General features: G+C 68.1%; 54 protein-coding genes and 4 tRNA genes (2 of these 58 running past the window's edge). 29 read left to right on the top strand and 29 right to left on the bottom strand.

What is annotated here, in order from left to right; genetic code table 11:
* Both A6B37_RS00290 and A6B37_RS00295 read left to right on the top strand, forming a co-directional pair.
* Window positions 1-314 carry the final stretch of a DUF1513 domain-containing protein gene (locus tag A6B37_RS00290; protein WP_102772856.1) on the top strand. Its footprint begins 808 nt before the window's first position, so 314 of the gene's 1122 nt are visible here — the last part of the coding sequence; its start codon lies off the left edge, out of view; the stop codon is at window positions 312-314.
* Window positions 315-438: 124 nt separating this feature from the next.
* A complete protein-coding gene (locus A6B37_RS00295) occupies window positions 439-1272 on the top strand; it encodes a mechanosensitive ion channel family protein (RefSeq protein ID WP_102772529.1) in 834 nt (277 codons plus the stop codon).
* A gap of 58 nt (window positions 1273-1330) precedes the next feature.
* On the opposite strand, the gene A6B37_RS00300 is transcribed toward A6B37_RS00295, so the two are convergent.
* Window positions 1331-2092 carry an IclR family transcriptional regulator C-terminal domain-containing protein gene (locus A6B37_RS00300; protein ID WP_102772528.1) on the bottom strand — a complete coding sequence of 254 codons (762 nt, stop codon included), beginning with the start codon at window positions 2090-2092 and terminating at the stop codon, window positions 1331-1333.
* Window positions 2093-2252: 160 nt separating this feature from the next.
* Here A6B37_RS00300 and A6B37_RS00305 point away from each other — a divergent pair, with 160 nt between their 5' ends.
* Entirely contained in the window at window positions 2253-3242 is a 990-nt protein-coding gene (locus tag A6B37_RS00305) for a tripartite tricarboxylate transporter substrate binding protein (RefSeq protein ID WP_102772527.1), read from the top strand.
* Between the two features lie 81 nt (window positions 3243-3323).
* Here the strand turns inward: A6B37_RS00305 and A6B37_RS00310 are convergent, their stop codons facing one another.
* On the bottom strand, window positions 3324-4103 hold the full coding sequence (locus tag A6B37_RS00310) for an RNA methyltransferase (protein WP_111824583.1): 780 nt from the start codon (window positions 4101-4103) through the stop codon (window positions 3324-3326).
* 117 nt (window positions 4104-4220) lie between these two features.
* On the opposite strand from A6B37_RS00310, the gene A6B37_RS00315 reads away from it, so the two are divergent.
* The gene (locus A6B37_RS00315) at window positions 4221-5006 is read left to right on the top strand and encodes an inositol monophosphatase family protein (RefSeq protein WP_102772525.1); all 786 of its coding nucleotides are present in this window, start codon (window positions 4221-4223) and stop codon (window positions 5004-5006) included.
* A 163-nt stretch (window positions 5007-5169) separates the two neighbouring features.
* Here A6B37_RS00315 and A6B37_RS00320 read toward each other — a convergent pair whose 3' ends face one another.
* The 7 genes from A6B37_RS00320 to A6B37_RS00350 form a co-directional block, all read right to left on the bottom strand.
* The gene (locus tag A6B37_RS00320) at window positions 5170-6168 is read right to left on the bottom strand and encodes an FAD:protein FMN transferase (protein ID WP_111824584.1); all 999 of its coding nucleotides are present in this window, start codon (window positions 6166-6168) and stop codon (window positions 5170-5172) included.
* A 28-nt stretch (window positions 6169-6196) separates the two neighbouring features.
* On the bottom strand, window positions 6197-6700 hold the full coding sequence (locus A6B37_RS00325; protein WP_111824585.1) for a nitrous oxide reductase accessory protein NosL: 504 nt from the start codon (window positions 6698-6700) through the stop codon (window positions 6197-6199).
* Complete coding sequence (locus A6B37_RS00330) at window positions 6697-7527, bottom strand: ABC transporter permease (protein ID WP_111824586.1); 831 nt, start codon at window positions 7525-7527, stop codon at window positions 6697-6699. Before A6B37_RS00330 ends, A6B37_RS00325 begins: the two co-directional genes overlap by 4 nt.
* Entirely contained in the window at window positions 7524-8423 is a 900-nt protein-coding gene (locus A6B37_RS00335; RefSeq protein WP_102772521.1) for an ABC transporter ATP-binding protein, read from the bottom strand. Before A6B37_RS00335 ends, A6B37_RS00330 begins: the two co-directional genes overlap by 4 nt.
* On the bottom strand, window positions 8420-9715 hold the full coding sequence (locus tag A6B37_RS00340) for a nitrous oxide reductase family maturation protein NosD (RefSeq protein WP_246842337.1): 1296 nt from the start codon (window positions 9713-9715) through the stop codon (window positions 8420-8422). Before A6B37_RS00340 ends, A6B37_RS00335 begins: the two co-directional genes overlap by 4 nt.
* Before the next feature lie 5 nt (window positions 9716-9720).
* Window positions 9721-11634, bottom strand: coding sequence for a TAT-dependent nitrous-oxide reductase (nosZ, locus tag A6B37_RS00345; RefSeq protein ID WP_111824588.1), 1914 nt, complete (start codon window positions 11632-11634; stop codon window positions 9721-9723).
* A 117-nt stretch (window positions 11635-11751) separates the two neighbouring features.
* A complete protein-coding gene (locus A6B37_RS00350; RefSeq protein ID WP_111825511.1) occupies window positions 11752-13956 on the bottom strand; it encodes a NosR/NirI family protein in 2205 nt (734 codons plus the stop codon).
* A 333-nt stretch (window positions 13957-14289) separates the two neighbouring features.
* Between A6B37_RS00350 and azu the strand changes: the two genes are divergently transcribed.
* The 3 genes from azu (at window position 14290) to A6B37_RS00365 (ending at window position 17375) form a co-directional block, all read left to right on the top strand.
* On the top strand, window positions 14290-14739 hold the full coding sequence (gene azu, locus A6B37_RS00355; protein WP_102772519.1) for an azurin: 450 nt from the start codon (window positions 14290-14292) through the stop codon (window positions 14737-14739).
* 170 nt (window positions 14740-14909) lie between these two features.
* A complete protein-coding gene (locus A6B37_RS00360) occupies window positions 14910-16493 on the top strand; it encodes a TerC family protein (RefSeq protein ID WP_102772518.1) in 1584 nt (527 codons plus the stop codon).
* A gap of 18 nt (window positions 16494-16511) precedes the next feature.
* Entirely contained in the window at window positions 16512-17375 is an 864-nt protein-coding gene (locus A6B37_RS00365; RefSeq protein ID WP_111824589.1) for an undecaprenyl-diphosphate phosphatase, read from the top strand.
* Window positions 17376-17450: 75 nt separating this feature from the next.
* Here A6B37_RS00365 and A6B37_RS00370 read toward each other — a convergent pair whose 3' ends face one another.
* Genes A6B37_RS00370 through A6B37_RS00380 form a run of 3 tightly spaced genes read right to left on the bottom strand, consistent with a single transcriptional unit; the run spans window position 17451 to window position 19538 of the window.
* A complete protein-coding gene (locus tag A6B37_RS00370; RefSeq protein ID WP_102772516.1) occupies window positions 17451-18218 on the bottom strand; it encodes a UDP-2,3-diacylglucosamine diphosphatase in 768 nt (255 codons plus the stop codon).
* Window positions 18211-18858, bottom strand: a complete 648-nt coding sequence (locus A6B37_RS00375; protein WP_246842338.1) for a peptidylprolyl isomerase — start codon at window positions 18856-18858, stop codon at window positions 18211-18213. The genes A6B37_RS00370 and A6B37_RS00375 overlap by 8 nt, the downstream gene beginning before the upstream one ends.
* Window positions 18855-19538 (bottom strand): tetratricopeptide repeat protein, encoded by a 684-nt coding sequence (locus tag A6B37_RS00380; protein ID WP_102772515.1) that lies wholly within the window; start codon window positions 19536-19538, stop codon window positions 18855-18857. The genes A6B37_RS00375 and A6B37_RS00380 overlap by 4 nt, the downstream gene beginning before the upstream one ends.
* 236 nt (window positions 19539-19774) lie before the next feature.
* Between A6B37_RS00380 and cysS the strand changes: the two genes are divergently transcribed.
* From cysS to A6B37_RS00430, 11 genes are all read left to right on the top strand, one after another.
* Window positions 19775-21229, top strand: coding sequence for a cysteine--tRNA ligase (cysS, locus tag A6B37_RS00385; protein WP_111824590.1), 1455 nt, complete (start codon window positions 19775-19777; stop codon window positions 21227-21229).
* Between the two features lie 20 nt (window positions 21230-21249).
* Window positions 21250-21894: a DNA-3-methyladenine glycosylase gene (locus A6B37_RS00390; protein WP_111825513.1), complete on the top strand. Its 645-nt coding sequence runs from the start codon at window positions 21250-21252 to the stop codon at window positions 21892-21894.
* 36 nt (window positions 21895-21930) lie between these two features.
* Window positions 21931-22896, top strand: coding sequence for an acetyl-CoA carboxylase carboxyltransferase subunit alpha (locus tag A6B37_RS00395; RefSeq protein ID WP_102772513.1), 966 nt, complete (start codon window positions 21931-21933; stop codon window positions 22894-22896).
* A gap of 53 nt (window positions 22897-22949) precedes the next feature.
* Window positions 22950-24020, top strand: a complete 1071-nt coding sequence (gene tilS, locus A6B37_RS00400) for a tRNA lysidine(34) synthetase TilS (RefSeq protein WP_111824591.1) — start codon at window positions 22950-22952, stop codon at window positions 24018-24020.
* Window positions 24021-24135: 115 nt separating this feature from the next.
* A complete protein-coding gene (locus tag A6B37_RS00405) occupies window positions 24136-25401 on the top strand; it encodes an aspartate kinase (RefSeq protein ID WP_102772511.1) in 1266 nt (421 codons plus the stop codon).
* A gap of 87 nt (window positions 25402-25488) precedes the next feature.
* Window positions 25489-25581 (top strand) — tRNA-Ser (locus A6B37_RS00410).
* 224 nt (window positions 25582-25805) lie between these two features.
* Window positions 25806-25979 (top strand): hypothetical protein, encoded by a 174-nt coding sequence (locus A6B37_RS26015; protein WP_168202092.1) that lies wholly within the window; start codon window positions 25806-25808, stop codon window positions 25977-25979.
* Window positions 25980-25994: 15 nt separating this feature from the next.
* Complete coding sequence (locus A6B37_RS00415; RefSeq protein WP_111824592.1) at window positions 25995-26213, top strand: hypothetical protein; 219 nt, start codon at window positions 25995-25997, stop codon at window positions 26211-26213.
* A gap of 82 nt (window positions 26214-26295) precedes the next feature.
* Window positions 26296-27360, top strand: coding sequence for a tRNA 2-selenouridine(34) synthase MnmH (gene mnmH, locus A6B37_RS00420; RefSeq protein ID WP_111824593.1), 1065 nt, complete (start codon window positions 26296-26298; stop codon window positions 27358-27360).
* A 49-nt stretch (window positions 27361-27409) separates the two neighbouring features.
* Window positions 27410-27486 (top strand) — tRNA-Arg (locus A6B37_RS00425).
* Between the two features lie 101 nt (window positions 27487-27587).
* Window positions 27588-27664: transfer RNA gene (locus A6B37_RS00430), tRNA-Arg, on the top strand.
* Window positions 27665-27752: 88 nt separating this feature from the next.
* On the opposite strand, the gene A6B37_RS00435 is transcribed toward A6B37_RS00430, so the two are convergent.
* The 3 genes from A6B37_RS00435 to A6B37_RS00445 all read right to left on the bottom strand — a co-directional run bounded on the left by A6B37_RS00435 (window position 27753) and on the right by A6B37_RS00445 (window position 30532).
* Entirely contained in the window at window positions 27753-28526 is a 774-nt protein-coding gene (locus tag A6B37_RS00435; RefSeq protein ID WP_111824594.1) for a hypothetical protein, read from the bottom strand.
* Window positions 28527-28551: 25 nt separating this feature from the next.
* Complete coding sequence (locus A6B37_RS00440; protein ID WP_111824595.1) at window positions 28552-29994, bottom strand: DUF1254 domain-containing protein; 1443 nt, start codon at window positions 29992-29994, stop codon at window positions 28552-28554.
* A gap of 313 nt (window positions 29995-30307) precedes the next feature.
* Window positions 30308-30532, bottom strand: coding sequence for a DUF3079 domain-containing protein (locus tag A6B37_RS00445; protein ID WP_111824596.1), 225 nt, complete (start codon window positions 30530-30532; stop codon window positions 30308-30310).
* 187 nt (window positions 30533-30719) lie between these two features.
* On the opposite strand from A6B37_RS00445, the gene A6B37_RS00450 reads away from it, so the two are divergent.
* Window positions 30720-30796, top strand: a tRNA-Arg gene (locus tag A6B37_RS00450).
* A gap of 111 nt (window positions 30797-30907) precedes the next feature.
* Here the strand turns inward: A6B37_RS00450 and A6B37_RS26180 are convergent.
* The 3 genes from A6B37_RS26180 to A6B37_RS00465 all read right to left on the bottom strand — a co-directional run bounded on the left by A6B37_RS26180 (window position 30908) and on the right by A6B37_RS00465 (window position 32712).
* Window positions 30908-31054, bottom strand: a complete 147-nt coding sequence (locus A6B37_RS26180) for a hypothetical protein (RefSeq protein WP_246842339.1) — start codon at window positions 31052-31054, stop codon at window positions 30908-30910.
* 161 nt (window positions 31055-31215) lie between these two features.
* Window positions 31216-31818 carry a helix-turn-helix transcriptional regulator gene (locus A6B37_RS00460; protein WP_111824597.1) on the bottom strand — a complete coding sequence of 201 codons (603 nt, stop codon included), beginning with the start codon at window positions 31816-31818 and terminating at the stop codon, window positions 31216-31218.
* 102 nt (window positions 31819-31920) lie between these two features.
* A complete protein-coding gene (locus tag A6B37_RS00465) occupies window positions 31921-32712 on the bottom strand; it encodes an NAD-dependent deacylase (RefSeq protein WP_111824598.1) in 792 nt (263 codons plus the stop codon).
* Window positions 32713-32877: 165 nt separating this feature from the next.
* Here A6B37_RS00465 and A6B37_RS00470 point away from each other — a divergent pair, with 165 nt between their 5' ends.
* The gene (locus A6B37_RS00470; RefSeq protein WP_111824599.1) at window positions 32878-33504 is read left to right on the top strand and encodes a cysteine dioxygenase; all 627 of its coding nucleotides are present in this window, start codon (window positions 32878-32880) and stop codon (window positions 33502-33504) included.
* 57 nt (window positions 33505-33561) lie between these two features.
* A complete protein-coding gene (locus A6B37_RS00475; RefSeq protein WP_111824600.1) occupies window positions 33562-34326 on the top strand; it encodes an IclR family transcriptional regulator in 765 nt (254 codons plus the stop codon).
* A gap of 22 nt (window positions 34327-34348) precedes the next feature.
* On the opposite strand, the gene A6B37_RS00480 is transcribed toward A6B37_RS00475, so the two are convergent.
* Entirely contained in the window at window positions 34349-35317 is a 969-nt protein-coding gene (locus A6B37_RS00480) for a tripartite tricarboxylate transporter substrate binding protein (RefSeq protein WP_111824601.1), read from the bottom strand.
* Between the two features lie 268 nt (window positions 35318-35585).
* Here A6B37_RS00480 and A6B37_RS00485 point away from each other — a divergent pair, with 268 nt between their 5' ends.
* From A6B37_RS00485 to A6B37_RS00505, 5 genes are read left to right on the top strand one after another with little or no spacing between them, the layout of a single operon-like run.
* Complete coding sequence (locus A6B37_RS00485; RefSeq protein WP_102772499.1) at window positions 35586-36755, top strand: CoA transferase; 1170 nt, start codon at window positions 35586-35588, stop codon at window positions 36753-36755.
* Window positions 36752-37474, top strand: coding sequence for an enoyl-CoA hydratase/isomerase family protein (locus A6B37_RS00490; RefSeq protein WP_111824602.1), 723 nt, complete (start codon window positions 36752-36754; stop codon window positions 37472-37474). The genes A6B37_RS00485 and A6B37_RS00490 overlap by 4 nt, the downstream gene beginning before the upstream one ends.
* A 31-nt stretch (window positions 37475-37505) precedes the next feature.
* Complete coding sequence (locus A6B37_RS00495; protein ID WP_102772497.1) at window positions 37506-38339, top strand: CoA transferase; 834 nt, start codon at window positions 37506-37508, stop codon at window positions 38337-38339.
* Complete coding sequence (locus A6B37_RS00500; RefSeq protein WP_111824603.1) at window positions 38332-39066, top strand: CoA-transferase; 735 nt, start codon at window positions 38332-38334, stop codon at window positions 39064-39066. The genes A6B37_RS00495 and A6B37_RS00500 overlap by 8 nt, the downstream gene beginning before the upstream one ends.
* 9 nt (window positions 39067-39075) lie before the next feature.
* The gene (locus tag A6B37_RS00505; protein ID WP_111824604.1) at window positions 39076-40572 is read left to right on the top strand and encodes a class I adenylate-forming enzyme family protein; all 1497 of its coding nucleotides are present in this window, start codon (window positions 39076-39078) and stop codon (window positions 40570-40572) included.
* 33 nt (window positions 40573-40605) lie between these two features.
* Here A6B37_RS00505 and A6B37_RS00510 read toward each other — a convergent pair whose 3' ends face one another.
* The 6 genes from A6B37_RS00510 to A6B37_RS00535 all read right to left on the bottom strand — a co-directional run bounded on the left by A6B37_RS00510 (window position 40606) and on the right by A6B37_RS00535 (window position 47827).
* Entirely contained in the window at window positions 40606-41502 is an 897-nt protein-coding gene (locus A6B37_RS00510) for a GntR family transcriptional regulator (RefSeq protein WP_111824605.1), read from the bottom strand.
* Between the two features lie 7 nt (window positions 41503-41509).
* The gene (gene pdxA, locus A6B37_RS00515; RefSeq protein ID WP_102772493.1) at window positions 41510-42562 is read right to left on the bottom strand and encodes a 4-hydroxythreonine-4-phosphate dehydrogenase PdxA; all 1053 of its coding nucleotides are present in this window, start codon (window positions 42560-42562) and stop codon (window positions 41510-41512) included.
* A complete protein-coding gene (dtnK, locus tag A6B37_RS00520) occupies window positions 42559-43776 on the bottom strand; it encodes a D-threonate kinase (RefSeq protein ID WP_111824606.1) in 1218 nt (405 codons plus the stop codon). Before dtnK ends, pdxA begins: the two co-directional genes overlap by 4 nt.
* Window positions 43773-44801 (bottom strand): 2-keto-3-deoxygluconate permease, encoded by a 1029-nt coding sequence (locus A6B37_RS00525; RefSeq protein WP_111824607.1) that lies wholly within the window; start codon window positions 44799-44801, stop codon window positions 43773-43775. Before A6B37_RS00525 ends, dtnK begins: the two co-directional genes overlap by 4 nt.
* 135 nt (window positions 44802-44936) lie before the next feature.
* Entirely contained in the window at window positions 44937-47054 is a 2118-nt protein-coding gene (locus A6B37_RS00530; protein ID WP_111824608.1) for a TonB-dependent siderophore receptor, read from the bottom strand.
* A gap of 248 nt (window positions 47055-47302) precedes the next feature.
* On the bottom strand, window positions 47303-47827 hold the full coding sequence (locus tag A6B37_RS00535) for a MarR family transcriptional regulator (protein WP_102772489.1): 525 nt from the start codon (window positions 47825-47827) through the stop codon (window positions 47303-47305).
* Between the two features lie 135 nt (window positions 47828-47962).
* Between A6B37_RS00535 and A6B37_RS00540 the strand changes: the two genes are divergently transcribed.
* Window positions 47963-48925, top strand: a complete 963-nt coding sequence (locus A6B37_RS00540) for a Bug family tripartite tricarboxylate transporter substrate binding protein (protein ID WP_111824609.1) — start codon at window positions 47963-47965, stop codon at window positions 48923-48925.
* 16 nt (window positions 48926-48941) lie between these two features.
* On the opposite strand, the gene A6B37_RS00545 is transcribed toward A6B37_RS00540, so the two are convergent.
* Window positions 48942-49466 carry a MarR family transcriptional regulator gene (locus tag A6B37_RS00545; protein WP_111824610.1) on the bottom strand — a complete coding sequence of 175 codons (525 nt, stop codon included), beginning with the start codon at window positions 49464-49466 and terminating at the stop codon, window positions 48942-48944.
* A gap of 148 nt (window positions 49467-49614) precedes the next feature.
* Between A6B37_RS00545 and A6B37_RS00550 the strand changes: the two genes are divergently transcribed.
* Together A6B37_RS00550 and A6B37_RS00555 are read left to right on the top strand one after the other, a co-directional pair.
* Entirely contained in the window at window positions 49615-50589 is a 975-nt protein-coding gene (locus tag A6B37_RS00550; protein WP_111824611.1) for a Bug family tripartite tricarboxylate transporter substrate binding protein, read from the top strand.
* 8 nt (window positions 50590-50597) lie between these two features.
* Window positions 50598-52169, top strand: coding sequence for a sulfatase-like hydrolase/transferase (locus A6B37_RS00555; RefSeq protein WP_111824612.1), 1572 nt, complete (start codon window positions 50598-50600; stop codon window positions 52167-52169).
* Between the two features lie 6 nt (window positions 52170-52175).
* Here the strand turns inward: A6B37_RS00555 and A6B37_RS00560 are convergent, their stop codons facing one another.
* The 3 genes from A6B37_RS00560 to A6B37_RS00570 form a co-directional block, all read right to left on the bottom strand.
* Window positions 52176-53852, bottom strand: coding sequence for an AMP-binding protein (locus A6B37_RS00560; protein ID WP_111824613.1), 1677 nt, complete (start codon window positions 53850-53852; stop codon window positions 52176-52178).
* 104 nt (window positions 53853-53956) lie between these two features.
* Complete coding sequence (locus tag A6B37_RS00565) at window positions 53957-54484, bottom strand: DUF4442 domain-containing protein (RefSeq protein ID WP_102772483.1); 528 nt, start codon at window positions 54482-54484, stop codon at window positions 53957-53959.
* Between the two features lie 14 nt (window positions 54485-54498).
* Window positions 54499-55096, bottom strand: partial view of an acetyl-CoA C-acyltransferase gene (locus A6B37_RS00570; protein WP_111824614.1) — the 3' portion only. Its footprint extends 602 nt past the window's final position; only the last 598 of its 1200 coding nucleotides appear in the window; its start codon lies beyond the right edge, outside the window; its stop codon occupies window positions 54499-54501.

Here is a 55096-nt window from a genome sequence, read left to right on the forward strand (position 1 = left end):
CGGTGCTGCGCCAGATGCGCAACTACGTCGGCTCGGTCTCGGTCGACGCGGCCGGCGCCGTCGTCGCCACGTCCAGCCCGGTGGGCGGGCAGGTGATCTACTGGGAGGCGGCCAGCGGCCGCTGCCTGGGCACGACCGCGCTGGCCGACGGCTGCGGCGTGGCGCCCGCCGCGCCCGGGGGCTTTCTGGTCAGCAGCGGCACGGGCGCGATGCTGCGCGTCGACGCCGCCGGCCAGGAACAGGACCGCGTCCTGCCGCCTGCGCGCGAACTCGCCTGGGACAATCATTTCCGCAAGGTCGCGGCCGGCGCCTGAGCCGTATCGGTCGTATCCTTACAAACCTTGACACGACGGGACCGCGCCGCGGCGCCAGGCGCAAGCCGCATCTGATAAAGTCCCTGGTCGTTTTTTCCGGCAACCGGCAATTACAGGAGATTCCATGGAAGAAGCCTTGAAAGAATTTAATGCCTGGGCTCCCAAGCTCATGGAGCTGGGCGGCAATCTGCTCGTGGCGCTGCTGATCCTCGTCATCGGCTGGTGGGTGTCGTCGCTGCTGGGCGGCTGGGTGCGCAGGGCCGCGGCCCGCTCCAGCAAGATCGATCCCACGATCGTGCCGATGTTCTACAGCACGGTGGTCTGGACGGTGCGCATCTTCACCGTGATCGCGGTGCTGGCGCGTTTCGGCGTGCAGACGGCCAGCCTGATCGCGGTGCTGGGCGCCGCCGGCCTGGCCGTGGGCCTGGCCTTGCAGGGCACGCTGCAGAACATCGCGGCCGGCATCATGCTGCTCATCCTGCGTCCCATCCGCGCCGGCGAATACGTGGCACTGAGCTCGGGCGCCGACGGCACGGTCGAAGAGGTGGGCCTGTTCCTGACGCGGCTGGTCCAGGTCGACGGCATCCACCTGACCCTGCCCAACAGCACCGTCTGGAACGCGACCATCACCAACTACAGCCGCAACAAGACGCGCCGCCTGGATATCCCGGTGCCGGTGCGCTACGGCGACGACCTGGAGCAGGTGCTGTCCAAGCTGCAGGCGCTGGTCGACGCGCGCGAAGATGCGCTGAAAGACCCGGAACCGCAGGTCAAGGTGTTCGACTACAAGGAGAACGGCGTCATCGTCAACGTGCGCGTGTGGGCCGATGCCGCCAAGTACTGGGACCTGCGCTGGGGCCTTTACCAGCAGATTCGCACCGAACTGGAGCGGGCCGGCTTCCAGCCGCCGATCCCGCTGCGCGAGATCCAGAACCCCAAGACCGGCGCGCCCGCCTGAACGCGGACGCGACGCGGCAGTACGAACGGGCGCCCGGCGCCCGTTTTTTTTCGGCCGTTCAGGCCTGCACGGCGAGCCGCGCCAGTTCCGCCTTGATCCAGCCGGCGATCTCGCGCTGGCGCTGGGCGGGCATGCGGTCGATGATGGCCGTGACGCTGACCGCCAGCAGCGGTGCGCCCTGGGCGTCGAGCAGGGCGCAACCCACGCCCAGCGCGCCGCGCACCGCGTGGTTGCCGACCACGGAATAGCCGCGGGCGCGGGTGTTTTCGATCAGGCGGAACATTTCCTGCGGCGTCATGCCGCCGTATTCGTCCAGGCGCCCGGAATTGCGCTCGACGATGCCGCGCGCCGTATCGTCGGGCAGCGCGGCCAGCAGGGCCATGCCGCCCGAGCCCACGCCCAGCGGCTGGCGCTTGCCGGCGTAGGTGGCCAGGATCTGCACCGGATAGCTGCCGATCTCGCGGTGCAGGCTGATGGAATCGTCCTCGTCGCGCACCACCAGGAACACCGCGTCGCCGGTGCGGTCGGCCAGCCGGCGCAGCACGGGCAGCAGCTGGCGCACCCGCGGATCGCGCGAGCGCGTGTCCGGGTCCACCGCCAGCTGGGCGCGGTATTTCTTGGTGCCGGCCACGGGCAGCACCAGCCCGGCGTCGAGCAGGGCGGCCAGCAGGCGATAAATAGTGGGGCGCTGGATGCCGGTCAGGCGCGCGATGTCGGTCACGCTCAGGCCGTCCGGGCCTTGATCTCGCAGGGCGGCCAGTACGGCCAGCCCGCGCCGCAAAGTGCGCGGGCCTGCGGCCGCGGCGTCGCTGTCTTGCATGGAATTCTCTGAAAACTAAGGGTTATTCCGGAACGGTCAAGGGAAAACCATTGTCCGTACCGTGGACTCTACCTTGATGCAGCGGCCGTGTATAGCTGAGAATGCCTCATCCAACAATTCAAATCGTCCATTTTATGGACAGTACCTGCACGGAGACACTATGACTAAGGGTCAAAAGCCTGCCCTGCGGCGTCTTGCCGCCACCGTTCTGGCCACCGCCGCGAGCGCATTCGCCATGGGGTCCGCCCACGCCGCCTATCCCGACAAGCCCGTACGCATCGTGGTGGGCTTTTCCGCCGGCGGCACCACCGACGTGATCGCCCGCATCATGGCCAAGGAACTGACCGAAAGCCTCGGCCAGTCGTTCGTGGTCGAGAACAAGCCGGGCGCCGGCAGCAACATCGCCACCGACCAGGTCAAGCGCGCCACGCCCGACGGCTACACGCTGCTGTTCGTGGCCGTGACCAGCGCCATCAACCAGACCCTGTACAAGAACGTCAATTTCGACCTGACCAAGGACTTCACGCCGGTGGCGCTGGGCGCCAAGGTGCCGAACATCCTGGTGGTCAATCCCCAGGTGCCGGTGAAGTCGGTGCAGGAACTGGTCGACTACGCCAAGAAGAACCCGGGCAAGCTGGCGTTCGCGTCCTCGGGCAGCGGCACCTCCATCCACATGGCGGGCGAGCTGTTCAAGATGAAGACCGGCATCGACGTGCTGCACGTGCCGTACAAGGGCAGCGCCCCGGCCGTGACCGACCTGGTCGGCGGCCAGGTGCAGTTCATGTTCGACAACATGCCCTCGTCGTGGCCGCACGTGCAGTCGGGCAAGCTGCGCGCCCTGGCCGTGACGACCAAGGAACGCTCCAAGAGCGCGCCGGACCTGCCGACGATGCAGGAATCGGGCTACAAGGATTTCGACGTGTCGTCGTGGTTCGGCCTGATCGCCCCGGCCGGCACGCCGCCGGAAGTCGTCAACACGCTGAACGCCGCCATGGTCAAGGCGCTGGACAAGCCGGAAGTGCAGAAGAGCTTCGAGAGCCTGGGCGCGGTGGGCGTGAAGACCACGCCGGCCGAATTCGGCCAGTTCATCAAGTCCGAAGTGGAAGGCTGGGCCCCGGTGGTCAAGGCCTCGGGCGCCAAAGTGGATTGATCTTCGTGTCGCGGGCGGCGCGCCGCCCGGCGACCGATGCGTGGGGATGGGCCATGGCCCATCCCTATTTTTTTGCGCGGCCTACTGCCCGTTCCGGCTTTTCTTCAGCATGGCCGTGCAGACGCCGCGCATCATGTCCACCTCGTCGCGGCTCAACTCCAGGCGGGTGAAAAGATGGCGCATGCGCGGCATCAGCTTCTTGGGATGGGCGGGGTCCAGGAAGCCGACGCCCACGAGCGCTTCTTCCCAGTGCGCCAGGAAAGCCTGCACCGCCTCGCCGGAGGCCGGCGCGGCGCCGCGCGCGGGTTCTTGCGCTGTCGAGGCCGGCAGCAGCGGGGCGCCGGCGGCCGCCAGCAGCGCGTAGCGCAGTTCCCAGGCGGCCAGCTGCAAGGCCTGGGCCACGTTCAGCGAGCTGTATTCGGGGTTGGCGGGGATGTGGCAGATGCGGTGGCACAGCGCGATCTGGGCGTTGGTCAGGCCCGCGCGCTCGGTGCCCAGCACCACCGCGGCCACGCCCTCGGCCGTGTCCGCCAGGTGGCCGCGCGCCAGTTCGGCGGCCTGCCGGATGTCGCAGGGCGGGGGGCCGAGGTCGCGCACCCGGGCGGTCAGCGCGAAGGCCAGCGTCACCGGCGCCAGCGCCGCTTCGAGCGAACCGTAGACCTGGGCGCCTTCCAGCACGTCCAGCGCGCCGCTGGCCAGCGCCACGGCCTCGGGCTGACTGGTTACATCCGGAAACTTGGGGGCCACCAGCACCAGTTCGGAAAAGCCCATCGTCTTGATGGCGCGGGCCGCCGAACCGACGTTTCCGGGGTGGCTGGGGTTCACCATGATGAAGCGAACGCGTGAAAATGCTTGAGTCATTTAAAATGGCACGTTTGGCTTAGTGCCTTCCTGGTTTTCTGGGTCGATTTCCCCCGGCCGCAGGGGGCGGCAAGCGGCCTATCATCAAGCCAACTCATCGCATTCGTACGGAATTTTATGCACCCGATGCTCAACATCGCCATCAAGGCGGCCCGGCGTGCCGGCACCATTATCAACCGTGCCAGCATGGATTTGGAACGACTCAGCGTGGCTCGCAAGGGGCCGCGGGATTATGTCACGGAAGTCGATCGCGCCGCCGAGGAGTCCATCGTCGAGACGCTGCGCGCGGCCTATCCGGAGCATGCCGTCCTGGGCGAGGAATTCGGCCTGCAGGGTCCGGACCAGGCCGAATTCCAGTGGATCATCGATCCCCTGGACGGCACCACGAACTTCATCCACGGCCTGCCCAACTACGCGGTCTCCATCGCGCTGACGCAGCGCGGCCAGGTCACCCAGGCGGTGATCTACGACCCGTCGCGCAATGAACTGTTCACCGCCAGCCGCGGCAGCGGCACGTTCCTGAACGACCGCCGAGTGCGCGTCTCGGGCCGCACCCGCTACCACGACGCGCTGCTGGGCGCGCACTGGCCCAACTCGGGCGACCCGGAACAGGGCTCGGCGCGTTTCCGCCAGATGGCCGAAGGCAGCACGGGCGTGCGCCGCCTGGGCTCGACCGTGCTGGACCTGGCCTACGTGGCCTGCGGCCGCCTGGACGGCTTCTGCGGCGTGGGCCTCAAGCCCTGGGATTTGGCCGCGGGCAGCCTGATGGTGCTGGAAGCCGGCGGCCTGGTCGCCGACTTCGACGGCGAGCAGGGCTGGATGGACAGCGGCAACGTGCTGGCCGCCAGCCCCAAGATCTTCACGCAGATGCTGTCTTCGCTGAACCCGCCTTCGGCGGCGTGATGGCCGGGCGGCTGGCGCCGCCCAATGAATCTCGCGCTGCACCCATCCCGCGATGGGTGCCTCGAACGTAGGATGGGTGCAGCGCGCCCCATCCGACACAAGCAACGCCCCGCCAAACGCGCGAAACCCATCGGGCGGCGCCAGCCGCCATCAACAACCCCTTTCAGCCCCCCGCTTCCAACACCTTCAGCCCCCCATCCGGCAACGCGAACCATGCCCGCAGCCCGTGTTCGCGCACGATGGGCCGCGCGGCGTCCAGCGGCATGTGCGAGAACGCCGTGGACAGGGCGTCGGCCAGGGTGGCGTTGGGCGCCATGACGGACACGCTGCGGTATAGCGGACGCGCGCGGCCGGTGCGCGGGTCGAAGAGATGGGTGTAGCGGCCCTCGGCGTCCAGCGCGGTGCCGTAGCCGCCGGAGGTGGCCAGGGCCTGGTTGCGCAGGCTGGCGGTGGCCAGCAGGCGCGCGGGGTCCTGCGGGTCGGCCAGGCCGACCTGCCAGTCGGCGGCCGCGGCGCGGCTGTCCATGCCCTGGATTTCGCCCATGTCCACCAGCGCCCGCTCCAGCCCGCCCAGTTTCAGCAACTCGGTGACGCGGTCGGTGATGTAGCCCTGGGCGATCCCGTTGAGCGTGATCCCCATCCCCGGAAGGCCCAGCGCGATGCGGCCGCTGTCCAGCGCCACGTCTTCACGCGACACGCGATCCAGCGCCCGCGCCACCGCCTGCGCGGACGGCCCGGCGGGATCGGCGCCCGGCTGCGAGAAGTGCCCGGCGTACAGCTGCCACAGCGGCTGCACCGTGGGATCGAAGGCGCCGCCGGTGAGCCTGCCGTAGCGCAGGCTCACGCTGAGCAGCTGCAGCAGGTCGGCGGGCGGATCGTCCAGATAACCCTGGCGGTTCAGGCGCGACAGGGCGCTGTCTTCGCGGTACAGGCTGAAGATGCCTTCGAGTCGACGCAGTTCCTGCAGCGCCTGCGCGATCAGGCGCTGCGCCGCCTGCGGTTCGGGATGGTACAGGCGCAGTTCGGCGTCGGCGCCCAGGGCGACGCCGCGCCACACGGTGGGCGCGATGGAAGCCGCGGCGCGGCGCGCGGGCAGGGGGGCGAGCGCCAGCGCGGATGCGGCGGCGGCGATGCCGATGAAACGGCGGCGGGTAGGATTCATGGCGACAGGCCTGCGGAGTGGGGCGGGACTATTGGGCGAAGACATAGGCTTCCGGCACGTCGGCGAAGGCGGCGACGCGGCCGCCGTGGGCGCGGGCGAAGGCTTCAGCGCGTTCGCGCTGCGAGAACGGCATCGCGTCTTCGACGCCCATGCCGCCGATGAAACGGCCTTCGATGACGTAGTAGGCCTGGCGCGCGTCGATCCACACCGACGGATCGGGCGCGCCGTCCGGGCCGGCCGTGCCCATGTCGTTGACGTAGATGGCGCTGATGGCCTTGGGTTCTTCCGGCAGCAGGGTATAGGCGAAGACCTGCTTGATCGACGAGAACCACACCGGCGCCGCGCGCCCCTTGATGAAGATCTGGCCCTTGGGGCCGCCATGTTCGTTCAAGGCCATGCCGCAGTAGTGACCGACCGATTCCAGCGTCACGGCCTGGGGCGGCGGGGGCGGGGCCTCGGAATCGGCGCCGCTGCCGCAGGCGGCGGCGCTCAGCAGGGCCGCGAGGGCCAGGGCGAGCCGCAGGCGTCTCATAGTTGTTTCCTCCTGAATGCCGCCGCCGCCATCAGGAACGGCACGGCGACCCACAGCAGCAGCGCGGCGATCAGCGCCGACGTCGGCAGGCTGGCCTGGTCGCTCACGCCCGCCATGCCGGCGTACAGCGAAATGTTCTCGAAGCCGGTCAGGTTCAGCAGCCGGTACACGTCCGAGGGGTTGAGCAGCAGCAGCGCGTTGAGCAGGCCGGGACTGACGTGGCGGCCCTGGTCGGCGGCCAGCACGCCCAGGAGCGCCATGTCGTAGATGACGACGAAGAACAGCCAGACGCCCAGGGCGATGCCGGCGGCCGTGGCGCGCTCGCGCACCAGCGTGCTGATCAGGTAGCCCATTGCGAGAAAGCTGGCGCCCAGCAGCACGCTGGCGCCGATCAGCAGCGCGAACGGCTGCCAGGCGCCGATGTCCAGGCCGCCGTAGGCCCATTGCAGCGCCAGCCCGGCCGAGCCGTAGCCCGCGCCCGTGGCCAGCGCCAGGATGGCGAGGTGGCCGATGAACTTGCCCACCAGCACCTGCCAGCGCGAGACCGGATAGCTGAGCAGCAGCGCCATGGTGCCGCGGTCGACTTCGCCGACCACGGCGTCATAGGCCAGCAGCATGGCGATCAGCGGGACCAGGAAGATGGACAGGCTGGACAGGCTGACCACGGTGACGGTCAGCGGCTCGGCCTTGACCGTGCCGCTGGGCGAGCTGCCCAGCAGGCCCAGGGCCAGCGCCAGCGCGGCCAGCAGCAGGGCGGTGGCCAGCACCCAGCGGTTGCGCAGCCCGTCGCGGATTTCCTTGCCGATGATGGTGCCTACCGCGTTCATACGTCTTCCCGTTCAAGCAGATGTGCATAGATGTCGTCCAGGCTCGGCACCTGGATGTCCAGGTCGTGGATGTCGGACGACAGCGCGCCGATGCTGCGGATCGCCGCGATCTTGTCGTGTTCCAGGCAGGCCAGCTCGTAGCGGCCCGCCTCGATGCGGCGCCAGGCGCCGGCCGGCGGCGCGTCGGCGTGCGCCAGGGTCAGGCGGATGCGGATGGGCAGGCCGGTGGAGCGCCGCAGCGCCGACATGGCGCCGTCGGCGATCTTCCTGCCGGCCTTCATCACCACGATGCGATCGGCGTGACCGGCCAGTTCGGACAGCGCGTGCGTGCTGAGCAGGATGGTGGCGCCGGCGGCGCGCAGCTCGTGCACGATGTCGTAGAACATCAGGCGCGAGGCCGGGTCCAGGCCGGTGGTGGGCTCGTCGAACAGCAGCACGCGCGGCTGGCCCAGCAGGGCCTGGGCCAGCGCCAGGCGCTGGCGCATGCCCTTGGAATAGCCGCCCACGCGCCGGCGCGCCGCGCCCGAGATGCCGACCCTCTCCAGCAGCGCGGCGTTGCCCGACAGCGGCTGGCGCTTGAGCCGGGCGTAGAACGCCAGCGTTTCCTCGCCGGTCATGGACGGATGCAGCGCCACGGTTTCGGGCAGGTAGCCGATGCGGTTGCGCAACCGCGCCGCGGCCGGGCTGTGGGCGTCGTGCCCGAACAGCGCGACGCGGCCCTGGGTGGGGCGGATCAGGCCCAGGATGAGCTTGATGAGCGTGCTCTTGCCGGCGCCGTTGTGGCCGGCCAGCGCGACGCATTCGCCCTCGCGCAGCTGCAGGTCCAGGCCGTCGATGGCCCGCTGCGCGCCGTAGTGCTTGCTGACGCCGGACAGCGTCACGAGGTCGGTGTTCATGGAGACTCCTTGGGCAGCCGGGCCGGCAGCGGCGGCGGCTGCATCAGCGGCGCGCTGTCGATCACGCCGCCGGGCAGGATGGCGGGGAACTGCGATTGCGCCCAGCGCACGATGGCGATCGACGGGCTGTTGAGCAGGATGCGCGCGGCCGGCGCGCGCCACAGCAGCTGGTCGACCACGTCGTTGGGCCGGTAGGCGGTATCGGCGATGCCGTCGCCGTCCAGGTCGAAGGCGGTGTTGTCGCTCCAGTAATTGCCGCGGCCCGCGACCGACCAGTCCAGCGTACGGGTGCTGACGTACTTGACCTGGTTGCGGTTGTTGATGAAGGCGTTGCCGGATACCTGGTTGCCTTCGGAGCCGGCGGTGAAGTGCACGCCGATGTCGCAGTTGGCGAAGCGGTTGTCCTGGAATTCGTTGTAGTTGGCGTTGTAGATGAACACGCACTTGCCCGCGCGGTCCACCGAGTTGCCGGTGATGCGGGACTGGTTGGCGTAGTTCAGCATCAGCCCTTGCTCGCGGCTGTCGACGGCGACGTTGTCGCGCACGATCAGCTGGTGCGAGAACATGATGGCGTAGGCCACGTCGGTGCCGGTGGCGACGTTGCCGCTGATTTCGCTTTCGTTGGTGTACATGTAGTGCACCGCGTAGCGCAGGTCGTGGAAACGGTTGCCGCTGAAGGTGTTCAGCCGGCTGGTGTTGACGAAGATGCCGTCGCGCCCGGCCGAGATGTCGTTGTCCAGCACGCGGGTGCCGGGCGTGTTCCAGAGCGTGACGCCGTTGCCCCGTTCGGCCACGCGCAGTTCCCGGTTGCCGACGATGCGGTTGCCGCGCACCAGGGCGTCGCGCGGCCCCCAGACGTGCACGCCCACGAGATTGTCGAGGATGTCGTTGCCTTCCACCCGGGCGCGGTGCGCCGTGCGGTCGAGGAAGACGCCGGCGTCCATGTCCGACAGGCTCAGCCCGGAGCGGGTCACGGTCAGGCTGCGCAGCGACACGTCGGCGGCCTTGATCCACACCGTGCGCCCCTGGCGCGTGCCGGCGATGACCGCCGAGCGGTCGGCCGGCCCTTCCAGCGTCAGCGGCTTGTCGATGACGATGCCGCCGGCATAGGCGCCGGGGGACAGGCGCAGCACGTCGCCGTCCTGCGCCCCGGCGACGGCCTGCGCCAGGTCGGCGCCGGGGGCGAGCGTGTGCACGGCCGCCGCCGCGGCGCCGGACAGCGCCAGGGCGAGGGCCGCCAGCGCGGCGCGGGCGGTCCTCCCGCCGCCCTTCGGCATGGAGATGGATGTCATGGAAGCTACGCGGTCTTCTTGGGATGGACGATCATCTGGCCGGACATCTCCATGTGCAGCGCGTGGCAGAACCACTGGCAGTAGTACCAGTACACGCCGGGGCGGTCGGCGGTGAACGTGACCGACGAAGTGGCCTGCGGTCCGATCTCCATGGCGATGCCGTGGCCTTCCAGCGTGAAGCCGTGCGTCAGGTCCTCGATCACCTCCATGTTGGTCACCACCACGGTGACTTCGTCGCCCTGGTTGACCTCGAACTTCTTGATGCTGAACATGGGCGCGACCGCCATCATGTACACGCGCACCTTGTTGCCGTCGCGCACCACCTTGGCGGCGTCCTCCAGCGTGACGCCGTCCTTCTTGGCCATCTGGCGGGCGTCCTCCCACATGGGGTCGTCGCGCTTCCAGACGCTGAGCGGGTGGACCTTGGAGCGGTGCACCAGGCACATGTCGTGCGGCTCGGCGAAGCTGGGGCCGTCGTGCACCAGCTTCATCTCGTCGCCGGAGATGTCGATGAGCTGGTCGTTCTCGGGCTTGAGCGGACCCACGTTGAGGAAGCGGTCCTTCGAGAACTTGTTCAGCGACACCAGCCACTTGCCGTCGGCCTCGCGGGTCTCGCCCATGGTGGTGTGGTTATGGCCGGGCTGGTAGTGCACGTCCAGCTTCTGGATGATGGGGTCGACCTTCTCGCCCTTGAAGGCGCGCTTGGCCAGGTCGAGATTCCACTTGACCATCTGGCTGTCGATGAACAGCGTGGTGTAGGCGTTGCCGCGGCCGTCGAAGGCCGTGTGCAGCGGGCCCAGGCCCAGCTGCGGTTCGGCCACCACGCAGTCGCGCGGCTTGATTTTGTCGTCGAACAGGTCGTCCAGCGTGCGCACGTCCAGCACCGTGACGGTGGGCGAGAGCTTGCCGTTGAGCACGATGTGGATGCCGTCGGGCGCGGCGTTGCAGCCGTGCGGCGAGTTCGGCACCGGGATGTAGCGCGTGTACTTGGAGCCGTGGCGCCCGTCGATCACCGGCACCCCGCCCATCATCTTGTAGTCGCCCTTCTTGACGGCTTCCTCGATGCGCTTGATGTTGAACACCACGACCCAGTCCTGCTCATTGGCCGACATCTCTTCCACCGTCACGCCCTTCTCCGAGTTGTAGCAGGTGGAGAAGGAGTACTTGCCCTGGTAGTCGGCGTCGCCGTTGTCCAGGTTGCCGTCGACCAGCACCTGCCAGGCGACCTTCATGGTGTCGCCGTCGATCGCGGTGTAGATGGCGAAGAAGTTCTTCTTGGGATCGTCGATCACCTTGCCGTCGTTGGGCAGCGGCACGATGTGCTCGCCGTTGGCGAACACATAGCCGGTGCGCGGATAGCGCTGCGGCCGCAGGCCGTGCACGCCCGATACGTTGGGCAGCTCGGTGATCTTGTCGGTCTTCATCACGTCCAGGCGGATGCGCGCGACGCGGTTGTTGGCCTTGTCGTTGATGAACAGGTAGCGGCCGTCGTAGGTGCGGTCGGTGAACGACAGGTGAGGGTGGTGGGCGTCGCCGTTGGCGAACACGCCGCCCTTGTCCTTGAGGTAGGCGCGGGTCTCGGGCGTCAGGCCTTCGGTGAGGATCTTGCGGCTTTCGTTGGTGCGGCCCCAGCCGGTCGCGCTGCAGTGGTTGAAGACGGGGATGCGCACCAGCTCGCGCATGGACGGCAGGCCCAGCACCCGCACTTCGCCCGACTGGCCGCTGGAGTTGAACGCATAGTATTCGTCCAGATCGCCCGGCGCGACGTGGCCCAGCACGCCGTTGGCGCCCTTGGCGTCCTTGCCATGCGCGGTGGGGATCTGCGCGCCCGCCACCAGGCCGGCGGCGCCGGTGATGGCTGCGGTGCCGAGGAAGCTGCGGCGAGAAAGGCCGCCCTTTTCGGGATTCTTGTCGGACATGGATAACTCCTTGGTAGGAACGGCGGCTCGCGCCGTGGGGTAAGAAAGTTCCATCCGCTGCCCGCCATCCCGGGGCGGCGTTTCCGCCCCGGGATGGCGCAACGGCAAGAACTGGATTCAGGCTTCGGCTTCGGGTTTCTGGCTCGGCAGGCGGTGGATCACGATGGGCTGCTCGGCGGGCTCGGCCTGGGGCCGGCGGCGCTCGCGCTTGGCCTTTTTCTGGATCAGGTGCGGACACTTCTGGTCATGGTGGTAGAGCATCTGGCAGTGCAGGCACTGGATGCACTCGTTCGGGTTGATCTCGCCGGTGGGGTCGATGGCCTGTACCGGGCATTCGAGATTGCAGCGCTGACAGGGGTTGCCGCAGTCGCGGTAACGGCGCAGCCAGTTGAAGATGCGCAGGCGGGCGGGAATCGCCAGCGCCGCGCCCAGCGGACAGAGGTAGCGGCAGAAGAAGCGTTCCACGAAGAGGCCGGCCGCCAGCACCGCCACGGCGAAGAGCACGAAGGGCCAGTAGCGCACGAAGCGCAGGATGATGGCGGTCTTGAACGGCTCGATCTCGGAGAGCTGCTCGGCCAGCGCCAGGTCGTACAGCGAGAAGCCGAACAGCAGCAGGAAGATCACGTACTTCAGCGTCGACAGGCGCTGGTTGACGCCGTGGCTGATCTTCAGCTGGCGCACGCCCAGGCGCTTGGCGGCCCGGTTGGCCAGCTCCTGCAGCGCGCCGAACGGGCACAGCCAGCCGCAGAACGCGCCGCGGTTCCAGAACACCATCGAGATCGCGGTGGCGCACCACAGGATGAACACCAGCGGGTCCATCAGGAAGTACTCCCAGCGGAAGTCGGTGCGCAGCGCCGAGAAAAAGGTCAGCACGTTCACGATGGACAGCTGGGCCTGGCCGTACCAGCCGATCCAGAACAGCGCGAACGCCAGGAACGCCAGCCGCAGGCGGTCGTGCAGCAGCGGCCGGCTGGTGAGCTGGTCCTGGAAGAAGAAGATGCCCACCAGCACCACCAGCGCCACCGTCAGCACGGCCACCTGGCCGGACTTGCCGCGCCAGATCTGCTTCCACAGCGCGGGCGCGGGTTCTTCTTCGGCGGCCTGCGCGGCCGGGGCGGGAGCGGTCGCGGTCGGCGCCGCCGCCGCGGGTTGCGCGCCGGCGACGGGCCTGGTGTAGGCCTGCGGCAGTTCGTAGGGCAGGTCGAAGGTGACGAACGCCTTGTCCTTCACGCTGAGCACGCGCTGCACCATGAGCTGCAGGCGCCAGGGCGCGACCGGGTCGAGCGCGGCGTCGTCGGGCACGATGAACAGCGCCACTTCGCGAAACGCCGGCGCGCCTTCGGCGGCCACGTCGGCCAGCCGCTGGTGGTTGCGGTCGCGAAAGCGGAAGCTGCTTTCGTCCTGGATCACCTCGATGCGGTCGAAGATGCCGCCGCGCACGTAGCCCGAGCCCTTGAACGAATACGCGCCGTTGCCCGCCACCAGCATGGCCTGCTGGCCGGGTTTGAGCCTTTCCTTCAGGCGCTGCCATTCGGTGTCGCCCAGCAGGCTGCGGCCGATGGCCGGCACGCTCACCAGCGCGGCGTACAGGTCGATGAAGGTGTCGGCATTGCCGCTGCCGTCGGCGACCGCGGCGGCGTCGTCGCGCCCGGATGCGCGGAAGGCCTGGTTGACGTCCTCGGGCGTGAGCCTCAGGTTGCGCACCGCGCCGGCGTCGAGCAGGGCCTGCCAGCTCTGCGGCGTGTCGCGCGATTCGTCGACGGCGCGCGCGGCGGCCGGCGCGGCCTGCTGGGCGGGCGCGGCGGTCTTGTCGATGCCGTGGGCGCGCGCCACGGCGATGGCCGAGCGCGTGATGCTGTCGCCGATCACCATCAGCGTGACGGTCGCGCCGCTGATGATGTCCACCGGCGGCGGCGCGCCGTGGCGGGGAGGGGAGTCGACGAAATTGAGGCCGACGTAGCCGCTGATGAAATGGTCCACCTTGGCCTGGGGGATGCCGATGAGGACGATGGGTTCGTGGTGCTCGACCAGCTTGGCCCCGACGATGCGGCCGTCGTTGGCCAGCCCGACCAGCACGTCGATGGGCTTGCTGGAATAGCCGCGCGTGTTGACCACGTCGGAAGTCAGGTAGACGACGCCGAGCGGGCGCGAGCCGGCATAGGCCTTGGCGGCCAGCGGCTTGCCGGCGGGGGCGTCGACGCGGTCCGCGCCGGGGAAGATCTCGCCGATCGGGGTAGTGGCCAGGAAGTCGGGCAGCCGCTGCGCCTGCGCCAGGCCGGCGCCCAATATATAGAGCAGCAGCGCAATGAACGCTGCCCGCATGAATCCGACGATCCGCATGAACTCCCGCCCCGCTGTGCTGCCCTGCATGCCTGTACTCTTCTGGTTCTATTTGCAAAGGTTTGACGCATCCTAAGAAGATCCAGGACGGGTGGTATTGCGGTTTATCAACGGCCTCCGTTTCCTTCTCGCCGGAACCTCAATACCCCTACAAAACCTGGGGGTTTCCCGGTTTTGCGGCATGCGATCCGGACGGACTTGATGTCCGTCAATAGCGTGTTTTTTTCGGTGTCCTAGACTTGTGCCTAGCGGCAGCGACGCAGGCATGTGGCTTGCGGAGAATCCAAACGCCGCCCCTGTCTACGGAGAATTCCCATGCTGGCAAAAGCCACCCTCGCCATCGTCCTGTCCGCCGCCAGCCTGCCCGCGCTGGCCGCGCAATGCGAAGCCACCATCGAAGGCAACGACGCCATGCAGTTCAACCTGAAGGAAATGGTGGTCGACAAAAGCTGCAAGCAATTCACCGTGACGCTCAAGCACGTGGGCAAGATGCCCAAGGTCGCGATGGGCCATAACTGGGTGCTCACCAAGGAAGCCGACCGCCAGGGCGTGGCCACCGACGGCATGAACGCCGGCGCCGCCCAGGACTACGTCAAGCAGGGCGACAGCCGCGTCATCGCGCACACCAAGGTCATCGGCGGCGGCGAATCGGATTCGGTCACCTTCGACGTGTCCAAGCTGACCGCGGGCGAAGCCTATGCGTTCTTCTGCTCGTTCCCCGGCCACTGGGCCGTCATGAAGGGCACGCTCAAGCTCAGCAACTAAGCGGCTCGCGCGCCAGGAACAGACCGGCCCCAGGCCGGTTTTTTTCTGCCCGGCGGCTGGTTCCTATGGCCTAAACCGCCTGTACATCAGGCTTACGGAGGGGCGGCGTCACCGGCGTGTCACGGATTTTCCATGTACGATTATCGGTCGTGTAACTTTTGGAGCTCCTGATGGAGTGGCTGCTGGACCCCACTGCGTGGGTCGGCTTGCTTACCCTGGTCGTCCTCGAGATCGTCCTGGGAATCGATAACCTGATTTTCATCGCCATCCTGGCGGACAAGCTGCCCCCTGCGCAACGCGACCGCGCGCGCATCATGGGCCTGAGCCTGGCGCTCGTCATGCGCCTGGGGCTGTTGTCGGTCATGTCATGGCTGGTCACGCTGACCACCCCCCTGTTTTCCGTCGGCCCGCTTTCCTTCTCGGGACGCGACCTGATCCTGATGATCGGCGGTCTGTTCCTGCTCTTCAAGGGCACCATGGAGCTGCACGAGCGCCTCGAAGGCAGCCAGCACGGCGGCTCGTCCGGGCCGCGCGTCTACGCCAGCTTCTGGGTGATCGTGACGCAGATCGTGGTGCTGGACGCGGTGTTCTCGCTGGATTCGGTGATCACCGCCGTCGGCATGGTGGACCACCTGGCGATCATGATGATCGCCGTCGTCATCGCCATCGGCATCATGCTGCTGGCGTCCAAGCCGCTGACGCGCTTCGTCAACGCCCACCCCACGGTGGTGGTGCTGTGCCTGGGCTTCCTGCTCATGATCGGCTTCTCGCTGCTGGCCGAGGCGTTTGGCTTCAAGGTGCCCAAGGGCTACCTGTACGCGGCCATCGGCTTCTCGGTCGCCATCGAGGCGCTGAACCAGGTGGCGCGCCGCAACCTGCTCAAGCTGGACGCGCGCCGTCCCATGCGCGAGCGCACCGCCTCGGCCGTGCTGCGCATGCTGGGCAAGCGGCCGCCGGCCGACGAACCCGACCTGCCCAGCGTCGACGGCCCGACCGTGCCGGCCTTCGGCGTCGAAGAGCGCAACATGGTCAGCGGCGTGCTGACCCTGGCCGAGCGCTCGATCCGCTCCATCATGACGCCGCGCACGGACGTCTCCTGGATCAATATCGACGACGATCCGCAGACCATCCGCAACCAACTGACCGAGGCGCCGCACAGCTTCTTCCCGGTCTGTCGCGGGTCGCTCGACGAGGTGCTGGGCATCGGCCGCGCCAAGGACCTGGTGGCCGACCTGATCACCGAGGGCCGCGTGCGCCGCAACCGCCTGCGCGATCCCATCATCGTGCACGAATCCATCGGCATCCTGCGCCTGATGGATACGCTCAAGCGCTCGCGCGGCCAGCTCGTGCTGGTGGCCGACGAATTCGGCGCGATCGAGGGGCTGGTGACGCCCATCGACGTCTTCGAGGCCATCGCCGGCGAATTCCCCGACGAGGACGAACTGCCCGACATCGTCGCCGACGGCGAGAACACCTGGAAGATCGACGGCGCGGCCGACCTGCACCACGTCGAGCAGGTGCTCGAAACCGAAGGCCTGGTCGACGACGCCCAGGACTTCTCGACCCTGGCCGGCTACCTGCTGTCGCGCTTCGGCCACCTGCCCAAGCCGGGCGACGCCTGCGAGTACGAGATCCACCACGACCATTTCCGCTTCGAAGTCCTCGAAATGGACGGCCGCCGCATCGCCCTGGTGCGCGTCGAGAAGCGGCCGCAAGAGCTGCATGCCGACGAAGCCTCTCCCGCCAACGACTAACCGGACAGAACCTGTATCGTGACCGACAACGCGCTATACCTGATCAAAGCATTCGTCCTGGGCGTCATCGAGGGCCTGACGGAATTCATCCCGGTGTCCAGCACCGGCCACCTCATCCTGGTGGGCGACTGGATCAATTTCGAGTCCAGCCAGGGCAAGGTCTTCGAGGTGGTGATCCAGCTGGGCTCCATCCTGGCGGTGATGTGGGTGTTCCGCGCGCGCCTGCTGCGGCTGGCGCGCGGCACGCTGACCGGCGTGCCCAGCGAGGTGGCCTTCACCCGCAACCTGATCATCGCCTTCCTGCCGGCCGCCGTGATCGGGGCGATCTTCATCAAGTCGATCAAGAGCATCTTCTACCACCCGGCGGTGGTGGTCGTGACCCTGGTGCTGGGCGGGCTCATCATGCTGTACGTGGAGCGCAAGACCCATCACACGCCGGGCGACCAGCCGGGCGCGGCCGACGACACCGCCTCCGACGAGCGCGCCACGGCCCGCACGCTGGAGCAGATTTCCTGGAAGCAGGCGCTGGGCGTGGGCGTGGCGCAGTGCCTGGCCATGATCCCGGGCACCTCGCGCTCGGGTGCGACCATCATCGGCGGCATGATCGCCGGCATCCAGCGCAAGACGGCGACCGAATTCTCGTTCTTCCTGGCCATGCCGACCATGCTGGGCGCGGCGGTCTACGACATGTACAAGAACATGGACCTGCTGACCCAGCAGGACCTGTTGGGCATCGCGGTGGGCTTCGTCGCGGCGTTCCTGAGCGCGATGGTGGTGGTGCGAGCCGTGCTGCGCTTCGTCGCCAACCATACGTACCGCGTGTTCGCCTGGTACCGGATCGTGTTCGGCGGCGTGGTGGCCGCGTGGATATTCACGCGCTGAGGTCCGCTTGCGCGCAAATGAAAAAGCCGGCATCCGTCCCATGGACGGATGCCGGCTCGGACCGGCCGATGGGGCTTACGGTTCCAGGTCGTAGAACTCCGGGCCGTCGGACGTGATGACCAGCCAGCCGCCGCGCGGCGGGTTGACGTGGTCGCAGTCCCAGTCGGGCAGCACCCAGCGTTCGCACTTGCGGCCGTCGACGTCCAGCACGTGGCGGGCCGGGCGGTGGGTGTGGCCGTGCACCAGCACGCGCACGCCCGTGTCGCGCAGGACCTTTTCGATGGCGCCGGGGTTGACGTCCATGATCTCCATCGACTTGGCCTGGTTGGCCGCCTGGCTTTCGCCGCGGGCCTGTTGCGCCATCGCCAGCCGTTCGGGAATGGTCTTGCCCAGGAACTCGGCCTGCCAGCGCGGATTGCGGACCATCTGGCGGAACTGCTGATAGGCGGCGTCGTCCGTACAGAACTCGTCGCCGTGGGTCAGCAGGATGGGGCCGAAATCCGTTTCCAGCAGGGCGGGCTCGGGCAGCAGGTGGGCGCCCAGCGCCCGGGCCAGCTCTTCGCCGATGAGGAAGTCGCGGTTGCCGCGGCCCAGCCACACCGGGATGCGCGCGGCGGTCTCGCGCAGCGCCGTCAGCGCCGTGGCCAGCCACGGCGGCGCGGCGCGGATCACGTCGTCGCCGATCCAGGCGTCGAAGATGTCGCCCGGCAGCAGCAGGGCGGCGGCCTCTTCGCGCGCCGCCTGCAGAAAGGCCGTGAAGGCCTCCAGGGTGGCCGGCGTGGCCGGGCCCAGGTGCAGGTCGGACGCCAGCCAGATGGGGCCGGGCAGGCTGATCTTATTCAAGAACTTCGGCCTTCTCGATGATGACGTCCTCGTTGGGGACGTTCTGGTGGAAGCCCTTGTTGCCGGTCTTCACGCCCTTGATCTTGTCGACCACGTCGGTGCCTTCGGTCACGCTGCCGAACACGGCATAGCCCCAGCCGTTGGGCGTGGGGGCGGTGAAGTTCAGGAAGTCGTTGTTGGACACGTTGATGAAGAACTGCGCCGTGGCCGAGTGCGGATCGCTGGTGCGGGCCATCGCCAGGGTGTACTTGTCGTTCTTCAGGCCGTTGTTGGCTTCGTTCTCGATGGGGGCGTGGGTCTGCTTCTGCTTCATGCCCGGTTCGAAGCCGCCGCCCTGGATCATGAAGCCATCGATCACGCGGTGGAACACCGTGCCGTTGTAGAAGCCTTCCTTGACGTAGGTCAGGAAGTTCTCGACGGTCTTGGGAGCCTTGGCGGCATCCAGGGTGATGACCATGTCGCCTTGGTTCGTTTGAAGCTTGACGCGGGGGTTGGTGCTCATGGCTTTTGTGCCTTCAGAGGTGGAGGTGGAGGAATTGGCCGCCGGAGCGGCGCTGACGAGCGCCGGCGCGAAAGCGGCCAGCGCGAACGAGCACGCCGTCAGGCGCAGCAGGTGCAGAGGAGAAAAACGGGACATCATTTGCCTTGTTTATCCTTCAACATGGTTTCGACTTCCTGGGCCTTTTGCTGCGCGCCCGGCACGCCTTCGCGGGCGGCCTTTCTATAGGTGCTCAGCGCCTGCAGCAGCTGCAGGTCGCCCAGATTGGCGCGCGCGGCGGCATAGCCGGGATCGGCGCGCAGCGCCATTTGCAGGGCGTCCTGCGCGCGATCGAGCTCGCCGCGGCTTGCATATAGAGCGGCCAGATTGTTCCAGGGTTCCGGAAGCTCGGGGAATTCGGTGGTCATCTCGGTGTAGACGTCGATGGCCTCGTTGGTGCGATTCAGGGCGGCCAGGGCGCGCGCGTGCTGGAACATCAGCTGCACGTCGGTGCCGCGCTGGCCCTTGATCTCGGCCTGGCGTTTCTCGATCAGCGCGAGCGCCTCTTCGTTGTCGCCGTGGTTCAGCAGGCGTTCGATGTGCGTGGTGATCTGCGAGGGCGAAGGCGTCAGCCGCGTGTCGACGCCGGGCTTGATCGCTTCCAGCATGTTGGCCAGGCTGTCCCAGCCGCCCTCGGGCGGGATGGGGTCCAGGGTGGTCCGGTTGGCGTTGGGGTTCGCGCCCCCGCCGCCGGCCATGGACTGTGCAAGAGAGGCTCCAGCGGGAACGCCCGCCAGGGCCAGGGCGAGCAGGGCGACGCGTAGGCGCGGCTTGATAGTCACGTGGTCATCCGTTAAAAGTCGTGGCTGGCCGGCGCTTACGCGCGCGACCGGGCCGCTTGCTATACTTGACGACCACCATTTTAGCCCCGGTTGGGTTTTGACTCTCGTCCAACCCGGATGCTGGCGTCGGGGGTATCGTCCTTCGATGGCATCTTTTTTCCGCGTCCGCCACGGAAAACTCATCCGAACAACAAAGCCGAACTGCTGAGCCGAACAACAAAGCCGAACCACGCGCCATGCTGCAAATCTACAACACCTTATCGCGTACCAAAGAACCGTTCAAGCCGGCCCAGGCCGGCCAGGTGCGCATGTACGTGTGCGGCATGACCGTCTACGACTTCTGCCACCTGGGCCATGCCCGCATGCTGGTGTCGTTCGACGTGGTGCAGCGCTGGCTGCGCGCCAGCGGGCTGGCCGTCGACTACGTGCGCAACATCACCGACATCGACGACAAGATCATCCGCCGCGCGGTCGAGACCGGCCGCCGCATCGGCGAAGTGACCGAGTTCTATATCGACGCCATGCACGCCGACGAGCGCGCGCTGGGCGTGGCCACGCCGGACCGCGAGCCGCGCGCCACGCAGTACGTGGGCGAGATGCTGGACATCATCGGCAAGCTGGAACGCAACGGCCTGGCCTACCAGGCCGACGACGGCGACGTGAACTACGCCGTGCGCGGCTTCCCCGGCTACGGCAAGCTCTCCGGCAAGACGCTGGACGACCTGCGCGCCGGCGAGCGCGTGGCGGTGGGCTCGGCCAAGCGCGACCCGCTCGACTTCGTGCTCTGGAAATCGGCCAAGGAAGACGAGCCGGCCGACACCAAATGGGAATCGCCCTACGGCCTGGGCCGGCCGGGCTGGCACATCGAATGCTCGGCCATGAGCAAGGCCCTGCTGGGGCTGCCGCTGGACATCCACGGCGGCGGGCCGGACCTGAAATTCCCGCACCACGAAAACGAAATCGCCCAGACCGAGGGCGCCTTCGGCGGTACGCTGGCCAATATCTGGATGCACTGCGGCCCGCTCATGGTCGACTCGGACAAGATGTCCAAGTCGCTGGGCAACTTCCGCACCATCCGCCAGACCATCGCGCAGGACGAACCGGCGGCCGACCAGTCCAGCTACCGCGTCAATCCGCGCGAGGCCGAGATGGTGCGCTTCTTCATCGTCCGCAACCACTACCGCAGCCCGCAGAACTACACGCCGGACAACCTGGTCGACGCCCAGAACGCGCTCGACCGCCTGTACCAGGCGCTGCAGAACGTGGCCGCCGACGACCAGGGCATCGACTGGAACGAGCCCCAGGCCCAGGCCTTCAAGGCCGCCATGGACGACGACTTCAACAGCTCCGGCGCCGTGGCGGCGCTGTTCGAGCTGGCTTCCGAAGCCAACCGCGAAAAAAGCGCGCGCAGCGCCGGCCAGATGAAGGCGCTGGGCGCCCTGCTGGGCCTGCTGCAGCAGGAGCCGGCGGCCTACTTCCAGTCGCCCACCCGCTACTCGGCGGCCGCCATGGAGCAGGGCGAGCGCCGCGCGCTCGACGCCCAGGCGATCGAATCGCTGATCGAGGCGCGCGCGGCGGCCAAGGCCGCCCGCAACTACGCCGAGGCCGACCGCATCCGCGCGGAACTGCGCGAGGCCGGCATCGAGCTGGACGACAAGCCGGGCGGCCTGACGCAATGGCGTCGCGCGTGAGCCGCCAGGAACCGCCCGCCATGTCCGCCGCCGACCTCGAGATTCCCAAGCCCGAGTATTGGGAAGCCGCCGTAGCCCACCTGATGCGGCGCGACCGCATCCTGAAGAAGATCATCCCCCAGCACCCGGAGGTATGGCTGACTTCGCGCGGCACGCCGTTCGTGACGCTGGCGCGCGCCATCATCGGGCAGCAGGTCTCGCCCAAGGCGGCCGACACCGCCTGGACCCGGTTCATCGACGCGGCGGGCAAGCGCCCCACGCCGGTCGCGGTGCTGCGCGTCGGCCTCGACGGCCTGCGCGCCGCCGGGCTGTCGCAGCGCAAGGCCGAATACGTGCTGGACCTGGCCGTGCATTTCGGCGAACGCCGGGTGCATCCCGAGAAATGGGCGGCCATGGACGATGAAGCCGTCATTTCCGAGCTGGTCGCCATCCGCGGCATCGGACGCTGGACGGCGGAGATGTTTTTGATTTTCAATCTGCAGCGGCCCGACGTCTTGCCGCTGGATGATCCCGGGTTGCTCAAGGCAATCTCGCTACACTATTTCAGCGGCGAGCCTGTCTCTCGCTTCGAGGCTCGCGAAGTCTCGTTGGCGTGGCAACCCTGGCGTACCGTGGCGACCTGGTATTTGTGGCGCAGTCTGGAACCGGCTCCGGTCCAGTACTGACGCACCCCGGGCAGCCCATCTACGGAACCACACTACATGCGCAATACATTTCTGGAATTCGAACAACCGCTAGCCGAGCTTGAGAACAAGATCGAGCAGCTGCGCTACGTGCAGGCCGATTCGGCGGTGGACATCTCCGACGAAATCGGACGTCTGCAGCAGAAGAGCCAGACCCTGGCCAAGGAAATCTACGCCAAGCTCACGCCTTGGCAGACGGCCCTGGTCGCCCGCCATCCCCAGCGTCCCTACACGCTGGACTACGTGCGCGAAATATTCACCGACTTCCATGAACTGCACGGCGACCGCATGTACGCCGACGACCAGTCCATCGTCGGCGGCCTGGCGCGCTTCAACGGCACCCCCTGCATGGTCATCGGCCACCAGAAGGGCCGCGACACCAAGGAACGCGCCGCGCGCAATTTCGGCATGCCGCGTCCCGAGGGCTACCGCAAGGCACTGCGCCTGATGCGCCTGGCCGAGAAGTTCGGCATTCCCGTGTTCACCTTCGTGGACACGCCGGGCGCCTATCCGGGCATCGGCGCCGAAGAGCGCGGCCAGTCCGAGGCCATCGGCCGCAACCTCTACGCCATGGCCGAGCTCAAGGTGCCCGTGATCTGCACCATCATCGGCGAAGGCGGCTCGGGCGGCGCCCTGGCCATCGCCGTGGGCAACGCCGTGCTGATGCTGCAGTACGCCACCTACGCCGTGATCTCGCCGGAAGGCTGCGCCTCCATCCTGTGGCGCAGCGCCGACAAGGCGCCCGAGGCCGCCGAGGCCCTGGCCATCATCGCGCCGCGCCTGAAGGACCTGGGCCTGGTGGACCGCGTGGTCAACGAACCCGTGGGCGGCGCTCACCGCGATCCCCGCGTCATGGCGCGCCTGCTGCGCCGTGCGCTGGGCGATGCGCTGCGCCAGCTGCAGGACATGACGCCCGAGCAGCTGGTCGAGCAGCGCGTGCAGCGCCTGCTGTCCTACGGCAACTTCCAGGAAGTGCGCGCCTGAGGCCCGGGCGCCGGCTTCGCGCCGGCGCCGCGCGCCACGCGCCGTTCCACATCATGAACGCCCGCCCGACTCCCGAAGACAGCTCTCGGGGCGCGGCGGGCGCAGTTCATCCGCTGCCCCTGTCCGACGATCTCGCCGCGGCCCTGCGCCGTGCGCTGCTGGCCTTGCCCGAGCGGCCGGCGCGCGTCGCCGTGGCGCTGAGCGGCGGCGCGGACTCGGCCATGCTGGCCGCGCATGCGGCCGCCGTGGCGCCGCAGCTGGGCATGGACGTGATCCTCATCCACGTGCACCACGGCCTGCAGGCCGACGCCGACGCATGGGAACGGCAGACGCGCGCGCTGGCGGACCTGCTGGCGCTGCCGCTGGCGCAGGCCCGCGTCGAGGTCGACGCGGCCGCCGGCAAGGGCATCGAGGCCGCCGCGCGCGACGCCCGCTACGCCGCCCTGGCGCGGCTGGCCCGGGAGGCCGGGGCGGCGCACGTGCTGCTGGCGCATCATCGCAACGACCAGGCCGAAACCGTGCTGCTGCGCCTGCTGCGCGGCACCGGGCTCGAGGGCATGGCGGCCATGGCGCCCGTCGCGCGGCGCGACGGCGTGGCCTATGTGCGGCCGTGGCTGGAGCTGGACCGCGACCTCATCCTGCGCGCGGCGCAGGCCGTCGAGCGGGCCTGCGGCTGGCGCCCGGTGCAGGACCCGACCAACGCCGATCCCCGCTACACGCGCGCGGCCGTGCGCGAACTGCTGGCGCCCGTGCTGGACGCCCGCTGGCCGGGATGGCGGGCCATCGTCGCCCGGCATGCGCGCCACATGGCGCAGGCGGCCGAAATCCTGGACGAAGTGGCGCAGGCCGATTTCGCGTCGCTGGAGCCCGGCCCGGACGGCGCCAGCTTTTCGCTGCGCGCCTGGCGCGAGTTGTCGCATGCGCGCCAGGCGCACGTGCTGCGCCACTGGCTGCAGCGCAACGGCGCCCGCATGCCGACCGAGGCCCGCATGCAGGACCTGCTGCGCCAGCTGCGCGGGCTGCACAGCCTGGGCCACGACCGCCAGCTGCGGGTGGAGCAGGCCGGCCACGTCATCCGCTGCCATCGGGGCAGGGTCTGGGTCGAACCCCGGGAAAATCCCTGAAATAGCCGCGCCATGGACGGAAAATTGCACAAACTGCGCAAATTTTTACCGTCGCGCTAGAATATACGGCTTTGCCCGTCAACCTTTTGCGGCGGGTTCCCAGCCAGAGTACGAGATGTCCCTGATCGTTCACAAATATGGCGGTACTTCGATGGGCTCGGTCGAGCGCATCAAGAACGTGGCGCGCCGCGTCGCGAAGTGGCACGCCGCCGGCCACCAGGTTGTCGTAGTCCCGTCGGCGATGGCGGGCGAAACCAATCGCCTGCTCGGCCTGGCGCGCGAGATTTCGCCCCAGCCCGACACGCGCGAGCTCGACATGATCGCCGCCACCGGCGAGCAGGCCAGCAGCGGCCTGCTGGCCATCGCGCTGCAGGCCGAAGGCGTGCCGGCGCGCAGCTATGCCGGCTGGCAGGTGCCCGTGCGCACGGATTCGTCGTTCACCAAGGCGCGCATCAGCGCCATCGACGACGCGCGCATCCGCGGCGATCTGGACGCCGGCCGCGTGGTCATCGTCACGGGCTTCCAGGGCGTCGATCCCGAAGGCCACATCACCACGCTGGGCCGCGGCGGCTCCGACACCTCGGCCGTGGCCGTGGCGGCCGCCATCAAGGCCGACGAATGCCTGATCTACACCGACGTCGACGGGGTCTACACGACCGATCCGCGCGTGGTGCCCGAAGCGCGCCGCATGGCCGTCGTTTCCTTCGAGGAAATGCTGGAAATGGCCTCGCTGGGCTCCAAGGTCCTGCAGATCCGCTCGGTCGAATTCGCCGGCAAATACCGTGTGCCGGTGCGGGTCCTGTCCTCGCTGACCGACCCGCTCATCCCGCTCGAAGAAGAAATGGTCTCGGGCACGCTGATTACTTTTGAGGAAGACGAAAAAATGGAAGCCGCCGTTGTCTCCGGCATCGCCTTCAGCCGCGACGAAGCCAAAATCACCCTGCTGGCCGTTCCGGACAAACCCGGTATCGCCTTCTCCATCCTGGGTCCGGTCGCCGCCGCCAACATCGACGTCGACATGATCGTGCAGAACCAGTCCGTGGCCGGCACGACCGACTTCTCGTTCACCGTGAACCGCAATGAATTCGCGCGCGCCGTGGACCTGCTCAAGCGCGAAGTCATCCCCGCCGTGGGCGCGCGCGAACTGTCCACCGACGAAAAGGTCGCCAAGGTCTCCATCGTCGGCATCGGCATGCGCTCGCACGTGGGCGTGGCCAGCCTGATGTTCCAGACGCTGTCGCAGGAAGGCATCAACATCCAGATGATCAGCACCAGCGAAATCAAGACCTCGGTCATCATCGACGACAAGTACATGGAGCTGGGCGTGCGCGCGCTGCACAAGGCCTTCGGCCTGGACCAGGCGCCCGCCGAGAAGGCCTGAACAAGCGCTACGGCACGATTTTTTTCGCGCTAGCCGCCCCCTCGGCGGCATGAGTCAAAAAAGTCGTGCTAGAATCTCGTTCTCTTCGGAGATGTGCCCGAGAGGCTGAAGGGGCTCCCCTGCTAAGGGAGTATGTGGCTAAAAACTGCATCGTGGGTTCGAATCCCACCATCTCCGCCAGACATGGACGCCGCGATCCGTCGCGATGTCCCAAAAACCCGCAGAAGCGTAAGCTCTGCGGGTTTTTTCTTGCCTCCCTCGGCAAATACGCAGTCCCCTAGGACCGGAGGAAGGTTTCGGAATCGCCAGGCCATACCTATAATTTTTTCCGGAGGCGGCGCACGGCGTGCGGCCGCGTACGCTCGCAGGCAAACGCCACGACAGGCACAACAGGGGTTGCCAACATGCAAGAAGCTGAACTGGAGAAAATTCGTGCAGAGATCAGCAAGCTGATGGCGGAATCGCTCCGCATAGGCGCCGAGGCCGGCAAGATTACGCGCGAGACATTCTGGTATCCGGTGACGGTCGCCATTGCCATGTTCGGCGCGGGGGTGGCTTTTGCCAAGCTGTTTTTCTAACAAGGAACCGCCGTGATGAGCACAGCAAAGGTTGCCGACATGGAAGACGCCGAACTGGAAAAAATCCGTGCCGAGATCAGCAAGCTCAACGCTGAAGCCGGCAAGCTCTTTGCGGAACAGATCAAGTTCTATGCGGAGGGACATAAGCTCACCCGCGAGGCATTCTGGTACCCGTTCGGGCTGGGTATCTCCGTAGTGGTCCTGATCGGGGGCATCGTCAAATTGTTCCTGTGAAGGCAAGCCGCCATGCCTCGATGCGGGCCCGCCTTCTTTCCGGCATGAGAGAATCGAGCTTTCCCTCTTTCGCGCCGCCACCTTGAAACACCTGCTCGCCACGCTCGACCGGGTCGACGACTTCGATGAGATCATCGATGTGCGCACGCCGCTCGAATTCGCCGATGACCATATTCCGGGCGCGATCAACGCGCCGGTGCTGAGCAACGAGGAGCGCGTCGTGGTCGGCACGCTCTACAAGCAGGTCTCGCCGTTCGAGGCCTCGCGGGTCGGCGCGGCGCTGGTGGCGCGCAATATCGCCGCGCATCTGGAGAATCTTTTCGTGGACCGGCCGCAGGGCTGGCGCCCGCTGGTCTATTGCTGGCGAGGCGGCACGCGCTCGGGCTCCATGACGACCATGTTCAACATGATCGGCTGGCGCGCGCGCCAGCTCGATGGCGGGTACAAGGCCTATCGCCGCGCGACGCTGGAAGCGCTGGAGCAGTTGCCGGGCACGCTGCGCTACATCGTGCTGACCGGGCCGACCGGCAGCGGCAAGACGCGGCTGCTGAACGCGCTGGCCGGAGCGGGCGCGCAGACGCTGGACCTGGAGCAGCTGGCCGCGCATCGCGGTTCCCTGCTGGGGGCGTGGGCCGGGGTGCCGCAGCCCACGCAAAAGGGCTTCGATACGCGGCTTGCGCAGGCGCTGCGCCAGCTCGATCCGTCGCGCCCGGTGTTCGTCGAGGCCGAGAGCCGCAAGATCGGCGCGGTGGCCTTGCCGGCGGCGCTGCTGGCCGCCATGCATGACAGCCCTTGCGTGGATGTGCGCTCCAGCCGCGAGGACCGGGCCGCGTTCCTGCAGCAGGACTACGCGCAACTGTTCGACGATCCCGCGTCGCTGAAGGCGCAGCTGCAGCGGCTGGTCGGCCTGCACAGCCGCGAGCGCGTCAGCGGCTGGCAGGCGCTGGTGGACCTGGGCGCGCGGCGCGAGCTGGCGCGCGAGCTGATAGACGAGCATTACGATCCGGCCTATGCCCACAGCTGCCACGCCCATTTCTCCCGATTGCCACAGGCGCTGCGCATGGATTTCCGGCCCAACGACGCCGACGTGGTCGAGCAGGCGAGGGCGCTGATGACAAGGCTGGATATCGATGCGCAATCTTCCTGACTTGCGCGCCTTCTGAAATAACGCTATTATTCAAGGCTTGCTCTGACACGCGCCCGTAGCTCAGCTGGATAGAGTACCTGGCTACGAACCAGGGGGTCGTAGGTTCGAATCCTGCCGGGCGCGCCATTGGAATGATGGTTCAAGCAAAAACGCAGTAGAAGTAGAAGCAGTAAAAAGCAGTAAAAGCACGGCAAGATTTTCTGATATAATTTTGCCTCTTTGCCGGAGCGCCCGTAGCTCAGCTGGATAGAGTACCTGGCTACGAACCAGGGGGTCGTAGGTTCGAATCCTGCCGGGCGCGCCAAATCCGAATCCGGATTTGGCCAATACAGCAAAGAAAATGGAAAGGCCTTTGATCTCGATCGAAGGCCTTTTTGTTTTGCGTGGCGCGGCTAGAACCGGATCGTCAGTCCCGCCATGGGGCCTTGCAGCACGGCGTCGAATTTGAAATCCCCACGGCTGTAGTCCACGCCTATGGCGCGGTAGCCGATGGCCGCCGAGACGTTTTTGCTGACGCGGTAGCCCAGGCCCAGCCCCAGGTCCCAATCGGCTTGCGCCCCGCCGGCGCCGATCAGGCCCCAGCCCGTGACGTAGAGCTTCGGGTTGATCGCATAGTTTCCGCGCACGCCCACCAGGCCGTCGACCCAGGTGTCGCCGTCGCTGCGTTTCCTGCCGTTGAGGTGCGCGCCCTTGAGCGTGATGTCGGTGTCGACCGACCACACCCGCAGGCCCGCGACCACGTCCAGCTGGTGCGGCGAGTTTTCCAGCACGGAATAGCCGGCGCCGATGAGCCCGGCGAAGGTCGAGGTCTTGACGTCGGCGCTGGTGGCCAGCAGGCCGTGCGGCGTGTCTCCCTGGGTGCCGATCTTGGTGTAGATCAGGTCGCCGAAGATGCTGTAGCGGCCCTTGCGCGCTTCGCCGATCAGCATGGCGCCGAAATCCAGGTTGTCGAACAGCTTGTCGAAATCCGCGTCCACGTCGATGACGGGCAGGCGCGGCTGGGATACATTGCCGGAGAAGCCGGCCGCCCAGAAGTAGGGCGTGACCGCAAACTCCCATTGATCCGAAGGCCCGGCCTGCTGCGCGGGCGCGTCCGCGCCCGCCGCCAGGGCGGACGCGCCATGGAGCAGCCCGCAAAGCAGGCCGCCGCTGAGCTTGTTTTTCATCGCAAACCCTCCCGCGCTGCGGGGATCAGCTCACCCGCCTGACGGGGGGTATGGTCCAGGTGCCGTTGATGATCGACGGGTCGCTTTCGTTGGGCCAGTACAGGCGCATCATCAGGATGAACCTGCCCTTGGGCGCCGGCAGCCAGTTCGACTCCAGTTCGGGGCCGGGGGATTCATGCTGGATGAGCAGGTCGATCGAGCCGTCGGGCTTGGTTTTCAGCGCCTGGCGCGCGCTGATGGAATAGCGGTTGAGCGGGTTGTCGACAAAGAAATATTTATCGTCGTACATGGTCAATGACCAGAATCCGGAGACCGGCGGAGTCATGCCTTTCTTGAAGGTCAGGACGTATTTTTCCGAACCGTTATAGGCCCGTTTGATCGCTCCGGTGTCCGACTGCAGCGAAGTGGGGTAGATCGCGTCCTGCGGACGGTTGGCGCCCAGGCCGATCGCGGCGACCAGGGCGCGTTGCAGATAATTGGTGCCGTAAATGCCGGTCTTGGTCGTAAAACCCCAGCCGTCGATTTCCTGGATATCGCCGCCGCTGGATTTGAAATGCGTCATGATGCGCCCGAAACCGACCTGCGGCACGCGCCGGGCGAATTCGGGATTGAATTTGCTGCGGTCGAAGTCCTGCCCCGGCACGATGCCGATCGACGCCAGTCTCGCCACCATGGGAGCGTCGGCCGCGTTGGGAGGATTGCGCTTCAGGAGTTCGGCGAACAGCGTGAAGTAGGCGATCGCGTCCATATTGTTGACCAGGTCGCGCACCGGGGTCTTCATGTCTATGGACGGATCGACCTTGCCCTTGGGCGGGGTCCAGTTTTTGCCCCAGGCGCTCAGCGGGCTGAGTTTGACCTCGTCCTGGATCTTGTGCACCTCGGCGTAGTCCTGGGACGTGCCGGAACAGTAGATGCGGCCGAGCAGCCAGACGATGCTGGTGGGGGATTTGTAATGCGTCATGCCCTCGGGCACGGCGCCTTGCCATCCGGGGCCGGTCACGATGAAGGTCTGCGCCCCCGTGCCCGTGGTCCGCTTGCCGGGGACGTCGAATACCGTGGTCCAGCCGTCGAGCATGGGAAACAGGGCGTAGCGGCCGTGCAGGTCGGGCAGGCTGACCACCCAGGGTTCGTCGCCCACGTCGATAAAGGCCGTGGTGTAGAGGGTGTCGGCGTTCGGCGCCGTGACGTCCCGGAATTTGGCGTCCGGATAGTGGCGCAGCTTGATGAGGTGCCCCATCGGCGCCCGGGTTCCCTCCGGTTCGGCGACGTTGGTCATGACTCTTCGGGTCATTTCCATGGTCACCAGCGGGTAGGCGTAAATATAGGCGTCGGTCGCCAGTCCGAATTGTTCATCGCCCTCGGGCAGATCGGCGATCAGCCCGTCGGCGGCCCGGGCCGGCCCAGCCAGCGTGCCGGCTGCGAGTAAGGTAAGACCACCTGCATTGAATTTGCGACGGCTCAGCTTCATTTTTATCGCTCCAATAAGAATTGGCTGTGAAGTTCGGTGAGGCTTCAAACAGAAAAACGATTTGTTTTCAAGCTAGTTGGACCGCATTGATTCAGGCGTGGCGGCGGATCTCCGTAGGTCGAATTGATGGGCCGCGCTGGCGCGACGGTATTTTTTTCCCGCTGGCGAGATAATCTGCCCGACTCCGAAAAAAATCCAATTATTTTTTAAACTGTGCAGCCGCGCAACGGTGCACGCATGAACCGGTTTATTTGGACTAGTTTCGCGGTATGCGGGGATGTGGCCGGAGGTTTTAATCCGTCCGGCGCCGTCTTCAGGGCGAGGGCTGGAGCATCGCGACGGTTTTCTGCGCCGGCGTTTCTTCTTCGTCGAATCCCCAGTCGCCCACCGTGTACCAGTCCTCGCCCAGCGTTTCGGCGGGATGCATGGTGCGCCCCGACCCGTTGCCGCAGGCCATGGAATCGGTGGAACAGTAGCGGTCGCAGCCCCAGCAGATGCGTTCGGGGTGCTTGGGATGCAGCGGAAACTTCTTGGCCATGACGATACCTGCTGTCCGGTCCGCGTCGAAGTTGAATGAAAACCGCGGCGAGGCGCGGGTCCGTCGCGTACCCAACCAGCGTACTGCGCGGCGCCCGCCCATTTCCTTGACCTGGGTCAAGTATGGGCGGGCCCGTGCCGATTTGCGCAGCCTATTTGATTCATGGTATAAACACGCCTCTTTCGGGGCGCCCGTAGCTCAGCTGGATAGAGTACCTGGCTACGAACCAGGGGGTCGTAGGTTCGAATCCTGCCGGGCGCGCCAATTCAATTTCATGCCGACACGCATCGTGGCGATGTGCGCGGCAAGATCCGGACAATACAAAAAGCGGCTTGATGAGCAATCATCAAGCCGCTTTCTGTTTTTACGCGGTGTTCACTGTTGCCGTCGTCGGTCCACCGCCGTCAGGGCCGTGCCGCTTTTCAGCAGCTGGTAGGCCTGTCCGCCCAGCCAGGCGACCTGGTCGCCGGCGCTGGTGCGGCATACGCAGTGGGTCTTCGGATCGAAACGGGACGTGCCCATTGCGGAGCACGCATCGTGGCCCGAAACGAAGCGTTCGATACGGTACAGCGTGCCATCCGGAGCGGTGGCGAGGACATCGGTAAGCCGTCTTGCCGTGCCGAGCATATTTACACCTCCATGCGCGGGTCATTGGTATGCGACGCCAGAATCATTCGGACATTTCAGTGGAAATGTCCTCCTAACAAGGAATCGTCGAGCTGGTCGGGAGACACGCCCAGGGCCGCCGATACGCGGTCCAGGATGGCCTGCCGGGGCCGCGGTCGCGGCCGTTCCAGTTCGATGTAAATGGAGTGATCCACGCCCAGCCGGGCAGCCATATCAGCGGTGCTGATATTGAGATGCTCGCGCCATGCGCGTATCAGGCTCCAGTCGTTGCCGGTTTTCAGATTGACGACAGCCAATGGTACATGGTCCTGGCCCACGGCAAGCTTCTTGCGCGGGTCGGGTTTGCTACCGGGTGTGTGCTCGCCGCCTGCCGCGAAGCCGCTCTTGCGGGCGTTGAAATGGGGCGCGGCGACCGCGGGTTCGGCAGTGAAGATCTGGCCGCCGTTCAATTGGCGGTAGCGGTCATTGCCGATCCAGCAGAGGGTCTCGCCGTTGTCGAGTTTGCATTCGCAGTCCAGATGGTAGCTGCTGGGCATGCTTTCGAGCTTGGCGATGGTTTCAGCGGTCGTGGCGTGGCGCACCACGCGGTGCAGGACACCGTCTGGCGAGCGCACGAACACGTCGGGAAGTCTCCAGGAAAATGGAATGATGATCTCCACTGCCGAAACCTATTGCGCCACTGTATCCCGCGCTGGGCGGGGTGGGATTTGGGGTTTCCCCTGGGCCGAACATCCTCACGAATCTTTACGTCGCCGGGCGATTCAATCGCCGCCGCCCGCGCCGAATCCGGCGCTGTCGAGCAGCCTGGGCATGAGCTCGGCGGCCGGGCCGCGCAGGTTGTGGTGCGCGCGCGCGTCCAGCGGCGTGGCGGCCGGATTGATCTGGGCCACGATGGCGCCGGCGGCCAGCGCGCGCTGCGGCAGCTCGGCGGCCGGGTAGACCAGCGCCGAGGTGCCGATGCTCAGCAGCAGGTCGCATTGCTCGGCGGCGCGGATGGCGGTGTTCCACGCGTCGACGGGCAGGCTTTCGCCGAACCAGACGACGCCGGGCCGCACCGGCGCGCCGCAGCGCGTGCAGGCCGGGGGCGCGATGCGCCTGCCTTCTTCGGGCTCCTGGGGCGCGTCATCGGCGCAGGCCTGGGGCGCGCCGCAGGCCGAGCAGCGCGGCGCGTGCAGGCTGCCGTGCAGGTGCGCGACGCCGAGGCTGCCGGCGCGTTCGTGCAGGTCGTCCACGTTCTGCGTGACGACGCATAGTTCCGGCACGTGCCGGGCCAGTTCGGCGATGGCGCGGTGGGCGGCGTTGGGCGTGGCGCGCAGCACCTGGGCGCGGCGCCATTCGTACCAGCCCCAGACGATGTCGGGATGCGCCCTGAAGGCCTCGGGCGTGGCCAGCGCCTGCGCGTCGAAGCGGGACCACAGGCCGGTGAGCGCGTCGCGGAAGGTGGCGATGCCGCTTTCGGCGGAAACGCCCGCGCCGGTGAATACCAGCACGCGGCGCGCCGCCCGCAGGGCATGCGCCAGCGTGGCGGGAATTTGTAGATGCGTAGGATTCATTTTCTATCTTGCAGGCAGTCCGATACGCTGCACGCGCGGGCATGGGCCTGTCAAGAAAAAATCGGTCGCCGGCGGCAGGGCGGGCGAGCCGCGGGATGCGCATTTGTCCCGAATGATGGATACTGGATTTCTCATCTGGGATTTACCCCTGACCTGGAGATACGAATGCCTGACTCTCGAACCGGCCTGGACCGGCTGCGCGGTTTCATTGCCACGGCCACGCGCATGGCGTCGGCCGACGGGCTGCGGCAGAGCGCGGCGCTGGAGGCGGCGTTCGCCGACCTGGTGCGCCATGACGACTGGCTGCCCGAGTCCTGCACCGCGCCGCATCCGCAGTACTACCAGCAGTACCTGCTGCATTGCGATCCGCTGGAGCGCTTTTCGCTGGTGAGTTTCGTCTGGGGGCCGGGGCAGTCCACGCCGGTGCACGACCACGAAGTCTGGGGCTATGTGGGCATGCTGCGCGGCGCCGAGGTCGACCAGCGCTACGCGCGCGACGCCCAGGGCCGTCTGGCGCCGGCCGGCCCGGCCACGACCCTGCGCCCCGGCGACGTGGCGCGCCTGTCGCCCGAAGAAGGCGACATCCACCGGGTTTCGAACGCGCACGCGGACCAGGTCTCCATCAGCGTGCATCTGTACGGCGGCAATATCGGCGCGGTGTCGCGCCACGTCTATGACCCGGCCAGCGGCCAGGCCAAGCCGTTCGTGTCGGGCTATTCCTCGGCCAGCCAGCCCAACCTCTGGGACCGCTCGCAAGCCGTGCGGGCCGCGATCGCGGACGGCGTGCGCTAGATCCTGGCCGGGCCCGGCGTCTCGTGCTATTTTGTCCTAAATATTAGGAAATAAGCAATGGACAAGACGCTGCTCAAAGGCTTGATGGTGTTGGAAGCGGTCACCGACGTGGACGATCCGCCGCGCAGCATCGATGCGCTGGCCGCCCGCGTGGGGCTGACCCGCAGCAATACGCACCGCACCTTGCAGACGCTCATGCATGCGGGCTACGTGATCAAGGATGACGACGGTGGGGGGTACCGCGGTTCGGTCAGACTGTTCGAGCTGGCCGCGCGCCAGCTTGCCCAGCTGGACCTGCGCAAGCTGGCCGCTCCCTTCATGCGCACGCTGGCCGACCAGACGGGCGAAACCGTGCACCTGTCCGTGCTCGACGGCTTCGACGTGGTCTACGTGGACAAGATCGACAGCCCCCAGCCCATACGCGCCTACTCCATGGTGGGCGGCCGCGCCCCGGCCTATGCCGTCGCCACCGGCAAGGCCCTGCTGGCCTACCAGCCCGAGGGCTACGTCGAGCGCTACGCCGACCAGCTCGTGCGCCATACGCCGTCGACCATCGTGTCGATGCCGCTGCTGAAGGACGAGCTGCGCAAAATCGCCCGCAGCGGTTATGCGATCAACCGGGGCGAATGGCGCGAAGGCGTGGGCGGGCTGGCCGTGACCTTGTTCAACAGCCTGGACCAGCCGGTGGCCGCGGTGGGCATCTCGGGTCCGCTGGACCGCCTGAGCGCGACCAGGATGAAGCAGCTGGCGCCGGACGTGGCGGCCTGCGCGCAGTCGATTTCGCAGGGGATGGGCTATCGGCGCGGCTATCTGGATCAATAGCCCCCTGCGTTTCCGCTGTTGATCATTTCGCCGCCGACAAGCGCACCACGTCGGCCCAGCGCGCCACTTCCTGCTTGAGCACCCGGCCGGTGTCGGCCGGCGAGGTGGCCACGGCGTCCGCGCCCAGTTTCCGCGCGGCCTGCTGCACGGACGGCATGGCGGCGGCCTTCTGCATGCCGGCCGAGAGCTTGTCCACCACGGCGGGCGGCGTGCCGGCAGGCGCCAGCAGCGCGTAGGTGGTGGCGACGGAATAATCCTTCACCCCCTGCTCGGCCAGCGTGGGCAGGTCCGGCAGCGCGGTGGCGCGCGTGGCCGTGGTGACGCCGAGCAGGCGGATCTTGCCGGTCGCGATGTGCGGCAGCAGCGCCGGCAGCGTTTCGATCACCATGTCGATCTGGCCGCCGAGCAGGTCCGTGATGGCCGGGCCGCTGCCGCGGTAGGGCACGTGCATGAGCCGGGTGCCCGTCACGACCTGGAAGAGTTCGCCCGCCATGTGCTGGGACGTGCCGGGACCGGCCGAACCGAAGGTGATGGAACCCGGCCGGCTCTTGGCCAGATCGATCAGTTCCCGGATGTTCTTCGCGGGGATCTTGCCGCTGTTCACGGCCACGGCCATGGGCATGCTGGTGGCCATCGACACGCCCACGAAGGCGGTGCCGAAGTCATAGCTGGGCTTGTCCGGCATGGCGGCATGGATCGCGTGGCTGCCCACGGCGCCCATCAGCAGGGTGTAGCCGTCGGCCGGGGATTTGGCGACGTACTCCGCGCCGATCTCGCCTCCCGCGCCCGCCTTGTTTTCCACGACCACGCCCTGTCCCAGGTAGTCGCCCAGATGCTGCGCATAGATGCGCGCGGCGGCATCGGTCGCCCCGCCGGGCGGGAAGGGAACCACCATGCGGATGGGTTTGGTCGGCCAGGCGTCGGCGGCGGCCGCGCCGCCCGCCAAAGCCAGCGCCATGCCCGCCAGGGCGATGCGCCACGTGTTTTTCATGGAAGTCTCCTTGGTGTCGGGGCGGGGCCTCGATTCTCCATAAGTCCTAAAATATAGGATATGAATTCCAAAAAATGGTTTACTTAGAATTCCACACGGTGATATTCTGGTCAACAAATAAGCACGTGGCTTAGGGAATGCACTAGGATTCATGCTGAAATTCATGGCCTTGCATCTGGCGTGCGTTGAATGATGCCCGGTTTCGCGGCGTGCTTTTATAATGATTTGCTAGTCCCAAATATTGAATTTTCATAACGAGAGGTAAGGCATGACACCCAGTTCGGCGCTGGCCGGCATCACAGTGCTGGAGATTTGCAATGTCGCGGCGGGGCCTTTTTGCGGCATGTTGTTGGCTGACATGGGCGCCGATGTGATCAAGGTCGAAAACCCCGAAGGCGGCGACACGCTGCGCAGCTGGCCGCCCATTTCCGACGGCTATAGCGAGAACTTCGCGTCGCTGAACCGCAACAAGCGTTCGGTGACGCTGAACCTGAAGGACCCCGGCGACCTGGCCCTGGCGCGCGAGCTCGCGCTGTCCGCCGACGTGCTGATCGAGAACAACCGGCCCGGCGTGATGGAGCGCCTGGGATTGGGATACGCGCAACTGCGCGAGGCCAACCCCCGGCTGGTCTATTGCTCGATCTCGGCCTACGGCCAGTCGGGGCCGCGTTCGCAGGAAGGCGGGTTCGACCTGACCATCCAGGCGATGAGCGGCATCATGAGCGTGACCGGCGAGGCCGGCGGCGAACCCGTGAAATGCGGCGTTCCCGTGGCCGATTTTTCGGCCGGCCTGTACGGCGCATTCGCCATCGCGTCGGCGCTGCGCGCGGCCCAGGCCAGCGGGCAGGGCACGCATATCGACGTGCCCATGCTGGGCGCCACGCTGGGCATCGCGGCCTTGCAGACGTCGGAGTTCTTCGGCAGCGGCAGGGACCCGGTCAAGCTGGGATCGGCGCATCCGCGCAATGCGCCGTACCAGGCCTTCCGCTGCAAGGGCGGCTACTTCGGCATGGCGGCGGGCAACCAGGCCTTGTGGAAGGGCGTGTGCGCCACGGTGGGCAGGGAGGACCTGCTGGCCGATCCGCGTTTCACCGACACCAGCGCCCGCGCGCGCAACCAGACGGCGCTGCGCGAGATCCTGGAGGCGATCTTCGAAACCGAGGACGCCCAGACCTGGCTGGCGCGTTTCCGCGCGGCCGGGGTGCCGTGCGCGCCCATCAACACCTATTCCGAAGTGCTGGCGGACCCGCAGGTGGAACACATGGGCTGGGTGCAGCCCGTGGACCTGCCTAACGGCGTGCGCACCCGCACGTTCGGGCTGCCCGTGCGTTTCGACGGCCAGACCACCGCCTTGCGCCGCCGTCCGCCGGCGCTGGGCGAACACAACGACGAGGTGCTGGGCCCGCTGCGCGCGGCCCGCAAGGAGACGGCGCAATGAACGACGTCCTGCGCATCGACAGGCAGGGAGCGGCGCATGTGCTGACGCTGGCGCGGCCCGACAAGATGAACGCCCTGTCGGCGGCACTGGTGGAAGCGCTGATCGCCGCGCTGGACGAGGCCGAGGCCGCGGGCGCCAGGCTCGTCGTGCTCAAGGGCGAGGGCAGGAACTTCAGCGCGGGCTTCGACTTCGGCGGCTGGCAGGAACAGAGCGAGGGCGATCTGCTGCTGCGCTTCGTGCGCATCGAGATGCTGCTGCAGCGGCTGGCGGCGTCGCCGTGCCTGACGCTGGGCCTGGCCCACGGCCGCAACTTCGGCGCGGGCGTGGACCTGTTCGGCGCCTGCAAATGGCGCGTCAGCGCGCCGGACGCCACGTTCCGCATGCCCGGGCTGAAGTTCGGCCTGGTGCTGGGCACGCGCCGTTACGCGGCCCTGGTGGGCGCGGAACGGGCGCGCGCGGTGCTGGAGCAGGCGGCCACGTTCGGCGCGGAAGAGGCGTTGCGGGACGGCTTCGCCAGCCGCCTCGCCGCCGCGCCGGACTGGCCCGACATTGAACGCGAGGCGCTGGACGCCGCGTCCGCGCTGAGCTGCGCGAGCCGCGTCCAGCTGTACGCGGCGCTGTCGGCGGAAACGCCGGACACGGATCTTGCCCGCCTGGTGCGCTCCGCCGCCCAGCCGGGCCTGAAGGACCGGGTGGCGGCGTATCTGCAGGCGCGCTAGACGCAAAAGAACGAGCAGGCAAGGAGACATCATGGCATCGGGTTTCAATCAGAAGGACAAGCAGCGCACGCTGGCCGAGCTGGCCGCGCTGGTGCCCAACGGCGCATCGATCGCGCTGGGCGGCAGCTTCCTGCACCGCGGACCGTTCGCCTTCGTGCGCGAACTGATCCGGCAGGGGCGGCGCGACCTGGAACTGATCAAGCAGTCGCCGGGCTACGACGTGGACATCCTGTGCCGCGCCGGCGCGCTGCGCCGCGTGCGCGCGGGCATCGTCGCCATGGAAGGCAACTTCGGCCTGGCGCCGTGGTATCGCAAGGCGGTGGAGCGTCGCGAGATCGAACTGGAGGAACACGCCTGCGCCAGCCTGACGGCCGGCCTGCGGGCGGCCGCCTTCGGCGTGCCGTTCCAGCCTTGCGGCGGCCTGCACGGCAGCGGCCTGCCCGAACTCAACGGCTGGAAATGCCTGGACGATCCCTATGGCAGCGGCCAGCAGACCTGGGTGGTGCCGGCCATCCGCCCCGACTTCGCCGTGATCCAGGCGTCGGAGGTGGACGCGCTGGGCAACGTGCGCGTGCACGGCACCGCGCACTGGGACCGGATCATGTCGCGCGCCGCCGGCAGCGTGCTGGTGGTGGCCGAGAAGATGGTGGACAGCGCGGTGTTCGAAGCCAATCCCGAATCCACGCTGGTGCCGTTCTTCATGGTGCAGGCGTATGCCGTGGCGCCGGGCAGCGCCTGGCCGGGGTCCTGCTGGCCGGACTACGCCATCGACTACCCGGCGGTGGAGGCATACATGGACAAGCAGGGCGATCTCGCGGCGCACATGGCCGCGGCGCCCGAAGCGCGGGAGGTGCAGCATGGCTGAGCAATGGTCGGGTTTTTCGTACATCGTCACCAACCTGGCGCGTTTCATCCGGCCGGACGAAATCACCTTCAGCGGCGTGAACTCCACCCTGCCCATGCTGGCCTGCCTGCTGGCCAAGCGCGCCTACGACTGGGACTTCGTCTACATCAACGTGGCCGGCGGCGTGAATCCGCGGCCCTCGCACGTTCCCATCTCCAGCTCCGACCCGGTGCTGGCCGAGCACACGGCCTCGATTTTCTCGAACGAGGACTTCTACGACCTGTGCACGCGCGGCCGCATGGACCTGACCTTCCTGGGCGCCGCGCAGATCGACGGGGAAGGCTGCGCCAACAATTCCTGCATCGGCGACTGGCACGAACCCAAGGTGCGGCTGCCGGGCGGCGGCGGCGGCGCGGTGATGCTGCCCACCGCCAGGCGCGCCTGCACCTGGCGCACCGAGCACTCGCGCCGCACCTTCGTGCCCAGGCTGGACTTCATGACTTCCTGGGGCGGATTCCATGGCGTGGTCACGCCCATCGCCGTGTTCGTCAAGCGCGACGGGCGCCTGGCGCTGCAGTCCTGGCATCCGGAATCCAGCCTGTCCGAAGTGCGCGAGCGCACGGGGTTCGAGTTCGACGCCTCGGGCGCCGAGCCGTCCGCGCCGCCCACGGCGGCGGAGGCGCGCGCGCTGCGCGAACTGGACCCCGACGAGCAGTTCGAGCGCGACGCCGCCGTCGCACTGCGTTAGGAGACCGCCATGACGATCGCCGACGCCACCCTGGTGGCCGCTTTCGCGCGCCTGTGGAGCCAGCCGCAATGGGCCGACCGGCCCGCCATCGCGACCGCGGACGGCGTGCTGACCTATGCCGGTCTGCACCATGAGGTCGGACGCATCGCCGGCGGCCTGCGCGCCGCCGGCGTGGCGCGCGGCAGCCTGGTGGCGATCGCGATGGAACGTTCGCAAGCCCAGGTGCTGGCCATCCTGGGCGTGATGGCGGCGGGCGCATGCCCGTGTCCGCTGGAGCCGCGCCTGTCGGACGCGGAGACCGCCCGGCGCGTGGCGGCGGTGGGACTGGGCTGGATGCTGCACGACGAGGCCAACGCCGCGACGGCCCGGGCCAGCGGCCTGGCGCCGCAACGCCTGCTGGAGGCGGGCGCGGTCGCGCAAGGACCGCTGGATTGGCGCGGCGCCAGCGACGCCGCGCCCGGCGAGGCCGGCCTGCTGCTGTTCACGTCGGGCAGCACCGGCAATCCCAAGGGCGTGCTGCTCAGCCATCGCGGGCTGGCCAACAACGCGCGCGGCGTGCTGGCGCATACCGGGCTGACGCCCGGCGACCGGCTGCTGCACGTCATGCCGCTGCATCACACCAATGCGCTCAACAACCAGACTTTCACGCCGCTGCTGGCGGGCGCGTGCGTGGCGCTGGCCGGCCGCTTCCGGGCCGAGGACATGCCGGGATTGCTCGCGGCGTTCCGGCCCACCATCATCACCGGCGTGCCCACCATGTATGCGCGCATGCTGGAGCTGGAATTCGATCCGGCCAGCCTCGCGGCGCTGCGCTTCGCCCGGTGCGGCTCGGCGCCCATCACCGAAGCCCTGCACCGGCGCATCGAGGCCTTCCTGGGCTGTCCGCTGGTGGTGTCGTACGGGCTGTCGGAAGCCACCTGCACCTCGACCATGAATCCGCCCGCGGCGCGCCGCGTGGGTTCCGTGGGCACGGTGCTGGCCGGCCAGCGCGTGAGCCTGCGCCTGCCCGACGGCACGCAGGCCGCGCCGGGCGGCGAAGGCGAGATCTGCATCGAGGGCGACAGCCTGATGCTGGGATATCTGGGCATGGACGGCGCCGACGCCGATGCGCCGCGGCTGCTGCGCACGGGCGACCTGGGGCGTTTCGACGAGCAGGGCTATCTGAGCATCACCGGCCGCATCAAGGACGTGATCATCCGGGGCGGCGAGAACATTTCGCCGGCGCTGATAGAAGGGGTGGTGACCGGGCTGCCCGGGGTGGCGGCCTGCTGCGCGGTGGGCGCGCCCGACGAGGACCTGGGCGAAGTGCCGGTGCTCTTCGTGCAGCGCGCCGGCGACGCCGCGCCGGACGAGGCCGGCATACAGGCCGCGGTGCTGGCGCGCCTGGGCCGGATCTACGTGCCGCGCGAGGTGCGCTGGATGGAGCGCCTGCCGGAGAACTCGGTGGGCAAGGTCGATCGCAAGGCGCTGGCGCGGCAACTGGCGCCCGCGCCCGCGCGCCTGTGAGCGGGCCCGGCGCGCGGACCCCGCAAGAGGACTTCAGGGCTGCGCGCGCAGCCTCGCCAGTTCGGCGGAAAGCTCGGCCACCAGGGCCTGGGCGCGCGCCAGCGGGTCGTGCGCTTCGGGCGCGGCCTCGGACGCCGCGGCGCCGGTCTGCAGCCGCGGCTGCAAGCTTTCGTGGCCCACGCTGACGTCCACGTCGAACACCAGTTGTTCGGCGCGGTGCCAGGTGGTGAACCATTCCAGCGGCCGGTCCACCTGATCCATGCCGCGGCCCTGCAGCATCAATAGCGGCGTGCCGGCGGGCGTGTCCAGCAGGCGGCCCAGGGTGGCGTCGGCGGCCACGGCCCGGATCTGATTGCGCCCGGCGCCGGGACGCAGGCCGAAACGCCGCGTCAGCACGCCGTGCAGCGAGGCGTCGGTCAGGTCTTCGGTGCGCAGCCCGGGCACGGCGTCGGCCGGCAGCCAGGTGCGCACATAGGCCAGCGGCGCGTCGGCCACGTGGCGCAGGCGTTCCAGCATCAGCAGCCGGGTCGTGCCGAAGAATTCGGCGACTTCCGCGGGCGGCTCGGCGCGGGCGAGAGCCAGCACGCGGGTCTGCAGCGCGACGCCGGACTGGGCGAACTGCTCGTACAGGCCGGTGGAGCGCTGCACCAGCCGGCGATGCTCCTGCGGCGCGGCCACGGTGGCCGGGCGGCCGCTTTCGCGCTGGATCAGGCCTTCGGAAGCCAGCGCCGCCAGGGCCTGGCGCACCACGCTGCGCGCCACGCCGAAACGCTCGCACAGCCCCGCCTCGCTGGGCAGCGCGGTGCCGGCCGCCAGGCGGTTGGTGCGGATGTATCCGCGCAGCAGGGTGGCCACCTGGGCATGCAGCGGCGTATCGCCGGAGCGGTCTAGTGCGGGCAAGGCATCGTGCGTGGCGGGCGCCGTGGACATAGGGGAATCAACCTCCGGTTTGTGCCCGCGCAGTTTCCCATACATGCGTCCAGCCCGGGGCCAGGTGCGCGGCGCGCTCGGCGGCCAGGACCAGGCTGTCTTCGCGGGCGATGCCGCGGCCGGCGATGTCGAAGGCGGTGCCGTGGTCGACCGAGACGCGCACCACCGGCAGGCCGACGGTGATGTTCACGCCGTCGTCGCCGTAGACCGCCTTGAAGGGCGCGTGGCCCTGGTCGTGGTAACAGGCGATCACGAACTTCCATTTGCCGCGCACGGCCTGCGGGAACAGGGCGTCGGCGGGGATCGGGCCGGCGGCCAGGATGCCTTCGGCGTTGGCCTCGGCCACGGCGGGCGCCAGGATGTCGGCGTCTTCGCTGCCGAAGATGCCGTTTTCGCCGGCATGCGGGTTCAGGCCGGAGACGGCCACCGGCTGGTCGCCGCGGCCCAGCGCCTTGGCGAACGAGCCGGCCAGGCGCAGCACCGCGCGCATGCGCGCCGGGGTCAGGTTCTCGATGGCCTGGCGCAGCGACACGTGGGTGGTGGCGTGGAAGATGTAGAGGTCGCCGGCCGACAGCACCAGCGAGAAGGTCTTGACGCCGAATTCATGGGCCAGCAGTTCGGTGTGGCCGGGCCACTTGTGGCCGGCGGCGTGCATGGCGGCCTTGTTCAGCGGCGCGGTCACGATGCCGTCGACCTCGCCGGCGCGCGCCAGCGCGCAGGCGGTGGTGACGAAGCGCACCGAGCCGTCGCCGGCGTCGGGGCTGATTTCGCCCAGCTTGACGTGGGCCAGCGAGGGGCCGGCCTGCAGCACTTCGATGGTGCCGGGGGTATTGCTGCAATCGGCCGCGCGCTCGAGCTTGCGCACGATGGCGGGATCGCCGCCCAGGCTGCGCACCGCGTTGGCCATGACGTCCACGTCGCCGACCACCAGCAGGCGCGCCTTCTGGCGCAGTTCGTCATGGCCCATCAGCATCTTGGCCGTGATCTCCGGCCCGATCCCGGCCACGTCGCCGAGGGTCACGGCCAGCAGCGGCAGCTTGTTGGGTTGGGGTTGTGTCATTGCTTGAATCTCCTGTCGCGGATCGCGCGCACCGCGCGAACCAGTACGTCTTCGGCGCCAAAGCCGCCGGCCTTGGTCACCACGGGCAGGCCGGCGGCCGTGCCTCCGGTCAGCGTGCCCAGGGGCACGCCGCCCATTACTTCGTCGACCAGCGCGATGCCGCGGGCGCCGAGCGCCAGCAGCACGCTGCGCGCACCGTCGCCGCCGGTGGCGACCACGCCGGCGGCCTGCGAGGCCGCGATCAGCTGCGCGGCCAGGCCGCCCAGGCGTTCGGCGACGGTCTCGGAATCCAGCCCGTCGCGCTGGCCTTCGGGGGCCAGCAGCAGCACCGTGCCGGCCTCGGCCGGCGCCTGGGCGTGGGCCGCGAGCAGCGGCTGGCTCCAGGCCTGCCAGGCGGCGTCATCGGCCAGGTCGGCCAGCGACGGCGTCCAGGTGTCGGCGCCGGCGGCCTGCAGCGCGGCCGCCTGGGCGCGCGCCGCGCTGTGCTGGGAGGTCACCACCACGACCACGGGGGCGGACTGGTCGGCGCCGGCCCAGACCCGGGCGAGCGGCGCGGCCAGGCCGCCCGCGCCCACCGGCAGCGCCTGCGCGCCGAGCAGGCCGATGGCGCGCGCCAGCCGCTCCAGGTCGGCGTCGCTGGCGGCGTCCACCGCCACGGTCGGGCCGGCCTGGCGGATGCGCGCGGCCAGCGCTTGGGGCGTGTCGCCGTCCTGCTGCGCCACGTGGGCGCAGCCCAGCAGGGTGGGGATATGGCTTTCGGTCACCGGCGTGACCGGGTCGGTGGCGGCCGAGGTTTCGGTGACCGGCTTGCCGTTCACGTAGAGCACGCCGGCCTGCACGGTGCGGCCGGTGGCCGGGAAGGCGGGGCAGATCACCGCCACCGTGTCCGGGCCCCAGGCCTCGCGCGCCGCGTCGACCTCGGCCTTGAAGGCGCCGCGCAGCGTGGAGTCCACTTTCTTGTACAGGCGCGTCACGCCGGCCGCGCGCAGTCGGCGCACGTTGTCGCGCACCACCGCGGCGGCGGCCTCGGGGGCCAGCGCGCGGCTGTTGGTGGTCACGGCCAGCACTTCGACGCCGGCGGTGGCTGGGCCGGCCAGCGCCTCCTCGGCGCCGCCGATGGACAGGTGCGTGCTCCAGCCGGCGCGGACGAACTGCACCGCCGTATCGCCCGAGCCGGTCAGGTCGTCGGCGACGATGGCGATGGCGGGATTCAAAGCGCCTCTCCGCGCGCCTCGCGCAGCGAGGGGTGCGCGTCGGCCGCGTCGGCCTCTTCGGACTTGAGTTCGCCCGCTCGCTTGAGGAAGAACGAGGCCAGCACCGGAGCCAGGATGGAGCTGATCAGCACGCAGGCGGCGACCTGCGCGGTGGCGGTCGACACGTACTGCTGGAAGTTGGGATCGGCCGCCGCCACCACCGCGGGGGTGGCGATGGCGTTGCCGGCGGTGGTGCCGGCCGCGAAGCCCAGGCCGCTCTTGCCGCCGCGGCGCAGGATGAAACGGTAGCCCAGGTACACCAGGCCGCCGGTGATGGGGCTGATGATCAGGCCCAGGATCAGGCCGCTGACGCCGCCGCTGACCACGGCGCCCAGGTTGATGCCGGTGCCCAGCGCGAAGGCGAAGAAGGGGATGACGATGTTCGGCACGGGCTTGAGCACGTCGCGCCACTTGGGGTCCAGGTTGCCGACCACCACGCCCAGCAGGAACGGCACCAGCGCCGCCACCAGGGCCACCATCGGGATGTCGGCCAGGCCCGAGGCGCCCAGGAACAGCAGGCTGAAGAAGGGGCCGTCGTTGACCGCGCTGGCCACGTAGGCGCCGCGGTCGCGGGCGTCGCCGTACTGGCCGGTGTAGGCCAGCCACAGGCCGCCGTTGCTGTTGTCGAAGGCCGCCAGCAGCGCCAGGATGGACACGCCCATCACGCCGTCCAGGCCGACGTAGCTGCCCAGGATGATGATGAGGGTGGCGGGCACCAGCGTCTTCATCAGCAGGATGGTGCCGGCGGTGGCCAGGATGGGGCCGCCGGTGCGGGCGTTGACGTGGGTGCCGGTGGCGAAGATCAGCAGCGCGATCAGGGGCAGGGCGCTGTTCTTGAACAGGGCGGTGGTGAAGCCGCCGATGGCCAGCGCGTCGGGGGCGAAGGTGCCGATCAGGGAACCCAGGATCAGCGGCACCAGCATCAATCCTCCGGGGATTTTCTGCATCGTGCCAAAAAAGGGCGAGCGGGAAGTTTCGGTCGACACTGTCGAGTCTCCAGGACGGTTTTCTAGATGCAGACGTTAGTGCAGGCGTCTGTCAGGTGGTTGAAAAGACGAAGGAAAACCGTAGTGTACACCTGTACGTACAGCATGTACGTACAGGTTTTCCCGCGCCCGCCGCTAGAAGCGGTAGGCGCCGCTCAGCATGACCGTGCGGCGCGCGCCGTAGAAGCAGTCGCCGCGGTCCAGGCAGACCACTTCGTAGCTGCGGTCGGCGATGTTGTTGACGTTCAGGGCGTAGCGCCACGGGCCGTTGTCGTAGCTGATCATGGCGTCGAACAGCGTGACGGCGGGCGTCTCGGGCGCGCCACCGTCGCGGAAGGCCGACAGGTAGCGCACGCCGGCGCCCACCGCGAAGCCGGGCTGGCCGGCCAGCGCGAAGCGGTACTTGCCCCACATCGACGCCATGTGCTTGGGCTGCGCCTCCAGCTGCGGGTCGAGGTCGGTGTAGATGTAGTTGGCGATCACGTCCAGTTCCTTGGTGACGCGCCCGCGCAGCTCCAGTTCGACGCCGCGGGTGCGGGTTTTGCCGGCCTGCACCTGGTTGTTGGGATTGTCGGGGTCGTTGGTCTGGCGGTTCTCTTCGCGCAGGTCGTAGGCGGCCGCGGTGAATTCGATGTCGGCGTCCTTGGGCATGTACTTGATGCCGGCCTCGACCTGCTTGCCGCGCATCGGCTGCCAGCGGTCGCCGTAGAAGTCGGCGCCGGCGATGGGCGTGAACGATTCGCTGTAGCTGAGGTAAGGCGACCAGCCGTTGTCCGCCGCGTACATCAGGCCGAAGCGCTTGGTGGTGGCCAGGTCCGTCTCGCGGTCCTGGCCCGCGGTGGTGCTGTCGGCGCGGTCGCGGCGGATGCCGGCCAGGAAGATCCAGTTGCGGTCGAAGGTGATCTGGTCCTGGGCATAGAAGCCGATCTGCTGCTGGTTCTGCTTGGGCTTGTCGCTCAATTCGTATTGCGGCACGTTGCCGTACTCGGGATGGAACAGGTTCAGCGGCGAGCCGGCGCCGGTGGCGGTCTGGCTGGTCTCGCGGTAGCGCGAGTAGTCCATGCCGAAGATCACCGTATGTTCGGTGCGGCCCCAGTGCAGCTTGCCTTCGAGGTTCTGGTCGGCCAGCAGGGTGCGCATGCGCGGCTTGTTGACGTAGAAGTAGCGGTCGACCGTCTGCTGCTCGGCATCGATGTAGGAATCGCCGCGGCGCGCGCCGTACACGTTGGGATACAGCGTCTTGTAGTCGACGCTGCTGACCGTGTTGCGGAAGTTCTGTCGCACCTTCCAGGTGTCGTTGAACTGGTGCTCGAACAGCCAGCCCACGCTGAACTGCTCGGTGTCGTAGGCGTCGAAGCCCGGCTCGCTGGTGAAGCGCCGCGTCGGAATGCGGCCGTTGGGATTCTCCTGCACCGAGCCGCTCCACGGCAGGAACGATTGCGTGGTGCCGGCGCGGTCCTTCTGCCAGGTGGCCTGCAGCGTCAGCGAGGTGGCGGCGCTGGGACGCCAGGTGAGCGAGGGCGCCAGCATGAGGCGGTCGTCCGGCGCGTACTGCACCTGGGTGTCGCTGTCGCGTCCGACCGCGATGACGCGGTACAGCCATTGGCCGTCTTCGGTCACCGGGCCGGTCAGGTCGGCCTGGATCTCGCGGCGGTTGTGGTTGCCCAGCACCACGCCGATTTCGCGCTGCGCTTCTTCCAGCGGCCGCTTGCTGACCAGATTGACGATGCCGCCGGTGCTGCCCTGTCCGTACAGCATGGAGGAGGGGCCGCGCAGCACTTCCACGCGCTCCATCGCATAGACCTCGGTGCGCGGATTGTTGAAGCTGAAGTACTGGCGCAGGCCGTCCAGGTACTGCACCGGCTCGACGCCGCGCACTCGCACGTAGTCGGCGCGGTTGTCCACGCCGTACGCGTTCGGCCGCACCCCGGCGGCGTAATTCATGGTGTCCTGGATGTTCTGGGCGCCCTGGTCGACGATCTGGTCGCGCGGGATCACGGTGATGGCCTGGGGCGTTTCCGACAGCGGCGTGTCGGTCTTGGTGCCGGTGGCGCTGCGCGTGGCCACGTAGCCGGCGACCGGACTGGTGGCGGTTTCCGCCGCGCCCGTGACCTCCACGGCGGGCAGCAGCGTGGCGGGTTCGGCGGGCTGGGCCTGCGCGGCGCCGCCTAGGCAGGCGGCCAGCGCGGCGGCCAGGGGCAACAGGGCTTGCGGCCGCGCAGGGCGGGCGGCCGGGTGGAAATGGCGTTTCAAGTGGGATCTCCAGCGGCCGCGCGGCCGTCAAATGGACTGACATGCGAATGACAATGATAATTATTGTTAATTATTGCGGCCATGCAATTCAAAGAAACAGTCCGCCAAAAATGTAAAAAAGCCCCGCGGGCCAGCGCGGCCGGCAGGGCGTGGGGTCGAAAAAAACCCGTTGTTTCAGGGGTTTGGCGGCGGCGCGCGGGGGCGGGTGGCGGTGCCGCCGGTTGTTGGTCCGGCGCGACAGTCAGGCTTCAGGACAAGTGCGCGCGGCGCGTGCCTCCGTCGCGGCGGCTGGCCTTTTCCGCCACGACGTTGTCCTCCGACATGCGGCGTCCGCGCTGTTCGATGCGGCCAAGAAAATCGCGCAGCAGGGCGACCTCCCGATCGTCCAGATCCTGCACCAGCAGGTTGTTCAGGCGCGCGATTTCGGGCAGCAGCGCGTGATAGCGGGCCTTGCCCTCTTCGGTGGCTTCCACGCGCACCACGCGGCGGTCGGCGCCGTCCTGCCTGCGGCGTATCCAGCCCTTCTGGCAGAGCGTGCTCAGGGTGCGGGACGTGCGCGTGAGATCCAGCTTGGCGACGGCGGCCAGTTCGGCCGAACTCATGCTTCCGCTTTCGACGGCACAGGCAAGTATGTGCCATTCGCGGCGCGTGATGCCGAAGCGCCCTTCGCAAAGTCGCAGGAAGACGGGGTTGGCTTGCGACCAGGCCTGGTACAGCCGGTACAGCAGCATGTCCGCCAGGCAGCGCTGGCCGTTCGAGGTGTCGCAGTTCATGTCCGCAAGTCCTGAATTAGATCAATAAATGCTCACGTTGCTACATTCGAATCCCGCATTCGGGAGCCGGCCTTGCAGCGACAACCATAAACGACAGTGGGCCGCTGTCACCAGGAGACAAGCATGTGTAAATGGATGGCAGGAGCCGCGGTCGCGGCAATGCTGGCGGGCGCCGTTGCGCCGGCCGGTGCGCAGCAGGCTGCGCTGGAAGGACCGCTGACGATCGTGGTGGGGTTTGCCCCTAGCGGCACGGCGGACCGCGTCGCGCGGCTGGTCGCCAGCCGGCTGGCCGAGCGCGTCGGCGTGCCCGTGGTGGTGGAGAACAAGTCGGGCGCGGGCGGGCGCATCGCGGCGCAGGGCATGCGCGCGGCGTCGGCCGAGCAGAACGTGCTGATGCTGGCGAATCCGGCCGTCATGGTGGTGGGGCCGCTGGTCTATGCCAAGCCCGGCTACGATCCCCAGCGCGACTTCAAGCCGGTGTCGCTGGTCACCCGCTACAAGTTCGCGCTGGCCGTGCCTCCGGATTCGCAGATCAAGAACCTGGCGGACCTGCGCCAGTGGATCGAAGCGCATCCCAGGCAACTCACCATCGGCGTGCCGGCCACGGGCAGCCTGCCGCACTTTTTCGCGCTGATGCTGGGCCGCGAATTGAAGGAGCAGCCCGAGGTGGTCGGCTACCGGGGCTCGACGCCGGTGATCAACGAGCTGGTCGGCGGCGTCTTGCCGCAAGGCATCACCACGCTGGATACGCTGCTGCCGCTGGCCGGTTCCGGCAAGGTCCGCATCCTGGCCGTTTCAGGCGAGAAGCGCGACGCCGATCTGCCCGACGTGCCCACCTTCCGCGAGGAGGGCGTCGACCTGGTGGCCGAGGGCTGGAATGCCTTTTTCGCGCCGGCTGCGATGCCGCAGGCCAGGATCGAGCGGCTGGGCGCGGATATCGCGGCCGTCATGAAGGAACCCGAGATGCAGGAAGCCGTGCGCGCGGCGTTCCTGGAGCCGGTGTCCATGGACGCCGGCGCAACCGCCGAAGCGCTGGCGGCCTATCAAAAGCAATGGGAGCCGGTGGTGCGGGCATCGGGTTTCAAGGCCGATCAATAGCGGCGGATGCGCGGCCTCAGGTTGGGCGGGCGCGGCGCGTGCCGCCCTCGCGCCTGCTGGCCTTTTCCGCGACGATGTTGTCCTGCGACATGCGGCGTCCGCGCTGTTCGATGCGGCCCAGCAGGTCGCGCAGCACGGCGACTTCCTGGGCGCTCAGGTCCTGCACCAGCAGGTCGTTGAGCCGGGCGATTTCGGGCAGCAGGCCCTGGTAGAGGGCCAGGCCCTCGTCCGTCACCGCCACGCGCACCACGCGGCGGTCGGCGCTGTCGTGCAGGCGGCGCAGCAAGCCTTTTTCACAGAGCGCGCCCACGGTGCGGGACGTGCGCGCCAGGTCCAGCTTGGCGGTGGCCGCCAGTTCGGCCGTGCTCATGGTGCCGTCTTCGACCGTACAGGCCAGGATGCGCCATTGGCGGCGCGTGATGCCGAACCGTCCTTCGCACAGGCGCAGGAACACCGGATTGGATTGCCACCAGGCCTGGTAGAGCCGGTACAGCAGCATGTCCGTCACGGGACGTTGGCCAGGCGGGAGGGGGTTCTGCATGGCTGCTCCTTTCTTGAGGCAACGCAAATCATGATTGCAAGTAGTGGATTAGATCAACAAATATCCGCGTTGCTACAGTCGGCTTTCCCATCCGGGGACAGGCAGTAATCACCATAATCGACAGCGCAGCTGTCGGCAGGAGAAGACAATGCTTAAGTGGATGACGGGCGCCGCGGTCGCGGCAGCGCTGGCGGGAACCGTGCCGCCGGTCTGTGCGCAGCAGGCCCCGCTGGAAAGCCCGCTGACGATCGTGGTGGGGTATGCGCCGGGCGGCAGTTCCGACCGCATCGCGCGGCTGGTCGCCACCCGGCTGACCGAGCGGGTGGGCGTGCCCGTGGTGGTGGAGAACAAATCGGGCGCGGGCGGGCGCATCGCGGCGCAGGGCATGCGCGCGGTGTCGGCCGAGCAGAACGTGCTGATGCTGGCGAATCCGGCCGTCATGGTGGTGGCGCCCCTGGTGTACGCCAAGGCCGGCTACGACGCCCAGCGCGATTTCAAGCCGGTGTCGCTGGTCAGCCGCTACAAGTTCGCGCTGGCCGTGTCGGCCGATTCGCCGATCCGGGACGTGGACGGCCTGCGCCAGTGGCTGAAGAGTCATCCCAGGCAGTTCAGCCTGGGCGTGCCGGCCACCGGCAGCCTGCCGCATTTCTTCGCGCTGATGCTGGGCCGCGAGCTGGGCGACGCGCCCGAGGTGGTCGGCTACCGCGGTTCGTCGCCGCTGATCACCGAACTGATAGGCGGCGTCCTGCCGCAAGGCATCGATTCGCTCGACACCCTGCTGCCGCAGCACCGCTCCGGCAAGCTGCGCATCCTGGCGACGTCGGGCGAGCAGCGCCCCGCGGAACTGAATGACGTGCCCACCTTCCGCGAGCAGGGCCTGGACCTGGTGGCCGATGGCTGGAACGCGTTCTTCGCGCCGGCGTCGATGCCGCAGGCCAGGATCGACCGCCTGAGTGCGGACATCGCCGCCGTCATGAAGGAGCCCGCCATGCAGGAAGCGGTGCGCGCGGTCTACCTGGAGCCGGTGTCCATGGACGCGGGCGAAACCGCCCGAGAATTGGCCGCGTACCGCAAGCAGTGGGAGCCCGTGGTGCGAGAATCCGGCTTCAAGGCGGAACAATAGGAGCAGGCATGAGTACCGTGCAGAACGTGTTGTTCATCATGGCCGACCAGCTCAGGGCCGATCACCTCAGCTGCTATGGCCATCCCTATCTGCAGACGCCCAGCCTGGACGCGCTGGCCGCGCGCGGCGCGCGCTTCGACCGGGCGTTCGTGAATTCGGGCGTCTGCGGCCCTTCGCGCATGAGCTATTACACGGGGCGCTATCCGTCCAGCCACGGCGCGACCTGGAACCGCGTGCCGCTGTCGGTCAACGAAGTCACGCTGGGCGAGTACCTGGCGGGGCAGGGCCGCGACCTGGCGCTGGCCGGCAAGACGCACATCATTGCCGACAAGGCCGGCATGGAGCGCCTGTCCATCGACGGCGCCTCCGAGCTGGGCGTGCTGCTCAGCCGCGGCGGCTTCACCGAGCTGGACCGCTACGACGGCCACCACGAACCCGGCGACGAAAGCGGTTATCCGGCGTTCCTGCGCCGCCATGGCTACGACAGCGCCGATCCCTGGACCGACTACGTCATCGCCGGCCTGGACGCCGACGGGCGCGTGGCCAGCGGATGGAACATGCGCAACGTGCACCTGCCGGCGCGCGTGGCCGAGGCGCATTCGGAAACCGCCTACATGACCGACCAGGCGCTGGACTTCATGAAGCGCCGCGGCAGCCAGCCCTGGGTGCTGCACCTGAGCTACGTGAAGCCGCATTGGCCGTACATGGCGCCGTCTCCCTACCACCGGATGTACACGGCCGACCAGTGCCTGCCGGTGCAGCGCAACCAGGAAGAACTGGCCGACGCGCATCCGGTGGTCGCGGCCTACCGCCAGCACGAGGAAAGCCTCAGTTTCTCCACCGACGAATGCGTGCGGGTGGTGCGTCCGGCCTACCAGGGCCTGATCCGCCAGCTCGACGACCACCTGGGCCGGCTGTTCGACTACATGGAGGGCGCGGGCCTCATGAAGAACACGCTCATCGTGTTCACGGCCGACCACGGCGACTTCCTGGGCGATCACTGGCTGGGCGAAAAAGAGCTGTTCTACGACACCGTGCAGCGCGTGCCGTTCATCGTGATGGACCCGTCGGCCCAGGCCGACGCCACGCGCGGCAAGGTGCTTTCCGACATGGTCGAAAGCGTGGACGTGGCGCCCACGGTGCTGCGCGCGCTGGGCGCGCCCGTCCCGGGCCACCGGCTCGAAGGCCGCGAGCTGCAGACGCTGCTGCATGGCGGCGGCGATGGCGCGGCGGCATGGCGGGACTGCGTGTTCTCGGAGCTGGATTACAGTTTCCGCCAGGCCCGCGTGCTGTGCGGCAAGACGCCGCAGAACGCGCGCGCCTGGTCGGTGCGCACGGACCGCTGGCGCTACGTGTACTGGCTGGACGAACCCGAGCAGTTGTTCGACCTGCAGGCCGATCCCGGCGAGTTCCAGGATCTGGGCCGCAGCAGCGCGCATGCCGGCACGCGCCAGGCGCTGCGCCAGCGCCTGCTGGAATGGATGCTGCGCACCAAGCGCCGCACCACCATCAGCGACGAGGCCATCGAAAAATCCACCAACGCGCACAAGCGGGCCGGCATTTTCTTCGGCCAGTGGTAGCGCGCCTCAGGCCCGCACCGGGGGCGCCGCGGGCTTGAGCTCGCGGCGCAGGATCTTGCCCACGCTGCTGCGCGGCAGGTCCTCGCGGAACTCGACGTAGCGCGGCACCTTGTAGCCGGTCAGCTGCTGGCGGCAATGCGCGATCAGGGTCTCGGCGTCCAGCGCCGGGTCCTTGCGGATGACGTACAGCTTGACCGCCTCGCCCGAACGCTCGTCGGGCACGCCGACCGCCGCCACTTCCTTGACCCCGGGATGCAGCGCGGCCACGTCCTCGACCTCGTTGGGATAGACGTTGAAGCCCGACACCAGGATCATGTCTTTCTTGCGGTCGACCAGGAACACGTAGCCGTTCTCGTCCACGTAGCCGATATCGCCGGTGCGCAGGAACCCGTCGGGGTACATGACCAGCGCCGTCTCGTCGGGGCGCTTCCAGTAGCCCTGCGTGACCTGGGGGCCGCGCACGCAGATCTCGCCGCTTTCGCCTATGCCCAGCTCGCGGCCGGCGTCGTCGCGGATCGAGAGGTCGGTCGACGGCACGGGCAGGCCGATGGAACCGGTGAACGTCTGCACGTCCAGCGGGTTGATGGTGACGGCCGGCGAGGTCTCGGTCAGGCCGTAGGCCTGCGCCAGCGAGCGGCCGGTCACGGCGCGCCAGCGTTCGGCCACGGCGCGCTGCACCGCCATGCCGCCGCCCATGGTCAGCCGCAGCCGCGAGAAATCCAGGCGCGCGAAATCCGGGTTGTTGAGCAGCGCGTTGAACAGCGTGTTCACGCCGGTGAATGCGGAAAACGGCACTTTGCGCATTTCCCTGACCAGCCCGGGGATGTCGCGCGGATTGATGATGAGCAGGTTACTTGCGCCCATGCGCATGAAGGTCAGGCAGTTCGCCGTCAGCGCGAAGATGTGATAGAGCGGGAGCGCCGTCACGATGCATTCCTCGCCCTCGGTCACCAGCGGGCGCACCCAGGCGTAGGCCTGGTTGAGATTGGCCACCAGGTTGCCGTGGGTCAGCATGGCGGCCTTGGCCACGCCGGTGGTGCCACCCGTGTATTGCAGGCAGGCCAGGTCGCGCTGTTCGAGGGGGACCTCTTCGAAGGGCGCGGCGCGCCCGGCGCGCAATGCCGCGCCCAGCCGGACGGCGCGGGGTATGGTCCACGCGGGCACCATGCGCTTGATCCGGCGCACCGCGAAGTCCACCAGGCGGCCCTTGAGCGGACCCAGCATTTCGCCGATGGAGGTCACCAGCACCCGTTCGATCGCGGTGCCGGGCAGGGCCTTTTCCAGCGTGGCGGCGAAGTTGTCGGCCACCACGATGGCGCGCGCGCCCGAGTCGGCCAGCTGATGCTGCAGCTCATGGGCGGTGTAGAGCGGATTGCAGCTGACCACCACGCAGCCGGCGCGCAGCGCGCCGAACAGGCATACCGGGTATTGCAGCAGGTTGGGCATCATGAGCGCGACGCGGTCGCCGCGGCCCAGGCCGTTGGCGTGCAGCCAGGCCGCGAAGTCGCGCGTCAGCCGGTCCAGCTCGGCGTAGCGTATCGGCCTGCCCATGCTGATGTACGCGGTCTTGTCCGCATAGCGTAGGCAGCTCTCGCGCACCACGGATACCAGCGTGGTCGCGCCGTCCAGGTCGATCTCGGCGGGGACGCCGGGTGGGTAGCTCTTCTGCCAGATTCGTTCCATCGTCGCTCGTATGCACTGCTGCGGGTTGCCCGGGCGGACCGTCTTAGGCGCCGCCCGCGCGGGCGTATTGTCGCGCAAACGGCTGACGGCGATGTCCGGGGAGGTCAGGGCGGCGGCCCGGAGTCCGCGCCGCCGGTGTTCTTGCGCTTGTAGAACGTCTTGTCCGCGATGTAGATGCTGCGCTCCACCACGGCGTAGACGACGCCGTCCTTGTCCTTGAGTTCGACTGTGTAGTTGCGGGTGGTTTCGTGATGCTGCGCCAGCAGCCGGCGGATCTCCGCGATCTCGCCCGGCGGCAGCCGGAAATCGGCGTACAGCGTGGCGTAGGCGGGCTTGCGGTAGCGGATGGTCGCGGCCTTGTCCCAGACGATGTGGTCCGCGCCCAGCGCGGACATCAGCATGGTGGGGTGGGCGCCGTCGGTCACCGCGAACAGCGAGCCGCCGTACATGGAGCCGACGATGTTGCGCGTGCGGCGCAGCAGCGGCAGCTTGATGCGGATGTGCTGGAAGTCCGGCGACACGTGCACCACGCGCCCGCCGGTGGCGCGGAACGCCGGATGCAGGTTGAATCCCACCCGCATCAGGCGCGCGCGCCACCGCGGCGACAGGCTCTTGAACCAATAGGGCTTCATCGCCGGCGCGCCGCCTACATGGCTTCGAACAGGCCGGCCGCGCCCATGCCGGTGCCGATGCACATGGTCACCAGCCCGTACTTGCCGCCGGTGCGGCGCAGGCCGTGGACGATGGTGGCCGTGCGGATCGCGCCGGTCGCGCCCAGCGGATGGCCCAGCGCGATGGCCCCGCCCAGCGGGTTGACCTTGGCCGGGTCCAGCTTCAGTTCGCGGATCACCGCCAGCGACTGGGCGGCGAAGGCTTCGTTCAGTTCGATCCAGTCCAGCGCGTCCTGCCCGATGCCGGCGCGCGCCAGCACCTTGGGAATGGCCGCGACCGGGCCGATGCCCATCACCTCGGGCGGCACGCCGGCCACCGCGAAACCGGCGAAGCGCGCCAGCGGACTCAGGTTGAATTCGCGCAGGATGCGGTCGGACACCAGGACCACGGCGGCCGCGCCGTCCGACATCTGCGAGCTGTTGCCGGCCGTGACGCTGCCGCGCGCCGCGAACACCGGCTTGAGCCGGGCCAGCGCCTCGGCGCTGCTGTCCGGGCGCGGGCCTTCGTCCACTTCGACCACCCGGCGCACCTCGCGCACCGCGCCGCTGGCGCCGTCGGGCAGGTGCGCCACC

It is taken from the genome of Achromobacter sp. HZ01 (genome assembly GCF_003267925.1).
Lineage (GTDB): Bacteria > Pseudomonadota > Gammaproteobacteria > Burkholderiales > Burkholderiaceae_B > Achromobacter > Achromobacter pulmonis_A.

Excerpts from the sequence above, each read along its gene's own strand:
- A6B37_RS00295 (WP_102772529.1), top strand. The coding sequence starts at position 439 with ATGGAAGAAGCCTTGAAAGAATTTAATGCCTGGGCTCCCAAGCTCATG.
- A6B37_RS00300 (WP_102772528.1), bottom strand. The coding sequence starts at position 2,092 with ATGCAAGACAGCGACGCCGCGGCCGCAGGCCCGCGCACTTTGCGGCGC.
- A6B37_RS00305 (WP_102772527.1), top strand. The coding sequence starts at position 2,253 with ATGACTAAGGGTCAAAAGCCTGCCCTGCGGCGTCTTGCCGCCACCGTT.
- A6B37_RS00310 (WP_111824583.1), bottom strand. The coding sequence starts at position 4,103 with ATGACTCAAGCATTTTCACGCGTTCGCTTCATCATGGTGAACCCCAGC.
- A6B37_RS00315 (WP_102772525.1), top strand. The coding sequence starts at position 4,221 with ATGCACCCGATGCTCAACATCGCCATCAAGGCGGCCCGGCGTGCCGGC.
- A6B37_RS00320 (WP_111824584.1), bottom strand. The coding sequence starts at position 6,168 with ATGAATCCTACCCGCCGCCGTTTCATCGGCATCGCCGCCGCCGCATCC.
- A6B37_RS00325 (WP_111824585.1), bottom strand. The coding sequence starts at position 6,700 with ATGAGACGCCTGCGGCTCGCCCTGGCCCTCGCGGCCCTGCTGAGCGCC.
- A6B37_RS00330 (WP_111824586.1), bottom strand. The coding sequence starts at position 7,527 with ATGAACGCGGTAGGCACCATCATCGGCAAGGAAATCCGCGACGGGCTG.
- A6B37_RS00335 (WP_102772521.1), bottom strand. The coding sequence starts at position 8,423 with ATGAACACCGACCTCGTGACGCTGTCCGGCGTCAGCAAGCACTACGGC.
- A6B37_RS00340 (WP_246842337.1), bottom strand. The coding sequence starts at position 9,715 with ATGACATCCATCTCCATGCCGAAGGGCGGCGGGAGGACCGCCCGCGCC.
- nosZ (WP_111824588.1), bottom strand. The coding sequence starts at position 11,634 with ATGTCCGACAAGAATCCCGAAAAGGGCGGCCTTTCTCGCCGCAGCTTC.
- A6B37_RS00350 (WP_111825511.1), bottom strand. The coding sequence starts at position 13,956 with ATGCGGGCAGCGTTCATTGCGCTGCTGCTCTATATATTGGGCGCCGGC.
- azu (WP_102772519.1), top strand. The coding sequence starts at position 14,290 with ATGCTGGCAAAAGCCACCCTCGCCATCGTCCTGTCCGCCGCCAGCCTG.
- A6B37_RS00360 (WP_102772518.1), top strand. The coding sequence starts at position 14,910 with ATGGAGTGGCTGCTGGACCCCACTGCGTGGGTCGGCTTGCTTACCCTG.
- A6B37_RS00375 (WP_246842338.1), bottom strand. The coding sequence starts at position 18,858 with ATGATGTCCCGTTTTTCTCCTCTGCACCTGCTGCGCCTGACGGCGTGC.
- cysS (WP_111824590.1), top strand. The coding sequence starts at position 19,775 with ATGCTGCAAATCTACAACACCTTATCGCGTACCAAAGAACCGTTCAAG.
- A6B37_RS00390 (WP_111825513.1), top strand. The coding sequence starts at position 21,250 with ATGTCCGCCGCCGACCTCGAGATTCCCAAGCCCGAGTATTGGGAAGCC.
- A6B37_RS00395 (WP_102772513.1), top strand. The coding sequence starts at position 21,931 with ATGCGCAATACATTTCTGGAATTCGAACAACCGCTAGCCGAGCTTGAG.
- tilS (WP_111824591.1), top strand. The coding sequence starts at position 22,950 with ATGAACGCCCGCCCGACTCCCGAAGACAGCTCTCGGGGCGCGGCGGGC.
- A6B37_RS00405 (WP_102772511.1), top strand. The coding sequence starts at position 24,136 with ATGTCCCTGATCGTTCACAAATATGGCGGTACTTCGATGGGCTCGGTC.
- A6B37_RS26015 (WP_168202092.1), top strand. The coding sequence starts at position 25,806 with ATGCAAGAAGCTGAACTGGAGAAAATTCGTGCAGAGATCAGCAAGCTG.
- A6B37_RS00415 (WP_111824592.1), top strand. The coding sequence starts at position 25,995 with ATGAGCACAGCAAAGGTTGCCGACATGGAAGACGCCGAACTGGAAAAA.
- A6B37_RS00435 (WP_111824594.1), bottom strand. The coding sequence starts at position 28,526 with ATGAAAAACAAGCTCAGCGGCGGCCTGCTTTGCGGGCTGCTCCATGGC.
- A6B37_RS00440 (WP_111824595.1), bottom strand. The coding sequence starts at position 29,994 with ATGAAGCTGAGCCGTCGCAAATTCAATGCAGGTGGTCTTACCTTACTC.
- A6B37_RS00445 (WP_111824596.1), bottom strand. The coding sequence starts at position 30,532 with ATGGCCAAGAAGTTTCCGCTGCATCCCAAGCACCCCGAACGCATCTGC.
- A6B37_RS26180 (WP_246842339.1), bottom strand. The coding sequence starts at position 31,054 with ATGGGCACGTCCCGTTTCGATCCGAAGACCCACTGCGTATGCCGCACC.
- A6B37_RS00465 (WP_111824598.1), bottom strand. The coding sequence starts at position 32,712 with ATGAATCCTACGCATCTACAAATTCCCGCCACGCTGGCGCATGCCCTG.
- A6B37_RS00470 (WP_111824599.1), top strand. The coding sequence starts at position 32,878 with ATGCCTGACTCTCGAACCGGCCTGGACCGGCTGCGCGGTTTCATTGCC.
- A6B37_RS00475 (WP_111824600.1), top strand. The coding sequence starts at position 33,562 with ATGGACAAGACGCTGCTCAAAGGCTTGATGGTGTTGGAAGCGGTCACC.
- A6B37_RS00480 (WP_111824601.1), bottom strand. The coding sequence starts at position 35,317 with ATGAAAAACACGTGGCGCATCGCCCTGGCGGGCATGGCGCTGGCTTTG.
- A6B37_RS00485 (WP_102772499.1), top strand. The coding sequence starts at position 35,586 with ATGACACCCAGTTCGGCGCTGGCCGGCATCACAGTGCTGGAGATTTGC.
- A6B37_RS00490 (WP_111824602.1), top strand. The coding sequence starts at position 36,752 with ATGAACGACGTCCTGCGCATCGACAGGCAGGGAGCGGCGCATGTGCTG.
- A6B37_RS00495 (WP_102772497.1), top strand. The coding sequence starts at position 37,506 with ATGGCATCGGGTTTCAATCAGAAGGACAAGCAGCGCACGCTGGCCGAG.
- A6B37_RS00500 (WP_111824603.1), top strand. The coding sequence starts at position 38,332 with ATGGCTGAGCAATGGTCGGGTTTTTCGTACATCGTCACCAACCTGGCG.
- A6B37_RS00505 (WP_111824604.1), top strand. The coding sequence starts at position 39,076 with ATGACGATCGCCGACGCCACCCTGGTGGCCGCTTTCGCGCGCCTGTGG.
- A6B37_RS00510 (WP_111824605.1), bottom strand. The coding sequence starts at position 41,502 with ATGTCCACGGCGCCCGCCACGCACGATGCCTTGCCCGCACTAGACCGC.
- pdxA (WP_102772493.1), bottom strand. The coding sequence starts at position 42,562 with ATGACACAACCCCAACCCAACAAGCTGCCGCTGCTGGCCGTGACCCTC.
- A6B37_RS00535 (WP_102772489.1), bottom strand. The coding sequence starts at position 47,827 with ATGAACTGCGACACCTCGAACGGCCAGCGCTGCCTGGCGGACATGCTG.
- A6B37_RS00540 (WP_111824609.1), top strand. The coding sequence starts at position 47,963 with ATGGCAGGAGCCGCGGTCGCGGCAATGCTGGCGGGCGCCGTTGCGCCG.
- A6B37_RS00545 (WP_111824610.1), bottom strand. The coding sequence starts at position 49,466 with ATGCAGAACCCCCTCCCGCCTGGCCAACGTCCCGTGACGGACATGCTG.
- A6B37_RS00550 (WP_111824611.1), top strand. The coding sequence starts at position 49,615 with ATGCTTAAGTGGATGACGGGCGCCGCGGTCGCGGCAGCGCTGGCGGGA.
- A6B37_RS00555 (WP_111824612.1), top strand. The coding sequence starts at position 50,598 with ATGAGTACCGTGCAGAACGTGTTGTTCATCATGGCCGACCAGCTCAGG.
- A6B37_RS00560 (WP_111824613.1), bottom strand. The coding sequence starts at position 53,852 with ATGGAACGAATCTGGCAGAAGAGCTACCCACCCGGCGTCCCCGCCGAG.
- A6B37_RS00565 (WP_102772483.1), bottom strand. The coding sequence starts at position 54,484 with ATGAAGCCCTATTGGTTCAAGAGCCTGTCGCCGCGGTGGCGCGCGCGC.